This is a genomic window from Pseudomonas borbori (assembly GCF_900115555.1).
Taxonomy (GTDB): domain Bacteria; phylum Pseudomonadota; class Gammaproteobacteria; order Pseudomonadales; family Pseudomonadaceae; genus Aquipseudomonas; species Aquipseudomonas borbori.
On record NZ_FOWX01000023.1, the window covers coordinates 1 to 57671 of the forward strand.

The 57671-nt window shown below is 62.7% G+C and carries 45 protein-coding genes and 2 pseudogenes (1 of these 47 running past the window's edge); 22 read left to right on the plus strand and 25 right to left on the minus strand.

Going from position 1 to position 57671, the window contains the following annotated elements; translation table 11 throughout:
* From BM315_RS16340 to cysC, 6 genes are all read left to right on the plus strand, one after another.
* On the plus strand, positions 1-3126 hold a 3126-nt coding region (locus BM315_RS16340), incomplete at its 5' end, for a cadherin repeat domain-containing protein (protein ID WP_141123965.1).
* Between the two features lie 52 nt (positions 3127-3178).
* Positions 3179-5830, plus strand: coding sequence for a tetratricopeptide repeat-containing sulfotransferase family protein (locus BM315_RS16345; RefSeq protein ID WP_090502887.1), 2652 nt, complete (start codon positions 3179-3181; stop codon positions 5828-5830).
* The gene (locus BM315_RS16350; RefSeq protein WP_090502889.1) at positions 5824-7113 is read left to right on the plus strand and encodes a TolC family protein; all 1290 of its coding nucleotides are present in this window, start codon (positions 5824-5826) and stop codon (positions 7111-7113) included. Before BM315_RS16345 ends, BM315_RS16350 begins: the two co-directional genes overlap by 7 nt.
* Before the next feature lie 4 nt (positions 7114-7117).
* Positions 7118-9283 (plus strand): ATP-binding cassette domain-containing protein, encoded by a 2166-nt coding sequence (locus BM315_RS16355; RefSeq protein ID WP_090502891.1) that lies wholly within the window; start codon positions 7118-7120, stop codon positions 9281-9283.
* Positions 9273-10490, plus strand: coding sequence for a beta-barrel domain-containing protein (locus BM315_RS16360; RefSeq protein ID WP_090502893.1), 1218 nt, complete (start codon positions 9273-9275; stop codon positions 10488-10490). Before BM315_RS16355 ends, BM315_RS16360 begins: the two co-directional genes overlap by 11 nt.
* Positions 10468-11067, plus strand: a complete 600-nt coding sequence (gene cysC / locus BM315_RS16365; RefSeq protein WP_425287792.1) for an adenylyl-sulfate kinase — start codon at positions 10468-10470, stop codon at positions 11065-11067. The genes BM315_RS16360 and cysC overlap by 23 nt, the downstream gene beginning before the upstream one ends.
* Positions 11068-11141: 74 nt before the next feature.
* On the opposite strand, the gene BM315_RS24690 is transcribed toward cysC, so the two are convergent.
* A complete protein-coding gene (locus tag BM315_RS24690; RefSeq protein ID WP_170862236.1) occupies positions 11142-11297 on the minus strand; it encodes a hypothetical protein in 156 nt (51 codons plus the stop codon).
* A 234-nt stretch (positions 11298-11531) separates the two neighbouring features.
* Here BM315_RS24690 and BM315_RS16370 point away from each other — a divergent pair, with 234 nt between their 5' ends.
* Complete coding sequence (locus BM315_RS16370; RefSeq protein WP_090502896.1) at positions 11532-12143, plus strand: LysE family translocator; 612 nt, start codon at positions 11532-11534, stop codon at positions 12141-12143.
* A 264-nt stretch (positions 12144-12407) separates the two neighbouring features.
* On the opposite strand, the gene BM315_RS16375 is transcribed toward BM315_RS16370, so the two are convergent.
* The 4 genes from BM315_RS16375 to hsdR form a co-directional block, all read right to left on the minus strand.
* Positions 12408-13415, minus strand: a complete 1008-nt coding sequence (locus BM315_RS16375; RefSeq protein WP_090502898.1) for an Abi family protein — start codon at positions 13413-13415, stop codon at positions 12408-12410.
* A 57-nt stretch (positions 13416-13472) separates the two neighbouring features.
* Positions 13473-15764, minus strand: a complete 2292-nt coding sequence (locus tag BM315_RS16380; protein WP_090502900.1) for a restriction endonuclease subunit S — start codon at positions 15762-15764, stop codon at positions 13473-13475.
* Entirely contained in the window at positions 15761-17230 is a 1470-nt protein-coding gene (locus tag BM315_RS16385; RefSeq protein ID WP_090502902.1) for a type I restriction-modification system subunit M, read from the minus strand. Before BM315_RS16385 ends, BM315_RS16380 begins: the two co-directional genes overlap by 4 nt.
* 195 nt (positions 17231-17425) lie before the next feature.
* Positions 17426-19789, minus strand: a complete 2364-nt coding sequence (gene hsdR, locus BM315_RS16390) for an EcoAI/FtnUII family type I restriction enzme subunit R (RefSeq protein ID WP_090502903.1) — start codon at positions 19787-19789, stop codon at positions 17426-17428.
* 277 nt (positions 19790-20066) lie between these two features.
* On the opposite strand from hsdR, the gene BM315_RS16400 reads away from it, so the two are divergent.
* From BM315_RS16400 to BM315_RS16415, 4 genes are all read left to right on the plus strand, one after another.
* Entirely contained in the window at positions 20067-20711 is a 645-nt protein-coding gene (locus tag BM315_RS16400) for an MBL fold metallo-hydrolase (protein WP_090502905.1), read from the plus strand.
* Positions 20712-20824: 113 nt separating this feature from the next.
* Entirely contained in the window at positions 20825-21481 is a 657-nt protein-coding gene (locus tag BM315_RS16405) for a YiaD family glycine zipper/OmpA-like lipoprotein (protein WP_090502907.1), read from the plus strand.
* 188 nt (positions 21482-21669) lie between these two features.
* Positions 21670-25788, plus strand: coding sequence for a PAS domain S-box protein (locus BM315_RS16410; RefSeq protein ID WP_090502910.1), 4119 nt, complete (start codon positions 21670-21672; stop codon positions 25786-25788).
* 116 nt (positions 25789-25904) lie between these two features.
* Positions 25905-28052 (plus strand): putative bifunctional diguanylate cyclase/phosphodiesterase, encoded by a 2148-nt coding sequence (locus tag BM315_RS16415; RefSeq protein WP_090502911.1) that lies wholly within the window; start codon positions 25905-25907, stop codon positions 28050-28052.
* Between the two features lie 17 nt (positions 28053-28069).
* On the opposite strand, the gene BM315_RS16420 is transcribed toward BM315_RS16415, so the two are convergent.
* From BM315_RS16420 to BM315_RS25530, 5 genes and pseudogenes are all read right to left on the minus strand, one after another.
* A complete protein-coding gene (locus BM315_RS16420) occupies positions 28070-28978 on the minus strand; it encodes an acyltransferase (protein WP_090502914.1) in 909 nt (302 codons plus the stop codon).
* A gap of 439 nt (positions 28979-29417) precedes the next feature.
* Positions 29418-31511: a phosphate acetyltransferase gene (pta, locus tag BM315_RS16425; RefSeq protein WP_090502917.1), complete on the minus strand. Its 2094-nt coding sequence runs from the start codon at positions 31509-31511 to the stop codon at positions 29418-29420.
* An 18-nt stretch (positions 31512-31529) separates the two neighbouring features.
* On the minus strand, positions 31530-32717 hold the full coding sequence (locus BM315_RS16430) for an acetate kinase (RefSeq protein WP_090502919.1): 1188 nt from the start codon (positions 32715-32717) through the stop codon (positions 31530-31532).
* A pseudogene (locus tag BM315_RS25040) lies at positions 32718-32867 on the minus strand (DUF3565 domain-containing protein); the annotation flags it as partial.
* A gap of 166 nt (positions 32868-33033) precedes the next feature.
* The gene (locus tag BM315_RS25530; protein WP_425287795.1) at positions 33034-33216 is read right to left on the minus strand and encodes a DUF3565 domain-containing protein; all 183 of its coding nucleotides are present in this window, start codon (positions 33214-33216) and stop codon (positions 33034-33036) included.
* Between BM315_RS25530 and BM315_RS16440 the strand changes: the two genes are divergently transcribed.
* From BM315_RS16440 to BM315_RS16455, 4 genes are all read left to right on the plus strand, one after another.
* The gene (locus BM315_RS16440; protein ID WP_090502925.1) at positions 33215-33700 is read left to right on the plus strand and encodes an FKBP-type peptidyl-prolyl cis-trans isomerase; all 486 of its coding nucleotides are present in this window, start codon (positions 33215-33217) and stop codon (positions 33698-33700) included. The genes BM315_RS25530 and BM315_RS16440 overlap by 2 nt on opposite strands.
* Before the next feature lie 152 nt (positions 33701-33852).
* The gene (locus tag BM315_RS16445) at positions 33853-34335 is read left to right on the plus strand and encodes a glutathione peroxidase (RefSeq protein WP_090502927.1); all 483 of its coding nucleotides are present in this window, start codon (positions 33853-33855) and stop codon (positions 34333-34335) included.
* A 171-nt stretch (positions 34336-34506) separates the two neighbouring features.
* Complete coding sequence (locus BM315_RS16450) at positions 34507-35100, plus strand: TetR/AcrR family transcriptional regulator (RefSeq protein WP_090502929.1); 594 nt, start codon at positions 34507-34509, stop codon at positions 35098-35100.
* A gap of 197 nt (positions 35101-35297) precedes the next feature.
* Positions 35298-36407 carry an NADH:flavin oxidoreductase gene (locus BM315_RS16455; RefSeq protein WP_090502931.1) on the plus strand — a complete coding sequence of 370 codons (1110 nt, stop codon included), beginning with the start codon at positions 35298-35300 and terminating at the stop codon, positions 36405-36407.
* A gap of 124 nt (positions 36408-36531) precedes the next feature.
* Here the strand turns inward: BM315_RS16455 and BM315_RS16460 are convergent, their stop codons facing one another.
* From BM315_RS16460 to cysZ, 3 genes are all read right to left on the minus strand, one after another.
* Positions 36532-38619 carry a TonB-dependent receptor family protein gene (locus tag BM315_RS16460; protein ID WP_090502932.1) on the minus strand — a complete coding sequence of 696 codons (2088 nt, stop codon included), beginning with the start codon at positions 38617-38619 and terminating at the stop codon, positions 36532-36534.
* A gap of 259 nt (positions 38620-38878) precedes the next feature.
* Positions 38879-40081 carry a glycosyltransferase family 4 protein gene (locus BM315_RS16465; protein ID WP_090502934.1) on the minus strand — a complete coding sequence of 401 codons (1203 nt, stop codon included), beginning with the start codon at positions 40079-40081 and terminating at the stop codon, positions 38879-38881.
* 24 nt (positions 40082-40105) lie between these two features.
* On the minus strand, positions 40106-40852 hold the full coding sequence (cysZ, locus tag BM315_RS16470) for a sulfate transporter CysZ (protein ID WP_090502936.1): 747 nt from the start codon (positions 40850-40852) through the stop codon (positions 40106-40108).
* A 263-nt stretch (positions 40853-41115) separates the two neighbouring features.
* Between cysZ and trxB the strand changes: the two genes are divergently transcribed.
* Positions 41116-42060 carry a thioredoxin-disulfide reductase gene (trxB, locus tag BM315_RS16475; RefSeq protein ID WP_090502937.1) on the plus strand — a complete coding sequence of 315 codons (945 nt, stop codon included), beginning with the start codon at positions 41116-41118 and terminating at the stop codon, positions 42058-42060.
* Positions 42061-42265: 205 nt separating this feature from the next.
* On the opposite strand, the gene BM315_RS16480 is transcribed toward trxB, so the two are convergent.
* From BM315_RS16480 to folM, 5 genes are all read right to left on the minus strand, one after another.
* Positions 42266-42607, minus strand: a complete 342-nt coding sequence (locus tag BM315_RS16480; RefSeq protein ID WP_090502939.1) for a HopJ type III effector protein — start codon at positions 42605-42607, stop codon at positions 42266-42268.
* Positions 42604-42909 (minus strand): DUF1244 domain-containing protein, encoded by a 306-nt coding sequence (locus BM315_RS16485; RefSeq protein WP_090502941.1) that lies wholly within the window; start codon positions 42907-42909, stop codon positions 42604-42606. Before BM315_RS16485 ends, BM315_RS16480 begins: the two co-directional genes overlap by 4 nt.
* A gap of 156 nt (positions 42910-43065) precedes the next feature.
* On the minus strand, positions 43066-43437 hold the full coding sequence (gene folX / locus BM315_RS16490) for a dihydroneopterin triphosphate 2'-epimerase (protein WP_090502943.1): 372 nt from the start codon (positions 43435-43437) through the stop codon (positions 43066-43068).
* On the minus strand, positions 43437-44000 hold the full coding sequence (gene folE / locus BM315_RS16495; RefSeq protein ID WP_212632971.1) for a GTP cyclohydrolase I FolE: 564 nt from the start codon (positions 43998-44000) through the stop codon (positions 43437-43439). Before folE ends, folX begins: the two co-directional genes overlap by 1 nt.
* Before the next feature lie 23 nt (positions 44001-44023).
* Entirely contained in the window at positions 44024-44734 is a 711-nt protein-coding gene (gene folM, locus BM315_RS16500) for a dihydromonapterin reductase (protein ID WP_090502947.1), read from the minus strand.
* A 472-nt stretch (positions 44735-45206) separates the two neighbouring features.
* Here folM and BM315_RS16505 point away from each other — a divergent pair, with 472 nt between their 5' ends.
* Complete coding sequence (locus tag BM315_RS16505; protein WP_090502948.1) at positions 45207-46160, plus strand: MerR family transcriptional regulator; 954 nt, start codon at positions 45207-45209, stop codon at positions 46158-46160.
* Between the two features lie 144 nt (positions 46161-46304).
* Here the strand turns inward: BM315_RS16505 and BM315_RS16510 are convergent, their stop codons facing one another.
* Both BM315_RS16510 and BM315_RS16515 read right to left on the minus strand, forming a co-directional pair.
* The gene (locus BM315_RS16510; RefSeq protein ID WP_090502950.1) at positions 46305-46919 is read right to left on the minus strand and encodes a PilZ domain-containing protein; all 615 of its coding nucleotides are present in this window, start codon (positions 46917-46919) and stop codon (positions 46305-46307) included.
* Between the two features lie 56 nt (positions 46920-46975).
* Positions 46976-47434 (minus strand): PAS domain-containing protein, encoded by a 459-nt coding sequence (locus tag BM315_RS16515; RefSeq protein ID WP_090502951.1) that lies wholly within the window; start codon positions 47432-47434, stop codon positions 46976-46978.
* Positions 47435-47545: 111 nt separating this feature from the next.
* Between BM315_RS16515 and BM315_RS16520 the strand changes: the two genes are divergently transcribed.
* From BM315_RS16520 to BM315_RS16525, 3 genes and pseudogenes are all read left to right on the plus strand, one after another.
* A complete protein-coding gene (locus BM315_RS16520; RefSeq protein WP_090502953.1) occupies positions 47546-47998 on the plus strand; it encodes a flavodoxin in 453 nt (150 codons plus the stop codon).
* 71 nt (positions 47999-48069) lie between these two features.
* Positions 48070-48171, plus strand: a pseudogene (locus BM315_RS24385) (class II aldolase/adducin family protein); the annotation flags it as partial.
* 185 nt (positions 48172-48356) lie between these two features.
* Positions 48357-49268 (plus strand): SDR family oxidoreductase, encoded by a 912-nt coding sequence (locus BM315_RS16525; protein WP_090502954.1) that lies wholly within the window; start codon positions 48357-48359, stop codon positions 49266-49268.
* A 338-nt stretch (positions 49269-49606) separates the two neighbouring features.
* On the opposite strand, the gene BM315_RS16530 is transcribed toward BM315_RS16525, so the two are convergent.
* The 3 genes from BM315_RS16530 to BM315_RS16540 form a co-directional block, all read right to left on the minus strand.
* Positions 49607-51145, minus strand: coding sequence for a sigma-54-dependent transcriptional regulator (locus BM315_RS16530; RefSeq protein ID WP_090502956.1), 1539 nt, complete (start codon positions 51143-51145; stop codon positions 49607-49609).
* Positions 51146-51223: 78 nt separating this feature from the next.
* Positions 51224-51514 carry an I78 family peptidase inhibitor gene (locus BM315_RS16535; RefSeq protein WP_090502958.1) on the minus strand — a complete coding sequence of 97 codons (291 nt, stop codon included), beginning with the start codon at positions 51512-51514 and terminating at the stop codon, positions 51224-51226.
* Between the two features lie 50 nt (positions 51515-51564).
* Complete coding sequence (locus BM315_RS16540) at positions 51565-52476, minus strand: EamA family transporter (RefSeq protein WP_090502960.1); 912 nt, start codon at positions 52474-52476, stop codon at positions 51565-51567.
* A gap of 393 nt (positions 52477-52869) precedes the next feature.
* Here BM315_RS16540 and BM315_RS16545 point away from each other — a divergent pair, with 393 nt between their 5' ends.
* Positions 52870-53529 carry a hypothetical protein gene (locus BM315_RS16545; RefSeq protein WP_090502961.1) on the plus strand — a complete coding sequence of 220 codons (660 nt, stop codon included), beginning with the start codon at positions 52870-52872 and terminating at the stop codon, positions 53527-53529.
* 320 nt (positions 53530-53849) lie between these two features.
* Here the strand turns inward: BM315_RS16545 and BM315_RS16550 are convergent, their stop codons facing one another.
* On the minus strand, positions 53850-55055 hold the full coding sequence (locus BM315_RS16550) for an NAD(P)/FAD-dependent oxidoreductase (protein ID WP_090502963.1): 1206 nt from the start codon (positions 55053-55055) through the stop codon (positions 53850-53852).
* A gap of 124 nt (positions 55056-55179) precedes the next feature.
* On the opposite strand from BM315_RS16550, the gene pdxR reads away from it, so the two are divergent.
* Positions 55180-56676 (plus strand): MocR-like pyridoxine biosynthesis transcription factor PdxR, encoded by a 1497-nt coding sequence (gene pdxR / locus BM315_RS16555; RefSeq protein ID WP_090502965.1) that lies wholly within the window; start codon positions 55180-55182, stop codon positions 56674-56676.
* Positions 56677-57228: 552 nt separating this feature from the next.
* Here the strand turns inward: pdxR and BM315_RS16560 are convergent.
* On the minus strand, positions 57229-57671 hold the 3' portion of the coding sequence (locus BM315_RS16560; RefSeq protein WP_090502967.1) for a RelA/SpoT domain-containing protein. 469 nt of this gene lie beyond the right edge of the window; 443 of the gene's 912 nt are visible here — the last part of the coding sequence; the start codon falls outside the window, past its right edge — the gene reads right to left on this strand; it ends in the stop codon at positions 57229-57231.

Genomic DNA, 57671 nt, shown 5'->3' on the forward strand with positions numbered 1-57671 from the left:
GCCACAGGTTCCACCAGCTACAGCCTGAAGGCGGGGGGCGACGCGTCCCTGTTCAGCATCGATGCCAGCAGCGGCGCAGTGACCCTCACCGCCGATCCGGATTACGAAACCAAGCCAGGCTACAGCTTCACCGTGCTAGCCACCGATGCCGCAGGCAACGCCAGCGAGCAGCTTGTTACGCTGGGCCTCAGCAACCTGGATGACACTGCCCCGCTCATTACCTCGGCTGATACCGCAACGGCGATCAACGAGAACAGCGGCGCCGGGCAGGTGGTGTACACCGTCACCAGCACCGACACCACCGACGTGGTGACCGGTAGCACCAGCTACAGCCTCAAAGCCGGCGGTGATGCAGCGTTGTTCAGCATCAATGCCGTCACGGGCGAAGTAACCCTGACCGGCAACCCAGACTACGAAACCAAGGCGAGCTACAGCTTCACTGTGGTCGCCACCGATGCGGCGAGCAATGCCAGCGAGCAAGCTGTCACCCTGGCGATCAACGACCTGGTGGATGAAGTCGCACCCACCGTCAGCAGCATCGCCATCAGCGCTGCCAGTGGCGCGCAGAACAGCACCCTGAATGCGGGCGATGTGGTCAGCGTTACTGTGACCATGGATGAAGCCACGCTGGTCGATACGGCAGGTGGCACGCCGCGTGTGGCATTGAATATCGGCGGCAGCACCGTCTACGCCGATTACGTCTCGGGCAGTGGCAGCACCGAGCTGGTGTTCCAGTACACCATCCTGGCAGGCCAGACCGATGTGAATGGCATCAGCCTCGACGCCAATGCACTGCAGGCCAACGGCGGCACCCTGCGCGATGCGGCGGGTAATGCGGCTGTTCTGGATCATGGCGCAGTGGCCGATAACGCCAGCTACCTGGTGGATACGACTGCTCCCAGCTTCACCTCGGGCGCCACAGCCAGCGCCATCGACGAGAACAGTGGTGCCGGGCAAAGCGTTTACACGGCTGCAGCGAGTGACGTGGGTAGCGTCTCCTACAGCCTCAAGGCTGTTGCTGACCATGCGAACTTCGCAATCGATGCCAGCAGCGGTGCAGTGACCCTGACCGGCAACCCTGACTACGAAACGAAAGCTAGCTACAGCTTTACCGTAGTGGCCACCGATGCGGCGGGCAACGCCAGCGAGCAGGCGGTGACGCTCTCGATCAACGACCTGGATGAGATCGCGCCGACGGTCAGCAGTGTGGCCATCACCAGTGCCAGCGGTGCCCAGGGCAGCCTGCTCAACGCCGGTGATGTGCTCAGCATCACCGTGACCCTGGATGAGAACACCATCGTCACCGGCACACCGCGCGTGGCCCTGAATATCGGCGGCAGCACGGTCTACGCCACCTACGCCTCGGGCAGTGGCAGTACCGCGCTGCTGTTTCAGTACAGCGTGCAAGACGGCGACACCGACACCAACGGCATTGCCATACCGGCCAACGCGCTCGAACTCAATGGTGGCACGCTCAAGGATGCCGCCGGCAACGACGCGCTATTGAGCCACGATGCCGTGGCTGACAACGCCAGCTATCAGGTCGACACCACGGCACCCAGCGTGACCTCGGGCGCTGTGGCTGCTGCAATCAGCGAAAACATTGGGGCTGGACAGACCGTGTATACGGCTGCGGCAACCGATGCCAACACCGTCACCTATAGCCTCAAGGCCGTGGATGACCATGCTGCCTTTAGCATCGACGGCGCCAGTGGCGCGGTGACGCTGACCGGTAACCCAGACTACGAAAGCAAAACCAGCTACGCCTTTACCGTGGTCGCTACCGATGCAGCGGGCAATGCCAGCGAGCAGGCAGTTTCACTGAGCATCAACGATGTGGATGACACCGGGCCAGCGGTCAGCAGCGTGGCCATCAGCAGTGCCACGGGTGTGCAGAACAACACCCTGAATGCTGGTGACGTGGTCAGTGTGACGGTCACCATGAACGAGGCGACGCTGGTCAATACCGCGGGTGGCACGCCGCGCGTGGCGCTGACTATCGGCGGCAGCACGGTCTACGCGGATTACGTCTTGGGCACGGGCACTACGTCGTTGGTGTTCCAATACACCATTTTGGCCAGTCAGACCGACGCCAATGGCATCTCGATAGCAGCCAATGCGCTTCAGACCAACGGCGGCACGCTGCGCGACGCGACTGGGAACGATGCGGTGCTAACCCACGCCCTGGTGGCCGACAACGCCAGCTACCTGGTCGACACCAGCGCGCCCACCGTCAGCGGTGTCAGCAGTACCACCGCCGCCGGCACCTATGCCGTGGATGACGTGATCAGCATCCAGGTCGCCTTCAGCGAAGCGGTGACGGTCACCGGCACACCACAACTGACGCTGGAAACCGGCACCACCGACCGGGTGGTCAACTACGCCAGTGGCTCCGGCACAAACACCCTAACCTTCAGCTACACGGTGCAGGCGGATGACTCCAGCGCCGACCTCGACTACCTGAACACTAACGCACTCAGTTTGAACGGCGGCACGATCCGCGACGCCGCTGGCAATAACGCCACCCTGACTCTGGCCAGCCCCGGCACGGCGGGGTCCCTGGGGGCGAACGAGGCCATCGTTATCGATACCTCGGCGCCAGCGGTCGATACCAGCATTGTGGTGTTCGATTTGGTTGAGGGCGTAAGCTCCAGTCACAGCAGCCGTACCTTCGACGCGAACACCAGCTACACGATCTATATCCGCGTCAACAGCAACTCGGTCACGCTGAGTACCGACGGTGACGGACCCGGCGCCAGCGATACCTGGGGTGCGTGGTCTGGCGCCAACAAACTGAGCACTGACGACAGGATCGTTCTGGTGGGCAACGGATCAGCTGTCAAGGGAATAGGCAGTACTGCCGTGAATTCATTCTCCGCCGTGAATGGCCCGGCTGCTGGCAACGGTGCTGCATTTTGGGGGTCGACATCGGGTCAGGCAGCCAGGCTGCTTGGGAGCGGCGGATTTGGTCGCACCGTCATCCACGGTACCAGGAGCTTGGTTGACGTAGACCTCTGGGGTGGCTTGTTCCCCAACATCACGAACTATGACGCCCACTATGGTCTGGGACAGGTTTACTTGATCAACATGCCCGCCGGTGTGCTGACCTCACAAGGTCTGGCTTGAGTAGGGTGCGCCACACAGAGCGTGAGAGGAGCCAAAGTTTGCTGCAGCGACCATGATGCTATCTATTCTGCGCGGTCTTGCCGACCGGCAAGATTTCCCTGCTTTACGGGGCGCTGCGGAAGCAGCCTGGGAGGATTCGGCTGACCCGGCATGCCTGGCTCTGCTGGCCTTTGCCCAAGCCCAACTGGGGGAATTCGAAGAAGCGGGTCATGCGCTGTCTGGGTTGTTGGAGTTGATCGACCGGCTGGATTGCGAAACCCGTGTCGACCTCGGTGCCGTTTGCTTATCGCTCGGTCGTGTCGATGAGGCCGGCGCACTGCTGGAGGCGGTGCTTGCCGTGCAGCCAGGCCACTCCCTGGCTCTGGCTCGTTTGGCTTGGTGCCGCATGCAGCAGGGGCGCGTCGACCAGGCTTTGGAGTTGTACCAACGTAGCGCGGCAGTGCAACCGCGACAGGCTGTCTTGTTGAGCATTGCGCAGCTGCATCTGCAAATGGATCACGCACCAGGCGCACTGGAAGCACTGGAACTCGCAGCGAATCTTTGGACGGAACAGGCCGATGAGTGGCCTGAGCCTCTACAGCAATATCACCAAGCACGACTGCACAGGCTCCAGCTGGAAGTGTGGCTGGCAGCGGGACAGCAGGCCGAGGTCGAGGCCTGGCTGGCGGCGCGGCGTTCGGCATTACCCGAACAGGACTGGTGCGCATTGCTGCAAGGCTACGCGCAACTGTTGCAAGGCGGCGGCCAGCACGCGCAAGCCGAGGATGCCCTGCGCGAGGGCCTGAAGCACTGCCCGCAGCACCTGCCGCTGTACAGCCAACTGGCTGAGATCGCCGCCCTGCAGGGGCGCACGGCGCAAGCAGCAGCCTTGCTGCGCCGGGCCATTCGCCTTGCCGAGGAGCAGGAGGACGATCTGGTTCCGCTGTGGGTGCGCCTGTCCAGCCTCCTTTTGCAGCACAATCCCATCGCCGCACGCCAGGCCGCCGAACGCGCGATGGCGCTGGTGGATTCGCTTGCGCAGGCGGGCCGGGGTAGCTGTGAGCAACTCGGTTCATGGCGCGTTCAGGCCGAACTGGCCTTGGCAGGCGTGGAGTCGCACGAGCTTCACTACGTTGAGGCCGAACAGCGTTACCAGTCTCTGCTGGAGAAACACCCCGGGTTGCTGGCCGCGCTGATCGGCCTGGGGCAGCTGCGGATGCAACTGGGACGCATCGATGAGGCGGTGACGCTGTTCGCCCGGGCCAGCGAGATCGACCCCGCGCGAGGCCACGCGGCGCTGATCAACGCCCGCCACTTCCCCGATGACGTGGCGACGCTGGAACAGCTGGAGCGTCTGGCCCGTATGCCGGGGCCCGAAGGGCGTGTCCGAAGTGGCCTGCTGTTTTCGTTGGCCGCAGCCTGGGAAAAGCGCAAGGACTACGCCAAGGCCTTTGTGCTCGCCGATGAAGCCAATACCGCCAGCCGCAAGTTGCTGAACTATGACCCCGTAGCTCACCGCCAGCGCTGCGCACGTATCCGCCATGCCTTCAATCGTGAGCTGTATGAACACCGCGGTGGCTTGGGCAACCACTCGACCCTGCCCGTGTTCGTGCTGGGTATGCCGCGTTCCGGCACCACGCTGATCGAACAGATACTCGCCGGCCATAGCCAGATCCACGGTGCTGGCGAGCTGGGCGTGATACCGGGTGTGATCGCCGGATTGGAGCGCTGGGAGCGCCGGGTTGGCTCAGGCCGGCATTACCCCGACTGTGTGGACGACCTCAGCGCCAAGGTGGTTGCGGGTATCACCGGCAACATCCTCAAGGAGCTGCAGGAGTACGCCCCCGAGGCGCTGCATGTGGTGGACAAGCTGCCGCATAACTTCGAGAACATCGGCCTGATCAAGCTGCTGTTTCCCAACGCGCGGATCATCTCGGTGCGCCGCGATCCGCGTGATATCGCCATCTCCAACTACTTCACCGACTACGCGGCCAAGCACGGCGGCATGGGCTTCGCCTACGACCTGACCTGGATCGGCGAGCAACTGGCCGACCACAACCTGCTGCTGCAGCACTGGGATCAGGTGTTCCCTGGTGAAATTCTGCAGGTACGTTACGAAGACGTGCTGGCCGACCCGGAGCGCGAGGCGCGGCGCATGCTGGCATATGTCGGCGTGGCCTGGGAGCCGCAGGTACTTAATTTCAGCGAGCTGCAGCGGCCGGTGAAAACCGCCAGCGTCTGGCAAGTTCGCCAGCCTCTTTACACCACCTCCATGGCCAAGTGGGCGCGCTATGAGGCGTATCTCGCGCCCCTGATTCGTGGCACCAATGCCCGCATCGAATGGCAACCCATCACCGATATGGTGACGCTACCTGTGCCCGGCCTGCTGGAAACCGGCGTGGCGTTTTACCGCGAAGAAAGGCTGGATGATGCCGAGTATCACTTCAAGCAGCTGTTGCATCACTTGCCCGAGCATGCCGCCGCCACCTTTATGGTGGGGCTGATCTATGTGCGTAAAGGTCATCTGGACGAGGGCATCGCCTTGATGCTCAAGGCGCATGAGCAATGCCCGTGGAATGGCCAATGGCGTGATGATCTGGCGCAGGCGTATGAGATGGCCGGTGAGCCGGAGAAAGCTGCTTTGTTGAAACGCAAAAAACCGCACTCGGCGCACGCTAGCGTGACCGACAACGAACACGAAATCGATGGAGAGTTTGCATGGTAACGTCCTTGCCACGCCTGGGACGGCGTAGCCTGGTGGCCGTATGCCTGGCCGCTTTGGCGCTGCCCGCGAGCGCACAGCAGGCGGATGGTTTGCAGGCGGCATTGCAAGCCGCACTGAGCCTGCACCCGGCCGTCAGCGGCAAACAGGCGCAGATCCAGGCACGGGAATATTCTGCCGATGCCGCGCGCAGCCAGCGCTATCCCAGCCTGACCGCCCAGGCTCAGCAGTATTCGGCGTCCAATCGGGATGTAGCCACCGGTGAGGATCTTTCCACACCGGTAACCCTGCGTGCTCGTCAGCCGCTGTGGGCATTCGGGCGCATCGACAACAGCATCGCTTTCGCCGATGCCGACACCGATGTCGAGCGCGTCGATCTGCTGCGGGTACAGCGTCAATTACTGGAGCAGACGGCTGTTGCCTACGCCAGCGTGTTGGGCAGCCGCCAGCGCTTGCAGGTGGTCGAGGCCAGCCTGGCCGCTCACCAGTCACTGTTTGAGCAAATCAGCCGCCGCGAGCAAGGCCAACTGGCGTCGACCGCAGATGTGCGCCTGGCGACCACTCGCCTGGCGCAAGCCAAGGCGCGGGTCGAGCGTTACGCCGGGGAGTTGGAAATTGCCGAGAGTGATCTGCTGGCCCTGACCCAGGTCCCCTTGCCGGCCAAGCTGCCGGTGGCTTCGGGCTGGTTGCAGGTCAGTGAGGGCGACGCTTTGCGCCAGGCCGCCCTGCAGGGTAGTGCCGAGGTGCGCTACAAAAAGCAGGAAATCGAACGGGCCAAAGCGGGCGTGGATCAAGCGAAAACGGCTTCCATGCCGACGATTTACCTTCAAGCCGAACAGGACTACGACCAGCCTACCTACCGTGATGACACCCGCGTCAGCCTGGTGTTGGAGGGCACACTGGAAGGCATGGGCTTCGCTACCCGTGGTCGTACGGGGGCCGCGGTGGCGCAGCAGAGTGCGGCGGAAGACGATCTGAGCTACGCCGTCAACGAGCTTGAGCGCAGCGTGCGTCGCCTGCAACGCAGCCGTGAGTTGCAGGATGAGTTGATTCGAGTGCAGGGCGAGTCACTGACCGAGCTGGAGGCTGTACTGGGGTCATATCAGCGTCAATACGCGGCCGGCAGCAAAAGCTGGCTGGATGTGCTGAATATCCAGCGCGAATTCAGCGAGCAGCATTTGCAGTTGGTGCAGGCACAGAGCGATTGGGTGATCTACTCGCTGCAGTTGGCAGCGCTGACCGGTGGCCTTGATGCCTCGGTTGCCTTAAATACCGAGGAGTTGTAACCGCATGGATGGGCAAACCTATGCTCAGCAGCAGAGCATTGCGCCTGCGCTGGTGAAACACTTGTTGGCGTCGTTACAGATCCCCTGCGACAACGCTGCGTTGCAGCAGGCCTGCACGCAGGTCGGTCATGCGTCTGCAGCTTTGCGGCCTGCCGAGTGGCTCAGGCAGGTGCTGATCCAGGCCGGGCTGAAAAACCTCGCACCCGTGCAGCTGGCCTGGCGCCGCCTCGACCAGCGCCGGCTGCCGGTGTTGGTCCGCGCGGGTGATGAGTGGTTTTTGGCCGTGCGCGAAACAGCGGAGCAGCTGACGTTGATCGACGCTGCAGGCGCGCGTCGCGAGATGAGCGATAGCGAGTTGCAGGATGCCCTGGTGGTCTGGCTGCGGGCCCCTAGCAACAGGAGCGCAGACACTGGGCCAGCGTTTGCGGGCAATCTGGCGACCCGCCTGGTCTGGCGTGAGCTGTTTCGTGAGCGTGGCTGGCTGTGGAAAATCATGGTTGCCACGGTGCTGGTCAATTTGCTGGCTGTCGGTACCTCTATTTTCGCCATGCAGGTCTACGACCGTGTGGTACCCACACTGGCCTACGCGACCCTGACCACGCTGGTGACCGGCATGGCGATGATCATCCTGCTGGACTGGTTGCTGAAAACCACCCGTGCGCGGATTCTGGACAGCCTTTCCTGTGCGGTGGACAAGCGCGTGTCGCAGCAGGTCTTCGAGCACTTGCTGCATCTGCGTCTGGATCAGCAGCCGCGCAGCCTTGGGACGCTGGCGGCGCAGGTGGGCGGGTTGGATGCGGTGCGGCAATTCTTCAGTTCGAGCGTGGTGTTCGCGCTGGTGGATCTGCCCTTCGCGCTCATGTTTCTGGCGTTTATCGCCATCATCGGTGGCGCGGTCGGCTGGGTGTATGCCCTGTTGCTGCCGGTGGCATTGATGCTGGGCTATGTGACTCAATGGCGTTTGCGCGCATTGCTGAGGCAGCAAATGCTGCGCAGTAACGAGCGGCAGGGGTTACTGGTCGACAGTATTCGCGGGGCCGAGTCCATCCGCGCCAATAACGCCGGCTGGCGTTTTGCCCAGGAATGGCAAGCCGTTACCGCGAGCATCGATGGCTACAGCATCCAGCAGCGTGCCATCAGCAGTTTTTCCAGCGTGAGTACCAGTAGCCTGTCGACCCTGGCCTATGTCGCCGCCGTGGTGGTTGGGGTATGGCAGATCGAGGCCGGTCTGCTGACGATGGGCGGGCTGATCGCGTGCAGCATCCTGGGCGGTCGGGTGATTGCGCCAATCGCCCAGAGTGTTCAGTACCTCGCGCAGTGGCAGCATGTCCGACAGGCACTGCAGATGGTGGATCAGGTGCTGTGCCTGGAGCGTGATCGGCGTCCGGACCAGCAATTGCTGCTGCCGGATGAGTTGCCCAAAGAGGTCGCGCTGGACCGCGTGCGCTTTGCCTATCCCGAGTCGCCAATCTGCCAGGTCGATATCGAGGGACTGCAGTTCAAGGCCGGCGAGCGCGTGCTGCTGGTAGGGCCGGTGGGCTGCGGCAAGTCGACTCTTTTGAAAATTCTTGCGGGGCTGTATCGCCCCGGTGAGGGTCGTGTGCGCCTGGGTGATGCCGATCTGTGGGAAATCGATCCGCAGTTGGTGGCCAGTCAGGTGGGCTATCTGCCGCAGACAGTGCAGCTGTTCAAGGGCAGCCTGCGTAGCAATCTGGCGTTGACCGGCGCGACCAGTGACTCGCGTCTGTTGCAGATCACCCGTGAGCTGGGCATCGATGCCATTGCCGCATCCAGCCCCCAGGGCATGGATCTGTCGATCAGCGAGGGCGGAGAGGGCTTGTCTGGCGGGCAAAGGCAGTTGGTTGCGCTGGCACGGGTGCTGATCAATCAGCCACGCGTATGGCTGCTGGACGAGCCGACCGCTGCGCTTGACGGTGAATCCGAGCAGCGCGTGTGGGCCGCCTTGCAAGAGGCGGTGCGCCCTGAGGATATTTTGATCGTTGCGACCCACCGGCCGATGGCGGCCGTGCGTCTGGCAACTCGGGTCATTGTCATGCAGCAAGGGCAAGTGGCAAAGGACGGTGCACCGGACCGGGTGCTGGCACAGCTGCTGGCCCGTCCGGTTGCTTCATCACGTATGGGTAAAGGAGGGACGCTCGATGTGGTCTGATCGTTTCTCACAGGACGACGACGCGCGAATTCAGGCGCGTGTCAGCAGGTTGCAGAACTCTCACCGCGGCCGTCAGGGTTGGTTATTGATGGCTGTATTCATTGCTGTTGCCACCTTCGGTGTATGGGCTTCGCTGTTTCGTATTGATGAGGTCGCTCGTGCCACTGGCGAGGTGATCGCCAGCAGCCGGGTGCAGATTATTCAGTCTGTGGATGGTGGGGTTCTGGAGCAGTTATTGGTCAAAGAAGGCGACAGGGTGGCGCCTGGTCAGCTGCTTGCGCTCATGGAACAGACTCGGCTCGGGGCGTCGGTAGGTGAAGTAGAAACCCGTTTATTTGCTCTTCAGGCCAGGGCTACCCGGTTGCGGGCTGAAGTCATTGGAGAGCGTCAACTTGTCTTTCAGGCTGACCTGCTTGAGCGGTCTCCGGAAACGGCACGTGTCGAGGAGGCGTTATTCAAGCAGCGCCAACTGGGTCTGGAGGAAGAACTACGCACCATGCGTGTGGCGGTTTCCCTGGCGCAGAAGGAGTTAAGACTGGTTGAGCAGCTTTACTCGAACGGTGATGCCAGTGGCTCTGAGTTGCTGCGCGTGCAGCGTGGGCTCAATGAAGCTGAAGCCCGATTGGTGAATCGGCGTAACAAGTTTCTTGAGGATGCCAGGCTTGAGCTGGTCAAGGCTGAGGATGATATTGCGCAGAATGGGCAAACGCTGACCCTTCGTAAGCAGCAGCAGCAGGACAGCGTGTTTACCGCAATGGTGCCGGGCATCGTCAAGAATATTCGTGTAACCACGGTTGGCGGGGTGCTACGGCCGGGCGAAGAGCTGATGCAGATTATTCCGGTCGATGATGAGTTGATGATTGAGGCCAAGGTGAGTACCGCCGATATTGCCCGCGTTGTACCGGGCCTGGAGGCGACTGTTCGTTTCGATACCTTTGACTACACCATATTTGGCGGCGTCAAAGGCGAGGTCGCTTATGTCAGCGCCGATAGCCTGAAGGAAGAAACCAATCGCGGCATGGATATCTATTACCGCGTGCGGGTCAAGCCTGCCAGCCATCCGGTTACCTCAACAACCGGCAGGGTGCTGGAAGTGCTGCCAGGGATGACGGCTCAGGTCGATATCCGCACCGGCGAGCGTACGGTGATGGACTATTTGCTCAAGCCTTTGCGTAAAACCCTGAGTGAGTCGTTCGGTGAACGGTAGTTCTACCTTGGTTTGTCGCCAGGATAGCCGGGTTAGCCGAGAGCAGCGGGAGTTGCTCAACGTTCAGCGTGGTCAGGTGCTCTGGCTTACGGGGCTGTCAGGCGCGGGGAAGTCCACGCTGGCTTATGCTCTGGAAGCACGGTTGTATCTTCTGGGGCGGCGCTGCGTAGTGCTTGACGGAGACAACCTGCGAGGTGGCTTGTGCGCTGATCTGGGCTTTACGCCTGAAGGGCGCCATGAAAACCTGCGACGCGCTGCCGAAGTTGCCAAGCTGTTTGTCGAGTCAGGGGTGATTTGCATAGCCGCTTTCATCTCTCCAACCTGCCTTGATCGGGCAATGGTTCGAGAGATCGTCGGCCCAGACGATTTCTCCGAGGTTTATCTGAATTGTTCTTTGCAGGCCTGTGAAGCCCGTGATGTAAAGGGACTTTACCAGCGGGCCAGGGCGGGAGAGATTTCAGACTTTACGGGAATTACTTCTCCATACGAGCCGCCGTTACGACCAACGCTAACACTGATGACTGAGTGTTTGTCGATCGAGGATTGTGTGCAGCGGCTAATTGAGTGCCTTGGTTAATGGGTTGCTGATGGCTCCGACTTTCTGCCGGAGACAACAGGATCCGATCAAGGCCGTCCCCATCGATTTGATTGCTACTGCGTCGATGCGCTACTCAGCCCAGCTTTTGATCTAGTAATGAACACCTGAGCTTCAAGATCCTTGCCTTCCGTGTGATGCAGGATCGAACAGCCCATCGATGCCAGCGCGCCTTTATTGGTGCAGCTTTTCGCGCGCACGGGTATTTTCATGGTGCTGTCCTTCGCCACCCTGATCGCTTATGCCATGGTGTGCAGCACGGGCCAGAAATCTGCTGGCGCAGGCTGCTTTCGCCAAATGGCCGAACTGCGCGGTAGGCGCGGTATTCATCTCGTTCGGCGCCGCGCTGTTAGCCCTGCGCCGGCCTGCAGCCTGAGCGGCCAGCGCGTCGCAGCTATCTCAGGCGCACGGCAATCGAGCCCAGCGCCGACGACAAGGAGTCATCGATGCAACTCTACCTGCTGTTTCTGCTGATGGCCGCCGCCACCGTGGCCAGCCCCGGCCCTGGGGTGGTCATGACCCTGAGCAATGCCCTGCGCTACGGCTTGCGCGGCACCTTTGGCGGCATTCTCGGCATCGCCTTCGGCGCCTTGGTGGTCGCGGCGATTTCGGCTACCAGCCTGGGGGTGTTGCTCGCCACTTCGGCGCAGGCCTTTACCCTGCTCAAGTTCATCGGCGCGGCCTACCTGGTTTACCTGGGCATTCGCCTGTGGCGGGCGCCGCCGTTCGACTTCTCCACGCAAGCGACGCCCAGCGCGAGCTTCCCCCGGCGCTTCGTCGAGGGGCTGTCGTTGCAGTTGACCAACCCCAAGGCGGTGTTTTTCTTCCTGTCGATCTTTCCGCAATTCATCGACCCGGCACGCGACTATTCGCTGCAGTTCGCCACCCTGGTGCTGACGTACAGTGCGCTGGTGGTGTGCATTCACTGCACCTATGCGCGGTTTGCGCGGCGGGCAAAGGCCTGGCTGACCTCGCCACGTGGCGGGCGCATCGTCAATAAAACCGCTGGGGTGACCTTTATCGGCTTCGGCGCGGCATTGGCTTCGGCGAGCCGCTGACAGGTCGTTGGGGATGAATCCAGATGGTAAGTCTGCTCCCTTATCCCCCTGGCAAAGGACATGCAGGACGCATCCACATGGATGCGTGCAGAGCTGAGACGTAGAGCTGATTGTCGGCGCGGTGCGAGTAAGGTTGGCCAGCTTTTGACGCCAGGCGGCGGTTGACGCAATGACGCAGCTGCCTATAATTGGCAGCAACACGGCCCCTGTCGGTTGATGCGCTTCGGTGCTGAGATTGCTCAGGGGTTTTTTATTGCCTGCGATTTACCAGTCCCGGGCCTTCCAGCCATCGTCCACGCCCATCCGATCTAGGCCAAGATTCAGGTGTGTCAGGTCTGGAAAGTCATTTTCCAGCAACGCTTTCAGTCGTGCTCCCCAGCTTGATGAGGGATTGATGATCTTCATCAGGTGTTGAGTCATGCACAGCAGCATGAACGGACGAGCCTGCCGCTGAGGGTCGTTATGAAACGCAGCCAGTGACGGTGCTTGAGCTACTGGCGGCAGTTTCGGCTGGTCAACGATGTTGCGATTCCAAAGCCGGCTGTGGTGTGCGCATACGTTGCGCAAGTAGTTCAGGCTACGTAGCCAGCTGGCAAAGATACGGCCATTGCTGATGTTGTACTGCGTTGAAATGGCGTCCTGATCAGCTTCGGTCATGCCATCGAATAGCGTCGACAGAGTGCCGAAGTCCCAAACCTCGCACGCTACCCAAACGGCCAAGGGCAGGCCGTACTTGTCTTTGTTATGGCGTATGAAATCTTCCTTGGAGCGGTTGATCAGCGTCGCATGCTTGCTCAGCCAGCCATGATGTTTGGTCAAGCCTGTTTTGCCATCCAGCTTGCTGGAGAAGCTTTCGTGAAACAGCTCTGGTTGCAGGTAAGCGAACTTATGGTGCTTACCCAGGCCATGAGAGATGTCGACGCGCAGGGCGATTTCAATACGCTCCAGTGCGTCCAGCACGAGCAGCCGCAGTTTCTTATCGAACACGTACAGATCGACAGCGTTCTGGAAGGTCGTTCCTGGGCGGAAGTCGTCGAGCGGTAGCCGGTCTTGTTTGACCTTTTTGGGTTTTTTCCCGCTATGCGGATCGAGCGGACAGCAGAGCTCTGTTCGCTCGCGGAAGGCAAACCAATAACCGCTCAGCCGGTAATAGCCGATGCGCTCCAGGTAATCCAATGCCTTGGCATTGTCCGTGGCGGTCATACCGCGAGCGGTTAGCTGGTCGAGCTGTTCCTGGTAGCTTTTCCAGGGTTTTGGATAGCCTGGCATCATTTGAGAATGACCTTGGGCATCTGCAGTGTTCTCCTTGCCTTCCAGAGTGCCATTTGATTACTCGAAGCCTGGCAAGGTGAGCATGCCGCCAGTGGTGCGGTTGCCAAAGCCTGTTGGAATAAGGGCCTCGTGCTTTTTCATTTCGGCGAGTACCGCCAACCATTCGGCTTTGCTGAAGCGCAGCTTGGTGTCATTCCAGCGGTGCATGACTTCGGCCACGATGGCTTCATCGGTGACCGGGCGGCCTTCGAGGATAAAGTCGTTCCAGGCGGCGTAGAGTGTCACGGTCTTTTCGCAACGGTCCGTATCCCAGTCCCGCATCAGCTCGATGACCCGTTCAATGGTGGCACGCTCAGCAGCCGGCCAGGTGCTTTCATACACTTGCCGATGCTGGCCTGCATCGGAAAGGGGGTGGTAGGCATAGCCAACGGTCTCGCGCTCGATGCGCTCGTACCACTGGCGGTTTTGCAGCTCGCCTTCGATCTGCTTCATCAGCTGGCGATCATGGGGGCCGGCGGCGTCGCGCAGGTAGTCACCTTGGATCGCGGCGAGCCTGGCCGCATGTTCGGCCAGGTAAATCACCTTCTGCAGCTTGCGCTGGCCAAAGGTGCGTTGGCCATGCAGCCGATGAGTGATTTCGGCGGCGAGCAGGGTGCGAGCGACCTGCCGATCCGAGACAACTGGTGCCTGCTGGCTATCATCGGCAAGGGCGCGCTCGACCAGGGTGCTGGCCAGTTGCTCGTTGAGTTGGCGGGCCTGGGTTAGGCGGGTTTTCAGTTGGTCGCAGAGAGCCATCAGTTGATCGACTTTGGCGACGATGCGGTGTTGCTCCGCCACTGGCGGAATAGGAATAGGGAGCAGCCGTAAAGCGCCTAGGTTAAGCCCCTTATATGCAATTCCTCGAAGCTGCTGATTTATTCTCTGCCAAAAATAACTAGACTGCATTGCTATCGACAGGTATTGGGCATTCAAATTTGGACTACGCGGAACAACAGCAACTTCTCTTGCGACGTTGTAGCCCGCAAGTTTTTTGTCCACGACCGCCACGCCGCCCAATGTCCCACGGATATTAATAAGTATCTCTCCACCTCGAAGGCGTGTCCGGATATAGTCCCGCTCTATATCATGCGCTACTTTTCTGACGCCTCGTAAATCTATATATCCAGGTTTGACATCGCTACATCTAAGGGTGGGCACTCCACCCTGTTTTGGCTCAGTTCCAAGCTTAATAACCCCGTATGAGATATCCCGTCCCTCTTCGAGAAGATTGCAGAGGTTTATCCAGTACCATTGGGATGGAACTGAATATGGCGTGACTTTTTCATCGACTAGCTTTGGCGCTTTAGCCCCAAAGCTATGGAGGTTTGGTAAGCCCTCACTGAGATCTTGCGGTACCAGCTTGCCCATCACGGCCAGTTGCAGCAGGGTTTGTTTGAGGGCGTCGATGCTGAGTTCGGTGGTGAACAGGGTGTGGAAGTGTTCGGCCAGACGCTGCCAGTTGGTGGAGAAATCGGTGGCGTCGCTGGCTTGGGTCAGGCTGTCGAGCAGCACTTGCACCAGTTGGGCGTGGGCGCTTTCGGCGTCGGCCTGCCGGGCTTCCAGGCGGTCGCACAGGGCCATCAGCTCATCGACTTTGGCGACGATGCGGTGTTGTTCGTTGAGGCCAGGTAGCGGAAGGGGGATAGCTTCCCACTTTCCTTTATTTAGAATCGCAATGGTTGTACTAGATGACTCGCTCCAGGCTTTGCCTTGGAAGTATTCGGATCGTGCGGCAACCCGCAGATACTGCGGGAGACCTTTATAAAGAGTTGCCGAGTTGATTTGCTGATTGAAGGAACAGTCCCGTTCAATCAGGTTGCACTTACCAATTGTGCCGATACAAACCATCAGAAGGGAGCCGGCTTTTGCTATTCGGCCACTTTGAGATGCCCCCAAAGACGACAAGCCCTCGCCGCTATAGTCAACTTGATCGGGATAGATGTCGCCGGGTTTTATAAATGGCACGTCCGAGCCGAATAGTTCGGATTGGCTCTTGCTCGGCGTTGTACCTGTTTGAGTGAGGCAAATATCACCAAGTCGAGTCCACATCCATCCGGCAGGTAGCTCAAACGGCTTTTCATCGTCCGACACTTCTGCCGGCGGCTTCTGCTTCCTGATTTTGCCCTCAGCCACCCACCGCGCCTTTTCGTCGGCAATCCGCCTCAACAACTCACTGGCCGGCTCATCATTCGGATCTTGCGCCACCAACTTGCCGCGCACCGCCAGTTCCAGAATCAGCTCACGCAGCTTCTTGATGCCATTGGGCGCGCCGGCCAGCAGCGGCAGGTTATCGGTGAGCAACGCCGTCATACCTGGCGCTCCAAGGCTTCGGCCAATACCGCCTTAAGCTGATCACGCAGGTCGCTGATCTCGCCTTGCAGGCTGGCGTAGTTACGCAGCAGTTCGTCTGGGTCGTGGCTGATCTGCTCGCCGATATGCGGGTTTTTGCAGTCCAGGTTCCAGTTGCGCGCTTGCAAGTCCTCGATGCTGACCTTCCAGGCAGACTGGTTCTCCACCCGTGCGGCAAAGCCATCGGCCTCACTGCCCCACCAGTCTTGTTCCACGGCGAACTCTTCGATACGCATGGGGCGGGTCTTAGAGTAGTTCTTCACCCCGGCTGGGTACTGGTGTTCGTAGAACCACAACTGTTTGGTCGGCGTGCCCTTGGTGAAGAACAGCAGGTTGGTCTTGATGCCGGTGTAGGGGTTGAACACGCCGTTGGGCAGGCGAACGATGGTGTGCAGGTTGCACTCGGTGAGCAGCTTTTCCTTGATGCGGCTCTTGATGCCTTCGCCAAACAGGAAGCCATCGGGCAGCACCACGGCGGCGCGGCCACCGTTTTTGAGCAGGTGCATGATCAGCACCAAAAACAAATCGGCAGTCTCGCGGGTGCGGAAGGAGGCGGGGAAGTTGGTCTCGATGCCGTCTTCTTCCATGCCACCGAACGGCGGGTTGGCGACGATGCAGTGCACGCGCTCGCTCGGGCCCCAGCTGATCAGCGGTTTGCTCAGGGTGTTGTCGTGGCGGATCTGGCTGGGCACCTCGATGCCGTGCAGGATCATGTTGGTGGTGGCCAGCAGGTGCGGCAGCGGCTTTTTCTCCACGCCGAAGATGCTGGCCTGCAGGGTGCGTTCGTCCTCGGCGGTTTTCACATAGCGGCTGCGCTTGTGCTCGATGGCGCAGGTGAGGAAGCCGCCGGTGCCGCAGGCCGGGTCCATGACCTTTTCTTCCAGCTTGGGGTCGACCATGCGCACCATGAATTCGGTGACCGGGCGCGGGGTGTAGAACTCACCGGCGTTGCCGGCGTTCTGCAGGTCGCGCAGCAGCTGCTCGTAGAGGTTGCCGAACTCGTGGCGTTCCTGGGCCTTGTTGAAGTCCACGCCTTGCTGAATCTTGTTGATCACCTGGCGCAGCAGCTGGCCGGATTTCATGTAGTTGTAGGCGTCTTCGAACACGCTGCGCACCACAAAGGCGGATGGCGTGTTGCTGAACTCGTGCAGGTTCTGCAACTGGGGGAACAGGTTGTTGTCGATAAAGCCCTTGAGGTCTTCGCCGGTCATGCCTTCCGGGTCGGCGGCCCAGGTGCGCCAGCGGCAGCTTTCGGGGATCGGCGACTTGTAGCTGTCGTCCATCAGCTCCCATTCCAGCTCGCGGTCATCGAAGATCTTGAGGAACAGCAGCCAGACCAACTGGCCGATGCGCTGGGCGTCGCCGTCGACGCCGACGTCTTTGCGCATGATGTCCTGGATGGATTTGATGGTGGAGCTGATCGACATGACTAATTCTCGGCAGGTGCGGCAAAGCGGGGGATTGTAAAGGCTATGTAGCCGTTATGGGTTGCATGGGCGCCTGGGGAAGAATGGTATTGCTTGAGGCTGCAATCGGTAGGGTGACGCGGGGCCGCCCAGGCCATGCGCACCACGAATCTACAGCTGGCCCTGGTGCGCACGGCGCACCCTACAAGCGCTCAGCTAGCTGGCGTAAAGCGCGTCTTCCAGCTCATGGATGGCCTTGTTGTAGCCGGCCTTGCCGCCAAACGCCTTGACCAGTTCGATGGGCGCACCGATCTGGCTGAAGGGGTCGAGCTGGAGGATCTTGATGTCCTCGATATGCTCAATGCCGGTGTCGGCGTATTTATCCAGCAGCGCCTCCAGCACCTGACGGGCCGCGCCGGAATACTTGGCGAAGTAGTTGCGCTTTTTCACCTGTTCGGCGCGCTCGCGGCGCGACAGGGCGGGTTGGTCGAAGGCGACGTGGCAGATCAGGTCGAACGGATCGAGGGGCTTGCCCTGCTTCTTTTCCACCTCTTCAGCCAGGGCTTCCCACATCACGCCTTGGGCGGCCATTTCGTCGATGATGGCCTTCTTTTGTTCAGCATCACTCCAGCGGCGCAGGAAGTCATCCAGCGAGGCGAACTGCTTTTTTACGCAGACGCGGGTGTAGTCGTGCAGCGACTCGGTGATCAGCCGGCCATCCGGGCCGTAATACTGCACGCGCTCGGCGATGACGTAGATCGGGATGTTGTCGATGACGTACTTGATGCGTTTTTTACCGCCGTCTTCGCCGGTAAATTCCAGATCATCGCCCTCGGCATCGCTGCCGGCACTGATGCCATCGCCTTCGAGCAAATCGTCGGGCGGCACGGGAGACTCATCGCCCTCGGGGGCGTAGATCACTACCGGGTCACCATCGAAGGCCGGGTCGGCAAATAGCTCGGTGGCCTTCTTGAAGTCCATGATGGTGAACCAGTATTTGCCGTAGTCCTCGTTGATGCGGGTGCCGCGACCGATGATCTGCTTGAACTCGGTCATCGACTTGATGTGCTGGTCGAGCACGATCAGTTTGCATGTCTGGGCATCGACGCCGGTGGTCATCAGCTTGCTGGTGGTGGCAATCACCGGGTAGCGCGCTTCCGGGTTGATGAAGTTATCCAGCTCGGCCTTGCCTTCCTGGTCATCGCCGGTGATGCGCATGACGTACTTGCGGTTCTCGGCCACACGCTCGGGGTTGAGGTTGACCAGGGCCTGGCGCATGCGCTCGGCATGGTTGATGTCGTCGCAGAAGACGATGGTTTTCTGGAACGGGTCGGTGGCCTTGAGAAACTCGGTGACCTTCTGCGCCACCAGTTGGGTGCGCGCCTCGATGACCAGGTTACGGTCCATGTCCTTGAGGTTGTAGATGCGGTCTTCGATCAGCTCGCCGTTCTTGTCGAGCATGCCCTTGGGTGGCCGCCAGCCTTGCAGGTCTTTGTCAAAATCAATACGCACCACTTTATAGGGCGCGAGAAAGCCGTCTTCGATGCCTTGCTTGAGGGTGTAGCTGTACACCGGGTCACCGAAGTAGGTGATGCTGGACACCTCTTTGGTTTCCTTCGGCGTGGCGGTGAGGCCGACGTGGGTGGCGTTGGCGAAATAGTCGAGAATCTCGCGCCAGGCGGAGTCCTCTGCGGCGCTGCCACGGTGGCATTCGTCGATCACGATCAGGTCGAAGAAGTCGCGGGAGAACTGCTTGTAGATGTTCATCTCTTCTTCAGCGCCGGTGACGGCCTGATACAGCGACAGGTAGATCTCGTAGGAGGTGTCGATCTGCCGTTTGGCGATCTTGGTCATCGCCTGGCCGAAGGGTTTGAAATCGTTGTTCTTGGTCTGGTCGACCAGGATGTTGCGGTCGGCGAGGAACAGAATGCGTTTCTTCTGCTTGGACTTCCACAGCCGCCAGATGATCTGGAAGGCGGTGTAGGTCTTGCCGGTGCCGGTGGCCATGACTAGCAGCACGCGATCCTGCCCGCGTGCCACGGCCTCGACCGTGCGGTTGATGGCGTTCATCTGATAGTAGCGCGGCTTGCGCCCGGAGCCGTCGTCGTAGTAGGGGGCTGCGACCTTGTGCCGGGCCTGGTCGTCCAGGCCTTTCCACTGGCAGTAGCGCTGCCACAGTTCTTCCGGACTGGGGAACTGGTCGAGGCTGAGTTCGGTTTCTACCTGGCTGCCGGTGCCGCTGCGGTCATGGAACAAAAAGCCATCGCCATTGCTGGAGAACACGAAGGGCACATCCAGCGCCTCGGCATAGCCCTGGGCTTGCTGCATGCCGGAGCCAATGGAGTGCTTGTTGTCCTTCGCCTCGATCACGGCAAGCGGCAGGTTGGTCTGGTGGTAGAGGATGAAATCGGCACGGCGGGATTCGCCCCGGCTGTGCAGCTTGCCCCGGACGATGATGCGGCCCTTGGTAAAGCTGACTTCCTCGCGCACCTGCTTGTGCATGTCCCAGCCTGCTTGCTGGACGGCTGGGGCGATGTACTTGCTGCAGATGTCCCGCTCGGAAAGCGACTTTTTATCCATAACCCCAATTCCCTTTCAAACCGGCATGGTCGCCCCATTCCGGTACTGCTGATCGTGCTCGATGGGCGTAAATGTACCTTGTTTGGCGTTGATTGGGGCAGGGTAGCTCGCCATGTCGGAGCCGTTGCCTCTGCCTGGGTATTGAATGTGCGGGTCTGTTGGGGCCACCCTTTATGCCTGATTTGGGCGTGCCACTGATAAGGGCCTTTCTTCCTGAACGTCGCCATCGTTAACCGCACTGCGCCAGAATTGTGCCAATCAACCTACAGGAGCCTCTATGCAGCCCGCCAAACCCGCGCTAATCCGCGAAACCTTCCCCGTCGGGCCTTTGCAGTGCAACTGCACGATCATCGGCGACCCCGTGACCAAACAGGCCATCGTGGTCGATCCGGGCGGCAATCCGGAGCTGATCATGGCGCGCCTGGAGGCCCATGGCCTCAAGGTGGTCAGCATCATTCACACCCATGCCCATCTGGATCACTTTCTCGCTTCCGGGCAGATGAAGGAGAAGACCGGCGCGACCCTGCACCTGCACAAGGACGATCAGTTCCTCTGGGACGGCCTGGAGATGCAGTGCCGCATGTTCGGCGTGCCCTATGTGCCGGTGCCTGCGCCGGATCAGTGGCTGGTCGACGATCAGGCGCTGGACTGCGGCTGCGGGGTGGCGCTGCACACGCCAGGGCATACGCCGGGTTCGATGAGTTTCTGGTTCCCCCGGGACAAGCTGCTGATCGCCGGCGATACCCTGTTCAAGCGCGGCATCGGTCGTACCGATCTGTGGGGCGGCGATTACCCGACCATCGAGCGCTCGATCAAGCGGCGCCTGTACAGCCTGGACGAGGACGCCACCGTGATTACCGGGCACGGCGCGCAGACCCGTCTGGGCGATGAAATGCGCGAGAACCCATTCGTGCGGGCATGATTGGCAATTGTTCGTGCTGGATCTTGCTAAGCTGGAGCGGAACTTAAGGTCCGATCCAGGTTCGAAAACCCGGATAAAGATCTGTATCAACACGAAAAAATAAAGGAATAAACATGACTAAATGGCGCAATCTGGCATTCGCAGCAGCGGGCATTACCTTCCTGGCCGGCTGTACCACCAATCCCTACACCGGCGAGCGTGAAGCCGGTAAAGCCGGAATCTATGGCGGTGTCGGTGCCGTGACCGGCGCGGTGATCGGGGCGGCCACTTCGAGCAGCAAAGACCGGGCCAAAGGCGCATTGATCGGCGCCGCAGTGGGCGGCGCGGCAGGCGGTGGCTATGGCTACTACGTCGACACCCAGGAAGCCAAGCTGCGCCAGACCCTGCAAGGCACTGGCGTGCAGGTGCAGCGCAATGGCGATGACCTGAAGTTGATCATGCCGGGCAACATCACCTTCGCCAGCAACTCGGCGGATATTTCCAGCGGCTTCTACCCGACCCTCAATTCCCTGGTCACGGTGTTCAAGGAGTTCGACAAGAACGGCATCGACATCGTCGGCCACACCGACAGCACCGGTTCGCTGGAGTTGAACCAGAACCTGTCGAATCGCCGCGCGCAAAGCGTCGCCTCCTACCTGTCCGCCAATGGCGTACCGGCGGCGCGGATTTCTTCCTACGGTGCCGGGCCGAACCAGCCTATCGCCAGCAACGCCAGCGAAGCCGGGCGTGCACAGAATCGTCGGGTCGAGATCAACCTGCGTCCGCTGTAAGTCTGTAGCAACACCTCGCGATACCGAGAAAGGCCCCAGTAAAAACGGGGCCTTTCTGCCGTCTGTCGACTCTGTGCTGGCAAAAGGCCGGACGTTCGAATCCTGACTAGAATGCTCTGAGGGCTTGGCGCTAGCCGAGCAAGCGAGCGCTGTGTGCCTGTTCAACGGGGAGCGGCTCAGGAGAGTTCATGGAAGACCGGCAGCGCTCTATTCCTCGCAAGCATCTGGCAGTCTGGGTTCCCTTGGTGCTGCTGCTCGGCCTCGGGGGCGGCGTCGTCTGGCAATGGCAATCGCTGGAAACCCGTAATCGGGAGGCAAGCCAGCAGCGCTTTCAGCTCCAAGCAGAGGATATCGGGCAACGTGTGCTCAGTCGCATGCGTGCCTACGAAATGGTCTTGCGCGGCATTTCCGGGCTGATGATCGGCAGTGAACAGGTCTCTCTGCAAGAGTGGGACAGGGCCGTCGAGCAGCTGCGCCTGCAGGATCGCTATCCCGGCATCATGGCATTGGGCTGGGCGCGGCATGTCGAGCAGCACCGGCTCGATGACTTTCTGAGCCAGGTACAGGCCGACGGGCGCATGGACTATCGAGCGTTTCCGCCTGGCCCGCGCGATGAGTATGTGCTGATCGACTACATCAGCCCGTTCGATTGGCGCAATCGGCGGGCGCTGGGCTATGACATGCTCAGCGAGTCGACACGGCGGGCGGCCATCGAGCGGGCTCGTAGCAGCGGCGATGTAACGCTCAGCGCACAGCTTATCCTGCGTCAGGAAACCGAAGCAGACGCCCAGGGTGGCGTGCTCTTGTACCTGCCGGTGTTTCGCCCGGGGATGCCCTTGAGCAACGTGGAGGAACGTCGTGCCGCCTTGTTTGGCTTCGTCTATGGTGCTTTTCGCATCAAGGAGCTGATGGCGGGGATTCTTGGGGCGCAGAATCGCCTGTTCGATATCGCCCTCACGGATCAGCAGGCCGGCGGTAGTCTGGTGCCGGGTAGCAACGACGGGCAGCCTGGCGCGTTCGAACAACCCTTTCGGCAGACCATGGCGCTGGATCTCTACGGCCGTACCTGGCTGCTGGATGTGGCTGGCACGGCCCAGTACGCAACGACCTCAGGCAGCCAGGGCATGACCTTCAGCCTGTGGATGGGGCTGGCCGCCGCCGGTTTGCTGGCGTTATTGGTGGGCGGTTATCTGTACCAGCGCGAGCGCGAGTTGTATGCCAGTCGAGTGGCTACCGAGCAGTTGAGCGAGCGTGAAGAACGTTTTCGCCTGCTGGTCGAGCGCCTGCCGGTAGCGACCCTGCTGTGCACTGCCGAAGGGCGTATCGAGATGGCCAACCGGCGCGCGGCCGAGTTGCTCGACTGTACGTCCGAGGCGCTGATCGGGGAGCGGGTGCGGCGTTTCCTGCCGACGATCGACCAGCTCGGCGAACTGGTCGACGAGACCGATACGGCGATGCTGGCCAATGATTACGAGGCGCACCGTGACAGTGGCGAGTGCATTCCGGTGACGCTGAGCCTGAGTGTGTTGGCGGTGTCCGGTGGAGCCAGCTACTTGCTCAACCTGATTGACCTGAGGGCGCGCAAGGGTGCCGAAGAGCGCTTCCGTCTGGTGGTCGAGGCCTCGCCCAATGCCATCGTTCTGGTCGACAGCAAGGGGCTGATCAGCATGGTCAACCAGCAGACCGAGCAGATGTTCGGCCACAGCCGTCAGGAATTGCTGGGGCAGCCGGTGGAGATGCTCCTGCCCATGGATCTGCGCCACGGTCATATGGCGTTTCGCCGCGGCTATCAGGACAACCCCGAGCCGCGGCGCATGGGCAACAACCGCGACCTGTTCGGCCAGCACCGCGATGGCCGCCTGATTCCCCTCGAAGTGGGGCTGTCGCCGCTGCGCAGCGGCGAGGAGACCCTGGTGCAGGCGGTGATCATCGATATCAGCGAGCGCAAGGCCGCCGAGCAGCGTTTCCGCCTGGTGGTCGAGGCCTCGCCGAATGCCATCGTTCTGGTCGACAGCCAGGGGCTGATCAGCATGGTCAACCAGCAGACCGAGCAGATGTTCGGTCACGCGCGTCAGGAACTGCTGGGCCAGCCGGTGGAGATGCTTCTGCCCATGGATCTGCGCCACGGCCACATGGCGTTTCGCCGCGGCTATCAGGACAACCCCGAACCGCGGCGCATGGGCAACAACCGCGACCTGTTCGGCCAGCACCGCGACGGCCGCCTGATTCCCCTCGAAGTGGGGTTGTCGCCGCTGCGCAGCGGCGAGGAGACCCTGGTGCAGGCGGTGATCATCGATATCAGCGAACGCAAGGCGGCCGAGCAGCGTTTGCGCGATCAGGCCGAGCAACTGGTCCTGGCCAACCGCTACAAGTCCGAGTTCCTCGCCAACATGTCCCACGAGCTGCGCACGCCGCTCAACAGTATTTTGATCCTCAGCGATCAGCTGCGGCAGAACAGTGCCGGTAACCTGACGAGCAAACAGGCCAAGCATGCCGATATCGTGCACCGTGCCGGCAGTGATCTGCTGCAGTTGATCAACAGTGTGCTGGACCTGGCCAAGGTCGAGTCCGGGCGCATGCAGGTCAAGCTGGAGCCGCTGAACATGCAGGAAATGCTGGTGGAACTGGATGCCAGCATGCGCCCACTGGCCGAGCTCAAGGGGCTGCAGCTGCGTACCCAGCTGGAGCCCGGGGTACCGCGCGATATCCGCAGCGACCGGGCGCGGCTGCATCAGATCCTGCGCAACCTGCTGTCCAATTCCTTGAAGTTCACCGAGCGGGGCGAAGTGAGCCTGACGGTCGCCTGCGAGCCCTATGGGCGTGACGATGGGCGTGAACAGTTGAATTTCATTGTGCGCGATACGGGCATTGGCATCGCGGCCGAGCACCACGAGCAGATATTTCAGGCCTTCCAGCAGATCGACGGTTCCACCAGTCGTCGCTTCGGCGGCACCGGCCTGGGCTTGGCCATCACCCGCAAGCTGGTGCAGGCCCTGGACGGCGAGATCAGCCTGCAAAGCACGCCGGGACAAGGCTCGTGCTTTACCGTGCACCTGCCGGTGCAGGTGCTGGTACAGAGCGAGCCGGAGGAGCAGGGGCCGCAGCGCAGCGGTGTGGGACCGGCGGTGCTGGTCGTCGAGGATGACGCCAATTTCGCCATGGTGATCACCGATGCAGCGCACGCCCATGGTTTTTCCTGCGTGCATTGCCGTACGGGCGTGCAAGCGCTCAACCTGCTGCAACACGAACGCTTCAGTGCGGTGATTCTGGATATCCTGCTGCCGGACATCAGTGGCTGGCAATTGTTTCGCCACTTGCGTGGCCAGGCCAGCCATCGCGATATCCCCGTGCACATCATCTCCTGTGTACCGCAACCGGCCGATTGGAACGATGACGGCACGCGCTATCTGGTCAAGCCTATCGACCGCGTGGCGCTCGAGCAGGTTTTTACCGATCTGCAGCAGGCCGACCAGGTTCCGGGCCCAGCGCTCTTGCTGGTTGAGGACGTCGAGGTCGAGCGTGAGTTCTACCGTGGTCATCTGCAGCAACTGGGTTTCGATGTGGTCACCAGCGCCAGTGCCGCAGACGCTCGTCGGGCTTATGCCGAGCGGCATTTCTGCGCCCTGGTGATCGATCTCGATTTGCCTGATCAGGATGGCTTCGATCTGCTCGAGAGCCTCGATCGCCTGCGTCCGCTGAATGGCGCGCGGGTGGTGATCAATACCGGCGTGGATGTCACCCGGCAGGCGTTGCAGCGGCTCAGGCACTATTGCGCGGTGGTGGTGCATAAACATGGCGAAGATCTGCAGGCGCTGAGCCTTGCCGTGCAGGGCTTTCTTGGCGGCGTGCGCGACCCGGAGCACGCGTGGGCCACGCCTGCCGACCAGGCGGGCCGTGCGCTGGGCGGGCGGCGGGTGTTGCTGGTCGATGACGATGTGCGCAATGTCTATGCCCTGACCGCGCTGCTGGACGATGCCGGACTCACGGTCAGCTCGGCCAAGGATGGAGTGGAAGCCATCGGCCGCTATCAGGATGGCGCCTTCGACGTGATCCTGATGGATATCGCCATGCCCAACATGGATGGCTATACCGCGACCCGGCTGCTCAAGCAGGAGCATCGGTGCACGATCCCGATCATTGCCTTGACCGCCCATGCGATGAAGGGAGACCGGGAGAAATGCCTGGATGCAGGGGCCGATGATTATCTGGCCAAACCGGTCAGCTGCGATGAACTGTTGAACATGCTGGCGCGCTGGCTGCCCGCTACGGATGGCGCGAACGACCCGTTGCGCAATGTTCTACCCTGAGCTGTGGCCAGCCAGGGTTTGACGTGATAACGCCATAGCAGGGAGCCGCCGGCGGGTGTGCCGTGTCACGGCGGCGGCAACTCGATTCAGGCGTCACCAGGGACGTGGGAGGGGATATGGTACAGGCACAGCTTATGCAAGAACGCATCAGGCAAACACTGCTGGTCGTGGACGATCGACCGGATAATCTGGAGTCCATGGAGGCTCTGCTCGATGGCGGCGACTGGCTGTTGCGTTGCGTCGATTCCGGCGAGGCGGCCTTGCAGTGTCTGCTGGAAGAGGACGTGGGGCTGGTGCTGCTGGATGTGCAGATGCCGCATATGGATGGCTTCGAGGTGGCGCGGCTCATGCGCGGCAATCCGCGCACGCGCTTCACCCCGATCATTTTCGTCTCGGCCATTGCCCAGTCCGAGGATGCCGTGCTCAAGGGCTATGCCAGGGGCGCGGTGGACTTCATGCTGAAGCCTTTCGACCCCAAGGTCCTGCGGCGCAAGATCCACGCGCTGCTCGAGCATGAGCGCCACCGCCACGAGCTGTTGCAACTGACCCGGCAACTGGATGGCGCGCGGGCTTTCAACGCCTCGGTACTGGATAACGCCGCCGAGGGCATCATGGTGGTCGGCGAAGATGGCCTGATCCGTTTTGCCAATCCGACCATGGCCCAGATGCTCTGCTGCTCGGTCGCCGAACTGCAAGGCAGCGCCATGCTGACCCACCTGCTGGCCCCCCATAGCGACGGCGAATGGCAGCAGTCGGAGTTCTACCGGCATTGGCAGCGCAACCAGAGCTACCGGCTGCATGATGCGAGCCTGCGCACCAGAGGCGGGGAGTGCGTGCCCGTGGCGCTGTCCTGTTCGCCGTTACCCGGGGAGCAGCGAGCCATGGTGGTGCTTGCCCTGGACATGTCGGTGGTGCGCAACCTGCACGCTCAGCTGGAGTCGCTGGCGGTCACCGATGCCCTGACCGGTCTGCTCAATCGGCGTGGTTTCCAGCAGGCGCTGGAGGCGGCGATCGCGCGCACCGAACGCAGCGGTCAGGGCCTGGCGGTGCTCTACCTCGACCTGGACGGTTTCAAGCGGATCAACGATTCGCTCGGCCACGACACCGGCGATCTACTCCTGCGGCGGGTGGCCGAGCAGCTCAAAGCCTGCCTGCGGACCTATGACGCCCTGGCGCGTATGGGTGGCGACGAGTTCATCGCGATATTCGACAGCCTCGGTCATCCCGAAGACGCCGCGCGGGTGGCCGAGAAGCTGATCGAACAGGTTTCCGTACGCCAGAGTCTCAACGGTATCGAGGTGACCGTGGGGGCCAGTGTCGGTATTGCCTGTTATCCCGAGTGCGGGCAAACCGTCGATGGGCTGTTGCGTGCCGCGGATATGGCCATGTATGAGGCCAAGCGGGCCGGCCGTCAGCAATACCGTTTCTTCTCCCCGGAAATGAACGGCCGGGCACGCTCGCGGCTGATGCTGGAAGAAAGTATGCGTTCGGCCATCGAGCAGGAGGATTTCTTCCTGGTCTATCAGCCGCAGATCCATCTCGACAGCGGTCGCCTGCGCGGCTTCGAGGCCTTGTTGCGCTGGCAGCATCCGGTCGCCGGCACCGTGGCCCCCAATGTGTTCATCCCGTTGCTGGAGGAAACCCGCCTGATCAACCGCCTGGGCGACTGGATCTTCCGCAAGGGCATCGAGCAGCGCATCGGCATGAGTCAGTACTTTGCCGATGACCTGGTGCTCAGCCTGAATGTCAGCCCGGTGCAGTTCGGCATGCCGCAATTGGTCGATGACCTGCAGCGGATCCTCGAGCAACAGCAGCTCAACCCGGCGCAGCTGGAAGTGGAGGTGACCGAGGGTGCCTTGATGCAGGACCTGGAGACCACCCGGGAGCAGTTGCGCCAATTGCGCCTGCTGGGGGTGAAGATTGCCATCGACGACTTCGGCACCGGCTATTCGTCGCTGGCCTATCTGCGCCATTTCGAGCTGGACACGCTGAAGATCGATCGGCTGTTCATCGCCAATATGCTCGACTCGCCGCGTGATGCCGCGGTGGTCAGCACCATCATCGATCTTGGGCGCAATCTGGGCCTGGAGGTCATCGCCGAGGGGGTGGAGACCCTGGCCCAGCGCGATTGGCTGGTAGAGCATAGATGCCCGATCATGCAGGGCTTTCTGGTCGCGCCGGGGCTGGCGGCGGCGGACGCGCAGCGGTTCCCGGCGCAGCTTGATTGGGAGGCCTTGCCCTTGCGTAGCAAGCCCGCGCATTAGCAGGCGGGCTGTCGCGACTAGCGGCGCCCGGCGAACTGCCGATGCAGGCGCTCCAGTTCGGCGTCCTTGTCTTGCCACAACTGGTTGACCCATTGCTGGAAGCTGAGGCGATAGGCTTCGTCCTGATCGTAGTTGCGGCCGATGAACTGCGGCGGAATCGGCAATTCATTGAAGCTCACCACCACCTCGCCGATCTCGCCGCTGAGCAGTTGCCAGAAGCCCGGATTGCCCTGCGGATAATGGATGGTGACGTTGACCAGGCTGTGCAACTGCTCGCCCATGGCGTCGAGCACGAACGCGATGCCGCCGGCCTTGGGTTTGAGCAGGTGGCGCAATGGCGAGTTCTGCGCGGCATGCTTGGCCGGGGTGAAACGCGTGCCCTCGAGGAAGTTGAAGACCGCCACCGGGTTGCTCTTGTAGCGCTCGCAAGCCTTGCGGGTGGTCGCCAGATCCTCGCCGCGCTTCTCCGGGTGCCGGGCCAGGTATTCCTTGCTGAAGCGCTTCATGAAGGGGAACTCCAGCGCCCACCAGCACAGACCGATGACCGGCACCCAGATCAGTTCCTGCTTGAGGAAGAACTTGAGCAGCGGCATGCGCCGGTTGAGTTGATATTGCAGCACCAGTATGTCGACCCAGCTCTGGTGGTTGCTCGTCACCAGGTAGCTATGCCGCTTGTCGAAGCTCTCGATCCCCTCGATGTGCCAGCGGGTCTGGGAAAGCAGATCCATCCAGAATTTATTGAAGGAAATCCACGCCTCGGCGATCGCATGCATGAGGTCGCGTAACCAGCGTTGGAGGGTGGGGATCGGCAGCAGCAGTTTGAGCAGCGCGAGGAAAAACAGCGGCCAGCACCAGAACAGGGTATTCAGGGCCAGCAGGCTTGCGCCAAGCAGGCCGCGCAGGGCAGCGGGCAGAAAATGCAGCATGGGAGCCTTCGCAAAGGGGGGCGTCTTGCCCCGGATCGTTCATGGCCCGCGGCGCTCCACCGCGGGTCGGTCGGCGCACAGGTTAGCGTCTGGGCATCGGACTGCAAGTGCTGGAGCTGACCGCCTGGTCATGCAGGGGCGGGGATGGGTGAAAAAGGCGTCATCCTCCTGTCCGGATTTCAAGCCGGATGCGGGCTGCAATGCTGTTCGCTTAAGTGGCCATGTCAGGGCGCTTGTCGTAAGCCAGGTTCCCCACGCGTAGCCCGGATGCAATCCGGGAGCGGCTTTTCAGGCATCGAACTTTCCCTGGACTTTATCCGGGCTACAAGAAAATGCTGCTCACTTGGTTTAAGTGAGCAGCATTGCGACTACAGACCGAGCATTCTGTGCTAGCCGATACCCGTACCCGGATTGCATCCGGATACGGGTGAACGGGCAGCTACTGTGGCAGGTTGGCCGCCTGGATCGCGGTCAGAGCGATGGTGTAGACGATGTCGTCGACCAGCGCGCCGCGCGACAGGTCGTTGACCGGCTTGCGCAGGCCTTGCAGCATGGGGCCGACGCTGATGCAGTCGGCACTGCGCTGCACCGCCTTGTAGGTGGTGTTGCCGGTATTCAGATCGGGGAACACGAACACCGTGGCGCGACCCGCCACCTGGCTGTTTGGCGCCTTCTGCCGGCCAACGCTTTCGATCGCCGCGGCGTCGTACTGCAGGGGGCCGTCGAGCAACAGGTCCGGGTTTGTCTGCCTGGCCAGGCGCGTGGCCTCGCGGACTTTCTCGACTTCCTCGCCGGTGCCCGAGTCGCCGGTGGAGTAGCTGAGCATGGCTACCCGTGGCTCGATGCCGAAGGCTGCGGCCGAGGCGGCGCTTTGCACGGCGATCTCCGCCAGCTGCGCCGCAGTCGGATCCGGGTTGACCGCGCAGTCGCCATAGACCAGCACCTGATCCGGCAGCAGCATGAAAAACACCGAGGACACCAGGTTGTAGCCCGGCGCGGTCTTGATCAGCTGCAAGGCCGGGCGAATGGTGTTGGCAGTGGTGTGGATGGCGCCGGAGACCAGGCCGTCGACCTCGTCCAGGGCCAGCATCATGGTGCCGAGCACCACGTTGTCTTCCAGTTGCGCCAAGGCCATGGGCGCATTCAAGCCCTTGCCCTTGCGCAGCTCGATCATGGGTTCGACGTAGCGCTCGCGGATCAGATCCGGATCGAGGATTTCCAGCCCCGCCGGCAGCTCGATGCCCTGGGCCTGGGCCACGGCGTGCACCTCTTCCGGTTTGGCCAGCAGCACGCAGCGGGCGATGCCGCGCGCCTGGCAGATGGCGGCCGCCTGGATGGTGCGTGGCTCGCTGCCTTCGGGCAGGACGATGCGTTTGTCCGCGGCCTTGGCGCGCTGGACCAATTGATAGCGGAATGCCGAGGGCGACAGGCGCAGTTCCCGTGGGGTGCCGCAGCGGGTGCGCAGCCAGTCGTGGTCGACATGGCTGGCGACGAAGTCGGCGACCTTCTGCGCGCGCTCCTTGTCGTCCACCGGGATTTCCTTGTTCAAGCGGTTGAGGTCGGTGGCGGTGTCGTAGGAGCCGGTGCGCACCGTCATCACCGGCAGGCCGCTTTGCAGCGCGCCACGGCACAGTTCCATGATCCGCGGATCGGGCACGAAGTCGCTGCACAGCAGCAAGCCGGCCAGCGGCATGCCGTTCATCGCTGCCAGGCTGGCGGCGAGGATGATGTCGTCGCGATCCCCAGGGGTGACCACCAGGGTGCCGGGTTTGAGCAGTTGCACGGTGTTGGCCACGGCGCGGGCGCAGAGCATGATCCTGAGCATCCGTCGTTGCTCGTAGTCGCCGGCATTGAGCACGCGCGCGCCGAGCAGGTCGGCGATGTCGCGGGTGCGCGGGGCGTTCAGCTCGTCCTGCCAGGGGATGCAGCCGAGCAGGCGGAAGTCTTCGCTCTTGAGCAGCGGCGAGTGCTCCATCAGGCGCGCGCAGAAGGCATCGACGCCGTCTTCGCTGCGCACCTTGTTGATGATCACCCCGAGCACTTTCGGGTCGCGCGGGCCGCCGAACAGCTGCGCCTGGATTTCCACCCGGTCGCACAACTCGCTCAGGCTTTCCTGTTCCGGTGCCGAGACCAGGATCACATCGGCATCCAGGCTCTTGGCCAGGTGGAAGTTGACCCGCGCCGCATAGCTGGCCTGGCGGGTCGGCACCATGCCTTCGACGATGACCACGTCTTTGCCGGCGGCGGCCTGGTGATACAGGCTGATGATTTCTTCGAGCAGTTCATCCAGTTGACCGTCGCCGAGCATGCGTTCGACATGCGCCAGGGCCAGCGGTTTTGGCGAGTTCAGGCCGTGGGTGCGGGCGATCAGTTCGCTGGAGCGTTCCGGGCCGGCGTCGCCCTGGTGGGGTTGGGCGATCGGTTTGAAGAAGCCGACCTTGAGGCCGGCGCGCTCCAGGCCGCCAACCAGGCCGAGGCTGATGGAGGTGAGGCCGACGCCAAAGCCGGTGGGCGAGATAAAGAAGGTGTGCATGTTGTCTCCGGTGGGGGCTCAGGCGTTGAGCAGGGCCAGGGTGTCGAGGGCGATCTGGCGTTCTTCGTTGGTCGGTACCACCAGCACACGCGGGTGGCCATAGGCCTGGATCGAGCCGCCGACGCCGCGCACGGTGCGGGCGTTGGCCTCTTTGTCCAGCGCCAGGTTGAACAGTGTGAGGTGGGCCACGGTCTTGCTGCGGATCAGCGGCGAATTCTCGCCGATGCCACCGGTGAAGATCAGCCCGTCCAGCTGCGGCAGGGCGCAGCTCATGGCCGCCAGCGATTTGGCCAGGCGGTAGCAGAACACCTCGATGGCCAGGGTCGCGCCGGCATGGCCCTGCTCGCGGGCCTGCTCGAGGCTGCGCATGTCGTTGGACAGCCCGGACAGGCCGAGCAGGCCGCTTTCCTTGTTCAGCAACTGTTCGATGCGCTCCAGGCTCCAGCCCAGGGTACGCGCCAGGTGACTGTGCAGGTTGGGGTCGACATCGCCGCTGCGGGTGCCCATCACCAGGCCTTCCAGCGGGGTCAGGCCCATGCTGGTGTCGCGGCTCTGGCCATTGACGATGGCGCAGGTCGAACAGCCGTTGCCCAGGTGCGCCACCAGCCAACTGCTGTCGCCGACCGACAGGCCGGCCAGTTCCGCCGCGCGGTGGCTGACGAAACGGTGGCTGGTGCCGTGGAAGCCGTAACGGCGCACACCGTGCTCGCGGTAGAGGTGATCCGGCAACGCATAACGAAAGGCGTGTTCGGGCAGGGTCTGGTGGAAGGCGGTGTCGAATACCGCCACCTGGGTCAGGTTGGGGAACAGCTTGATCGCCGCCTCGATGCCCAGCAGGTTGGCCGGATTGTGCAGCGGCGCCAGCGGCGCGGTGGCGCGAATGGCGCGCAAGGTGGCTTCATCCAGGCGGCTGGCCGCGGTGAAATGTTCGCCGCCATGCACCACGCGGTGGCCGATGCCGTGCAGCTTGCCGCCGGCGGCGCTCTGCACCAGCGGCAACAACTGGGCGAGGGCCGCGCGGTGATCGCCATTGGGGATCATCAGGCTGTCCTTCTCGCCGCCGCGCTGCCAATGCAGCACCGCATCGTGGCTGCCGAGGCGTTCGGCCAGGCCGCTGAGGGTGAATTGCGAGTGGGCTTCATTGACCAGGGCGAATTTGATCGACGAACTGCCGCAGTTGATTACCAGAATATTGCGTGCCGGCATTTACCGCTCCTTGTCAGTGTCGCTGTCGGGGGCGACAGCTGCCGTGCACCAGCCGCATGCGAACGGCTGGCCCAGGCGATTAGTGCGTTGTTTGGTGTCGAGTACCCAGGCGCGATTTTGCCAGGGTGGCTGATGGCGCAGGTGCTGAGAGGTTGTGAAAAAACGCTCACCTACTGCGGCCGCCTCCAAACGTCCGCTGCGGCGTTGCGCTACGTGAAAAGTGGGATCATTTAGTTCACTAAACTCCCCCCACTTTTCACGCAGCGCGCCTTGCCGCGAACGCCCGGAGACAGCCTCGCGACGGCGCTCGATATTTTCACAACCTCTGAGTATGACCACAAGACAAGATTGCCAGCCAATGGCCGTCGGCGTCCTGACCAAAGTCAATCAGCCGCGTCATGGCCGTGTCCGGCCGTCTGTCAGGGCTGGGTTCGCTTTCGCGCGCACCCTTGGTTAAACTTGCCAGCTCTTTATTTCTATGCAAAAGGTCTCGCCCCATGCTGATCGCTGCCAATAAGGCTGTCTCTATCGACTATACCCTGACCAACGATGCCGGTGAGGTGATCGATAGCTCCGCTGGCGGCGCGCCGCTGGTTTATCTGCAAGGCGCCGGCAACATCATCGCCGGCCTGGAAAAAGCCCTGCTCGGCAAGCAGGCCGGTGACGAGCTGGACGTCTCCGTCGAGCCGGAAGAGGCCTACGGCGAGTACAGCGCCGAGCTGGTCGCGACCCTCAATCGCAGCATGTTCGAAGGCGTCGACGAACTGGAAGTCGGCATGCAGTTCCACGCCTCCGGCCCGGACGGCAGCATGCAGATCGTCACCATTCGCGACCTGGACGGCGACGACGTGATCGTCGACGGCAACCACCCCCTGGCCGGCCAGCGCCTGAACTTCAAGGTCAAAGTGGTCGAAGTGCGTGACGCCAGTGAAGAAGAAGTTGCCCATGGCCACGTGCATGGCGAAGGTGGTCACCACCACTGATCCACTGCCGCAATGTCGAGGGCGCAATACGACTTATGGTCGTAGCAACTGTGCCGTCGGCTGCTAAGCTGAGTTGAACGACAAAGGCGCCTTCAGATAGGCGCCTTTTTTGTCCTTCGTGGGTTATTCGACGCGTTCTCAAGGAGTTAGTCATGAGTGCCTTTCACGACCTCAATCTGCGTGCGCTGGATGGTCAGGAACTGCCGCTGGCACCATTCAAAGGGCAGGTGGTGCTGGTGGTCAACGTCGCCTCCAAGTGCGGCCTGACTCCGCAGTACGCCGGGCTGGAAAAACTCCATCAGCAATACCACGGACAAGGTTTTACCGTGCTCGGCCTGCCGTGCAACCAGTTCGCCGAGCAGGAGCCCGACAGCGAAGAGGTTATTCGCGAGTTTTGCAGCCTCAACTATGGGGTGACCTTCCCCCTGGGTAGCAAGATCGAAGTCAATGGTCATGATCGTCATCCGCTGTACCGCCTGCTGGCCGGTGAGGGCGCGGAGTTCCCCGGCGACATCACCTGGAACTTCGAGAAGTTCCTGGTCGGCCACGACGGCCGGGTGCTGGCACGCTTCTCGCCACGCACTGCGCCGGATGACCCCGCCTTGATCCAGGCCATCGAAAAAGCCCTGAGCTGAAAACCCTCAAGTCCTGTAGCCCGGATACAATCCGGGGAATACCGTGCAGCGGATACCGTTCCCGGATTACATCCGGGCTACAGGCTGTCCCTGCTTCCTTCGTTGTGACCGCTTATCACACAAATCTATAGTGCTGGGCGGGGCGAGACGACCGGTCATATCCTTGCCGGCATGAACGCCAACCAACGACTCGACAAACGTGACCTGATCCTCGCCAAAGGCGCCGAGGTGATGACCCGTCGCGGCTATCACGGCGCCGGCGTGCAGGAGATCGTGCAGGCCGCCGGTGTACCCAAGGGCTCCTTCTACCACTACTTCGCCAGCAAGGAAGACTTCGCCCTGCAGGCCCTGCAGCAGGTGTATGGTCCGCGTTTGCAGCGCTATGCCCAGGCGCTGGACAACCCGGCGTTGAGCCCGCGGACGCGCATCGTCGACTACTACGGCGAGCTGGTGGAGCACTTCGCCCGCCAGGAAAAGCTCGAGTACCACTGCTTTATCGGCAGCCTGAGTTTCGAAATGGCCGAGCTGTCGCCGGCCCTGGGCGCCGAGATCGACGCCATCCTGCAGCGCTCGGCGGACATTCTGCAGGCCTGCCTGGAGCAGGCGCAGGCAGGCGGCGAGCTGGCCACCGATGAGGATTGCCGCAGTCTGGCGAGCTTTATCACCAGTGCCTGGCAGGGCGCCCTGACGCGCCTGAAAGTGGCGAGCAACACCCGCGCCCTCGCAGACTTCATGCAGCGTTTGCAACTGTTGCTGCGCGCCTGATTTTTTATAACCCCATAGAACCTGTTCAAAGGCTCGCGAGCTAGAGCCAGGCAAGGCGAAATCGGGCGAGGAAGCGGAGTTTACGACTGTAAATGAGCATTCCGAGCCCGGTTTCAACGCAGCATGGCCGACGCGCAGCAGGCTTTGAGCGGGTTCTTGAGTAGACGACCGGTCGTTTGGCCGGCAGAGGAACGACGATGACCGATCCGCTAAAAGCCTTGTTTCAACCCTTCAGCCTGGGCGCGCTGGAGCTGCCGACCCGGGTGGTGATGGCGCCCATGACCCGTTCCTTCTCGCCGGGCGGTGTGCCCAACAGCAAGGTCATCGAGTACTACCGTCGCCGCGCCGCCGGCGGCGTGGGCCTGATCGTCAGCGAAGGCACCACCGTCGGCCACAAGGCCGCCAACGGCTACCCCAATGTGCCGCGTTTCTACGGCGAAGACGCCCTGGCCGGCTGGCAGAAAGTGGTCGAAGCGGTGCACGCCGAAGGCGGCAAGATAGTCCCGCAACTGTGGCACGTGGGTAATGTACGCAAGCTCGGCACCGAGCCGGACGCCAGCGTGCCGGGCTATGGCCCGAGCGAGAAGCTCAAGGAAGGCAAGGTCGTGGTCCACGGCATGAGCAAAGACGATATCCAGGAGGTCATCGCCGCCTTCGCCCAGGCCGCCAAGGATGCCCAGCGCATCGGCATGGACGGCGTGGAGATCCACGGTGCCCATGGCTACCTGGTCGACCAGTTCTTCTGGGCCGGTAGCAACCAGCGCAGCGACGAATACGGTGGCGACCTGGCCCAGCGTTCGCGCTTTGCCATCGAACTGATCCAGGCGGTACGCGCCGCGGTCGGTCCGGATTTCCCGATCATCTTCCGCTTCTCGCAGTGGAAGCAGCAGGACTACAGCGCCCGTCTGGTGGAAACCCCGGAGGCGCTGGAAGCCTTCCTCAAGCCGCTCAGCGAGGCCGGTGTGGACATCTTCCATTGCTCGACCCGGCGTTTCTGGGAGCCGGAATTCGACGGTTCCGACCTCAACCTGGCCGGCTGGACGCGCAAGCTCACCGGCAAGCCGACCATCACCGTCGGTAGCGTGGGCCTCGATGGCGAGTTCCTGCAGTTCATGGTCAACACCGACAAGGTCGCCGAGCCGGCCAGCCTGGAGAACCTGCTGGAACGCCTGAACAAGCAGGAGTTCGACCTGGTCGCCGTGGGCCGCGCCCTGCTGGTCGACCCGGACTGGGCACTCAAGGTGCGCGACGGCCGCGAGGTGGACATCCTGCCGTTCAGCCGCAACGCCCTGACCACCTTGGTCTGATTGATTCACGCTTCAGGTGTGCGCCGCAAAACGGCGCATCATCCCCTCGGCCCCGGTATATCGGGGCTTTTTTTCGTCCGGGGATAGCCGGCGGCCGTCAGCGGCGGACAGCGCCGGCGGCGCCTCAGAAGCTGTAGTTGACGCCCAGGGTCAGGGTGCGGCCGGGTGCTGGCTGGCGGCCATTGGGGCTGGTGTCGATGCCGCGGAAGTAGTACTCACGGTCGAACAGGTTGCTGACCCCGGCGGAGGTGGTCAGCAGGCTGCCGTCGTCGAGCTTGAACTCGCGCTCGATGGCGGTGTTCCACAACCAGTAGGCCGGCAGCCGGCCGATCGAGGCGCTGGCGTTCTCCGCGCTGGTGTTGGCCGAGTCGGTGAAGGCGGTGCTGACGTAGAGACCGTCCAGGGTGTAGCTCCAGGCCTCGGCGAAACGGTAACGGCCGTCGACGGTGAAGTGATGCTTGGAGCTGAACGGCACCTCGTTGCCATTGTTGGCACCGGTGCGAATCTCGGCCTCGAGGAAGGCATAGGTGGCGTGCAGGTCGAGCGTGGGCAGGGCCGCGGGGGTCCAGAACACTTCGCTCTCGATGCCCTGGTGACGGGTGCTGCCGAGGTTCCTGAAGGCGCCGTCGGAGAATTCGATCTGGTCATCGAAATCGATGCGGAAATAGCCGAGGTCGAAGCGCAGATTGTCTTGCGGGCTGTAGCGTACGCCGGTCTCGTAGTTCTGGGAGAGTTCCGCCTGGACCACGCCATCCCTGACGATCTGGAATACCTGCGGCACCCGCAGCGAGCGCTGGGCGTTGGCGTAGACGAACCATTCGTCGCTGGCCTGGTAGCCGATGCTCAGGCCGGGCAGCCACTCCTCGGAGACCTTGTCCTGCGGGTTCTGCTGCGCCCCGTTGACGCTGCCGCTGAATTCCATTTGGGCATGCTCGTAGCGCAGCCCGGGGGTGACGGTCAGGCGGCCGTCCGCCAGCTTGATCTCGTTGCTCAGGTAGACGGCCTGGCCTTCGGTATCGAACACCCAGTCGCGCACCACTCGGCTGGCGCCGGTACTCAGGTTCTGGTTGTTGACGTCGAAGTCGACGTTTTCCTTGACCAGGCGGGCGCCGAGCAGCCAGGTCTGGCTGACGCTGTCGCCGTCGATGCTCAGGCTCAGGCGCGGTTCGCTGCCCCAGACGCGGAAGTCGCGCGGCGCGTCCTGGAAGCTGGTCGGCGTGGCAGCCGGGTCGAAGGGCAGGCCGATCTGGAAGTCGCGGAAGCTGTTGTTGGCGAAGTTGGTCCAACTGAACTCCGCCGCATCGAACGGACCGATAGCGCCGAGGAACTGCTTGTAGGTGCCCCAGACGCGGTCGCTATCGCCCTCGAAACGGTCGAGGTTACGGGTAGACTGGCGTGGGTCGTCCTTGTAGTCGGCGACGCTGAGGGCGCCGGCCAGTTCGATGTCGGCTTTGTAGCGTTGCACGCCGAAGCTCAGGCTGCGCGCATCGTCGATGTCCCACTGGCCGCGCAGGCGGTAGTTCTGCACCTCGCTGTCGGAGTGCTCGCGGCCGTACTCGCCGGTGATGGTGTTGAGGTCCAGTTGCAGGCCGAAGTTGTCGCTCAGATAGCCGCCGGTGCCGAGGTAGCTGTCCCACATGGCGCGACCGCCGGGCGCGAAGGTGGCCCGCTCCTGCAGGGTGGTTTCCCATGTCTGGGGGATCGGCCTGCTGATGAAGTTGATCACCCCACCGACGTTGTTCGGCCCGTACTGCACGGAGGCGCCGCCGCGCACCACGTCGATGCGGTCGACGGTGGCCAGGGTCTGCGGAAACAGCGACAGGCTGGTCTGGCCATAGGGCGCCAGCGACAGCGGGATGCCGTCGGCGAGCGCCTGGACCCGGCCGCTGCGGCTCTCGGTGAGGCCGCGCACGGAAATCTGCGGCAGGGCGCCGGTGCCGGTCTCGTCGAATATCTTGAAGCCGGGGACGCGCTGCAGGGCATCGTCGAGGCCGCGCACGCTGGCCTTGCTCAGCTCTTCGCTGTCGACCACGCTGCGGCTGCCGGGGTAGGTACGCACCTCTTCGTCGCTGGCGCTACCCAGCACGTCGCCCTTGATCACCATGGGGGCTAGGACTTTCTGGTGGCTGGCTTCTTCGGCGTGGGCGGCGTGGCTGATGGCCAGCGCCAGCAGGCTGAGCGGCAGAGCAAACAAACGAGCATGGTTATTCATTAGCAGACTTCGTCCAAGTAGGGGGGGATGGGGGCGGTGCCGACGTGTCTTCAAGACGAGGGGGCAGCAGGTTGCGATCTGTGCGTACGCAGGCGAGAAGAGGCGCGGGAATATTAATAAGATTTATTATTGAATGCTAGTGAATGTATTTTGCGCATGCGAATCTGGCGCGCCAGAGCCAGGCGAGCAAGGGGGGGCCTGGCGCTGCCGGGGCTGGGCGGGTCGTGGCGGGGTGCTGGCGAGCAGCTGCGCCGGGCGCCTAAGGTACGGTGCGTCCGGCGGGCAGAGCGAGCGCTGGCGTCAGGGCGCTGTGCAGGTGCTGCTCGAACAGCTCGACTATGGCCTCCCAGCCCTGGCGCGAGGCGTGCTGCCTGGCGTTCAGGCGCACCCGGCGCAGGCTTTCCGGCTCTTCCAGCAGCCAGCCGGCGGCTTCGATAAAACCTTGCTCATCTTCGGCCACGGCCAGGGCGCCGTTATGGCCGTGGCGGATATGCTGCGCCGCCGCTGCCTGGTCGTATGCCACCACGCCGAGGCCCGAGGCCAGGGCTTCGAGCACCACATTGCCGAAGGTTTCCGAGAGGCTGGGAAACAGGAACAGATCCCCCGAGGCATAGTGCGCGGCCAACGCTTCGCCGCGCTGCAGGCCGCAGAACAGGGCGTCCGGCAACTGCTGTTGCAGACTGGCGCGTTGCGGCCCGTCGCCGACCATGATCAGTTTCAGGCGTTGCTGCGGGTGGGCCTGTTGCAGGGTGCGGAAGCTCCTTACCAAGAGCGCCAGGTTCTTCTCCGCCGCCAGGCGGCCGACATGCAGCACGGCGATCGTCTCATCGTCCAGGCCCCAGGCTCTGCGCAGGTCGCCCGAGCGTTTGCCGGGATGAAACAGCTGGCTGTCGACGCCGCGGGCGAGCAGTTCCAGGCGTTCGAAGCCGCGGCGTTGCAGCTCGATCTGCTGGCTGGCACTGGGCACCAGGGTCATGCGCGAACGGTTGTGGAACCAGCGCAGGTAGTTGGTCAGGGCGCGGGTCAGCAGGCCTATGCCGTAATGCCCGGTGTACTGCTGGAAGTTGCTGTGAAAGCCGCTGACCACCGGGATCTGCAAGCGCCGCGCGGCACGCAGGGCGGACAGGCCGAGCGGGCCTTCGGTGGCGATATAGAGCACGTCCGGGCGCTGCCGTTGCCAGTGGCGCAGCAACTTGTGCAGGGACGACTGGCCCCACTGCAAGCCGGGATAGCCGGGCAGCGGCCAGCCGCGGGTCAGCAGCAGTTGCTCGTCGCTTTTGCGGCCGTCATCGCCGCCCTGCCGCGGGCGCACCAGTTGCAGGCGATGGCCGCGGGCGCGCAAGCCATCGACCAGGCGGCCGAGGGTATTGGCCACGCCGTTGATTTCCGGCGGGAAGGTTTCGGTGATCAGGGCGATAGCGAGCGGTGGTCTGTCCATGACGGCAGTGTCGGCTGCCGTCATGTAGCGAAGGTGACGGCCTCGTGGCTATTTTGTGACAGCCCCGGCTTCGCGCTCGCGCACCCAGAACAGCGTGGCGCCGGCCACTGCTGCCGGCATCATCAGGACGTTCAGCCCCGGGACCAGCAGCGCGGCGTAGGTGATGCCGCCGAAACCCAGACTCTGCCAGCGTTTCTCCCGGAGCCAGGCGAGCATGTCCTGCCAGCTCAGCTTGTTGTTGTCCGCCGGGTAGTCGATGTACTGGATGGCCATCATCCACACGCCGAACAGCAGCCACAGCGGCGCGGCGATCAGGTTGAGCACCGGGATGAAGGTGAGGATCAGCAGGCCGATGGCGCGCGGCAGGAAGTAGCCCAGCTTGCGCGCCTCGCGGCCCAGGGTGCGCGGCACCATGGCCGCCAGCTCGGCCCAGCTGAACGGCGGGAAATTGTCTTCGCCGCGCACCACCACCTCGACCTTCTCGGCGAGAAAACCGTTGAACGGTGCGGCGATGATGTTGGCCAGCATGGTGAAACTGAAGAACACCATCAGCAACACCAGCACCACGAACAGCGGCCAGAGGATGTATTCGAGAAAGCTCAGCCAGTTGGGCAGGCTCGGCATGAAGGCATCGACCCAGCCGCCGAACTGCTGCACGGCGAAGCCGACCAGGGCGACGAAGAGGATCAGGTTGATCGTCAATGGCAGCAGGACGAACAGGCGCAAAGCGGGGCTCAGTACCAGTTTCAGGCCTTCGCCGAGGTATTGCGGGCCGGATAGCACAGGAGCAGGCATGGGGTTCTCCGCGAGGTGAAAGTCGCGCCGACCTTACCGACTTTGTGCGGCTGGGGAAAGTCCGCCACTGGCCATCGGGGTGTCATAGGGATTGGCTATGCACGGAATTGGCAAAGGGTATTTCCTTGATGGCCGGCTCCTGCGTAGCCTGCGCAGCAGTTCAATGATTGATCAAGTTTTGGGGGCTGGCTGCCCAGGGCACTGTTGAAGTGCTTGGCCAGCCTTCTTTTATTCGCCGGCTCAGCGCCTGGCAGGAGTCTCTTATGTCTGCAATACGTCATGCCCGGGTGATCATCCTCGGTTCCGGCCCGGCCGGTTACAGCGCCGCCGTGTATGCCGCGCGGGCCAATCTCAAGCCGTTGCTGATCACCGGCATGCAGGCTGGCGGCCAGTTGACCACCACCACCGAGGTCGGCAACTGGCCGGGCGATGTCCATGGCCTGACCGGTCCGGCGCTGATGCAGCGCATGCAGGAACATGCCGAGCGTTTCGAGACCGAGATCGTCTACGACCATATCAATGCCGTGGACCTGGCCGGCAAGCCCTTCACCCTGGTCGGTGACAGCGCCAGCTACAGCTGCGATGCATTGATCATCGCCACCGGCGCCAGCGCCCGTTACCTCGGCCTGCCGAGCGAGGAGGCGTTCATGGGCAAGGGCGTTTCGGCGTGCGCCACCTGCGATGGTTTCTTCTACCGCAACCGTGACGTCGCGGTGGTCGGCGGCGGCAATACCGCGGTGGAGGAGGCGCTGTACCTGGCCAATATCGCCAGCCAGGTGACCCTGGTGCACCGCCGCGAGACTTTCCGCGCCGAGAAGATCCTGCAGGACAAGCTGCAGGCGCGGGTCGCCGAAGGCAAGATCGTGCTCAAGCTCAACGCCGAGGTCGACGAGGTGCTGGGCGACGCCATGGGCGTCACCGGCGTGCGCCTGAAAAACAACGACGGCAGCAGCGACCAGTTGCAGGTCGATGGCCTGTTCGTCGCCATCGGCCACACGCCCAACACTGCATTGTTCGACGGCCAACTGGCGCTGAAGGACGGTTACCTGCTGGTCAACGGCGGCCGCGACGGCAATGCCACCGCCACCAGCGTGGCGGGCGTGTTCGCTGCCGGCGACGTCGCCGACCATGTCTACCGCCAGGCGATCACCTCGGCCGGTGCCGGCTGCATGGCGGCTCTGGATGTGGAGCGTTTCCTCGACGCCTAGTGTCACGACAGGGTTCGAATGTCGCAAACCTGTAGGAGCACGCCATGCGTGCGAATCGCCGGCATGGCCGGCTCCTACAACTCGATGGCTAACGGCGTCCACGACAAATGATCTGTGACGCGACACTAGGGACGGCCAGAGTGCGGCAGAAACCGTAGCCCGGAGGAAATCCGGTAGCTACCAACCACTCCTGCCCCTTGCTTGCTCAGGCCTTGCGCTTGAGCGGTTGCTGGTCGAAGCGCACGCCGGCCAGGCCGGTGGCCATCAGGGCGCGGATGTTGCCGTGGTCGTTGCCGTCCGGGTTGGCCAGCACGCTGCGGTAGTGTTCGCCGAAGCAGCGCAGGGTTTCTTCCAGGCTCAGGCCTTCGAGCAGGGCCAGGCCGAGGGTCTTGCAGGAGCCTTCATTCTGCCCGGCGGGATTCTCTACCGGGCCATTGCTGAAGGCGCTCGGCTGGTAGTCATAGTGCTCGGCGATAAAGGCCAGGGTCTCGGCAAAGGCGAACTCGTCACCATGCAGGCGGGCGCGGAAGTCGTTCAGGGCGCTCATGCCGCGGGGCCTTTGTCGCTGGCCTTGGTGAACGCGGCCTGCTGCTCGGCGCTGGCCTCTTTCTGGTATTTGCTTTTCCACTCGCTGTACGGCATGCCGTAGATTTCTTCGCGCGCCTGGTCCGCGGTGAGCGCAATGCCGATGTCATCGGCCGCAGCCTTGTACCATTTGGACAGGCAATTACGGCAGAAGCCGGTGAGGTTCATCATGTCGATGTTCTGCACATCGGGGCGGCTGCGCAGGTGTTGCAGCAGGCTGCGGAAGGCAGCTGCTTCGAGTTCCAGGCGTTCTTGATCGGTCATGGTGATGTTCTCGGAGGCGGGCTGGGCCTCTGTCGGACGCGCTGGGCGACTCCGACAGACTGGCAGGCTAGGCTGGCGAGGATGATAAAAGCCCCGCCGGCTTGCGGCAATGCTTGGGCGGCTCGTTGGTCGGGCCTTTGCAGGGTTGGCCGCGGTTCAGCGGTGGCCGGCCAGGGTGATCGACACCGACTCGGCGAAGCGCAGGGCGTGGGGTTTGTCCACTTCCACTTCGGCGTAACGCACGGCCGCCTGCTGCATCACCAGATCGAGGATTTCCTGGGTCAGGCGTTCGAGCAGGGCGAAGCGGTTGCCTTCGACGTGCTGGATGATCGCCTTGGTGATGGTGCGGTAGTTCAGCGCGTGATCAATATCGTTTCCCTCCACCGCCTCGTTGGCCGGGTAGAGGATGGTCAGATTGATCAGCACGTCCTGCTTGTTGTTGATCTCTTCTTCCTTGATGCCGATGAAGGTTCGCAGGCGCAGATCCTTGACCCGAATTCGCGCCATTCCAGGTTCCAGTCGTGGCATTACTGGTTGCTCCGTCCGATCAGTTGCAGAAATTCATGGCGAGTGTTGTATGACTCGCGGAAGGCGCCGAGCATCACCGAGGTGGTCATCACCGAGTTCTGCTTCTCGACCCCGCGCATCATCATGCACATGTGCTTGGCCTCGATCACCACGGCGACACCGGCGGCGCTGGTCACCTGTTGCACGGCCTCGGCGATCTGCCGGGTGAGGTTTTCCTGGATTTGCAGGCGGCGGGCGTACATGTCGACGATTCGTGCCACCTTCGACAGCCCCAGCACCTTGCCGGTGGGGATGTAGGCCACATGGGCCTTGCCGATAAAGGGCAGCAGATGGTGTTCGCACAGCGAATAGAGTTCGACGTCCTTGACGATGACCATTTCGTCATTGTCGGAGGCGAACAGTGCGCCGTTGACCACTTCTTCCAGGCTTTTCTGGTAGCCATTACACAGGTATTGCATGGCCTTGGCCGCGCGTTTCGGCGTGTCCAGCAGACCTTCGCGGTCGGGGTCTTCACCTACGCCCAGGAGGATGTCGCGGTAGTGATCAGGCAATTGTTGGTTCATGGGTGCAGTCCTCGAGGCGCGCCTCATTTGAGATGGCGGCCGCCGTTTACGGTAAGGGTGGTGCCGGTGACGTAGGGGTTTTCCAGCAGGTAGCGCAAACTCTGGTAGATCACCTGGGGTCCGGGTTCGATGGCCAGTGCCGATTTCTCCAGGGTTTTCGCCCGGTAGGCCGCGTCGTCTTCGGGGTTGAACATGATCAGTGCCGGGGCGATGCCGTTGACCTTGATCCGCGGGGCGAATTTCGCCGCGAACGAGAGCGTGAGGCTGTCCAGGCCGGCCTTGCTGGCGCAGTAGGCCGGGCGCTTGGCGCTGCCCTTGCGCGCGACATCGTCGCTGATATGGATGATGTCGGCGGGGGTGGAGCGCTGCAGCAGATCCGCGCAATGCAGGTTGATCAGATAGGGCGCCAGCATGTGCACGTTGAACGCTTGCTGGAACACCGCGGCTTCGTTGCCGGGCGTTTCGACCAGCCAGGCGGATGCGTTGTGGACGATGGCGCGCAGGCTGTCGGTGTGGGTTTTCAGCTCGGCGATGAAGGCGAGGATGCCCGCTTCACTGGAAAAGTCCGCCTGCAGGGTCAGCGCACCGTGCGCGCGCAGGCGCTGCAGGCCCTCGCGCTCGCTGCGGTAGGTGGCGATCAGCGCATGACCATCGTCGAGCAGGCGCTCGGCACAATACAAGCCGACGCGTTGACTGGCGCCAGTGATCAGGATGGGTGATGCGCTAGCGCTCATGATGGACTCGGCAGTTGCAAGAGAGGGTTCAGCGACCTCATGTGGGGCGCCTGATCAGCAAGGCGCTGCGCCGGCTGAACCAGATGCAAAGTTATACCAGCTACAGTGGTTGTACAACCATGCGCCCCGCAGGGTTACTGCTGGCTTGATCGGTTTATACCCGTCCTGTTGGGCTGCGCCGTCTGTGCGCGGGATGGATAGGCTCGAAAAACTTGGTTTTGTATTGTACATGGGAAATATTTTTGTACAGTTTGTCTGCGCCTACCCGTCCGTGGCGATGACGCCTCGCGCTGCGGCGGCGGCAGCTCCAGGGCAGGGCATCGAGGCCGGGCGCACAGCGGGCAGGCGCCGTCGTGGCGGGGGCGGCGGGGAGAGTGGTGTGCGCTCAGGCTCTGCGTACAAGCCCTGTACATGTAGGTCGGTGCCCGCTGGGTTACAATGCCGGCAATCTTTCCGTGGTGATGCCCCTCCCATGTCCGATCCCGTTGGCGCCTTGTCCCTCGATTCGAGTGCTCTCAAGCAGGAAGAGCTGTTCCCCATTCGCGAGGTATCGCGCTTGACCGGGGTCAACCCGGTGACCTTGCGGGCCTGGGAGCGCCGTTACGGCTTGATCCGGCCGACGCGTACCGACAGCGGCCATCGCCTCTACTCGCAGGCGGACATCGAGTCGGTGCGCAGCATTCTGGCGTGGATCGAGCGCGGCGTGTCGGTCAGCAAGGTCGGCAAGATCCTGGCGAAAAACATTTCGACCCGGTCGGCCAGCACGCCGGTCTACGAAGAGCTCAGCTGCGGCGAGTGGGCGCAATGGCAAGCGCAACTGCGCCACGCGATCAGTGGATTTGACGATGTCAGGCTCGATCGCTTGTACGGTCAGGTATTTTCCAGTTACCCGCTGCCGGTGGTGTTCCAGGACATTCTGATGCCGCTGTGGCAGGAACTGCTGCTGCGTCAGGACGAGTTTGGTCAGACCAGCGAGTGGGTGTTCTTCGATACCTTCCTGCGCGCGCGCACTCTGCAACGCTTGCAGGTCTCCCGTACCCAGGTCGAGGAGCGGGTCCTGCTGGCGGCCTTGCCGGGTCACGGTCGTGAGTTGGAGTTGCTGGTCGCCGGCCTGCTGCTGAGCAGTTCGGAGGTGTCGGTCAGTGTGCTGGGGGTGGGGCAGCCGCTGGAAGAGCTGGCCCTGGTCTGCGAGCGCATGCAGCCGCAGGCCCTGGTGCTGTTCACCAATCTGCCGCCCAGCGATGACTTGCCGCGGGTGCTGGCGCGCCTGGCGCTGGCACTGGATTGTCCGCTGGTGCTGGCGGGGGATGGCGCCGAGCTCGCCGAAGACAGCCTGAGCGGCTCGCCGATAGCCTGCCTGGGCAACGAGGGCCGCCTGATGCAACGCCGTCTGCAGCAGTTCCTGGCCGGGCATCTGGATACCTGATTGTCGCTGGGTTCTTCAGGTTTGTGGCTTGGCGCGTGCCCGGCGATTGGTGCGCACGGCGTACCCTACTTGGGCGTCGATGTGCGGCGAAATGGCTCGTGGCAAATAACACCACTTCATCGGGTATAGCCGTTGTGTTGCCTGTTAGCCCTGGCTGGTCTGGGGGTGGAGGGCGCGGTGCTGCTGGAAAATGAACTGCTGCAAGCGCTCGCTGCCGCGTTTGTCGAGCGGGTCGAGGCGATAGGCCAGCAGGCCGCCGGAGGTTTTGCGCACCAGACTGCCCTCGATGGCAATCGGCTTCTGGCCGGCGAGCGGCAGAATCAGTTCGAAGTGTTCGGGGGCGGCATGTCTGGCGCGGAGTTCGATCAGTAGCCCGTTGAGCGACAGTTCGTGTACCCACAGGTCGCTGGGTTTGCCATTACGCTGGCGCAGCGCAACGGGTGGGGCCAGCGGCAGGCGCCAGGCGCGGCTGGCCGGGCCTTCATCGAAAATCTGCGGGGTGCCGAGTTCGAGATGCTGCACCTGGTGCGCGTCTTCGACCAGGTGCGCGGTAAACGTCAGGCGCTGATTGGCGACGTGCGCCTCAATGGTCAGTTGCTCGTTGGCGGCGCAGTAGGCGAGCAACGCCTTGAGCTGAGCGCCGACATCGACCAACAGCTCAGACGAGGGCGCAGGCTTGCGTCTGCTTGGCGCAGGCTTTTTATTCAGATGCTGGATAAATTCCAGTTCGGCCTGGGTGAGTAATGGCTGTTCTTGCATGGTCGAACTCTGCGCGGAAGGCTTGACCCTTTCAGACAGCATAGTTCGTTATTGGTTTATGCCAGTGGTCGGCTTTGCACCCGGGCCAATTCCGCGCGCAGGGTCGCCAGTTCGGCTTCCAGCTCCTTGACCCGTTGCTGGGCTTGTACCTGCTCGGTGACGTTCTTCTGGATGCCGATGTAGTAGGTCAACTGATCGCCTTCGTTGAACACCGGGGTGATCGACAGTTCGTTCCAGAATGAGCTGCCGTCCTTGCGGTAGTTGCGGATGATCTGCCGGCAGGGTTGCTGGGTTTTCACCGCTTCGCGAATGGCGGCCAGGCCGGGCTGGTCGCGATCGCTGCCCTGCAGGAAGCGGCAGTCCCGATAGAGGATCTCTTCGCTGGCATAGCCGGTGAGCCTTTCAAAGGCGGGGTTGGCATAGATAAGGATGTTGTCATCACCCTCTTGCTCGGCAACCACTATGCCGTCGTTCGAGGCGTCGATCACCAGTTGCAGCAGTTTGGCGTTGATCATGGGGCGATTCCTGGGCTCTGAGGCTCTGTCCGCTGCATTCTAAAACATCCGGGCGCGCTGTCTACTTGGGGCATAATGCCCGCCGCTGTTCTGCATGTTTTGGAGTTATTTATGAAAGTCGCCATCCTTTCCGGTTCGGTCTATGGCACCGCCGAGGAAGTCGCCCGGCATGCCGAGCGGCTGATGCAAGAGGCCGGGTTCGATGCCTGGCACAACCCCCGCGCCAGCCTGGCCGATGTCCAGGCGTTTGCCCCCGACGCCTTTCTGGCGGTGACCTCGACCACCGGCATGGGCGAGCTGCCGGACAACCTGCAGCCTTTGTATTTCGCCATCCGCGATCATCTGCCCGCCTGGAGTGGTCTGCCCGGCGGGGTGATCGCCCTGGGCGATGCCAGCTACGGCGATACCTTCTGTGGTGGCGGCGAGCTGGTTCGCGAGTTGTACGCCGAACTGGGCATTCGCGAAGTGCAAGCGATGTTGCGGCTGGACAGCAGCGAAACGGTCACCCCGGAAAGCGACGCCGAACCCTGGCTGGCCGAGTTCATGGCGGCGCTGCAGGCCTGATACAGCCCGCGCGCATGAGTCGATCGCGGCGCTGCGAACCGGCGGCCATGCGAATCGGCCGACAAGGCCTGCTCGCCGGGGTGATGAAGAGTCCACAAGGTATGGGCGGCGCACTGCCCTGGCCGGCCTTGTTGCGCAAGCTCGACCGGCAGATGCCGGGCTACGCCGAGTGAGTGCGTTAGCCGATATGGCCTTGGTGGACGCGCCCGGGCCCTGTACAACCACCTGAGCCTGATCCGGCTGGCTTGATCATCCCGCTGCCTTATCGGGCACCATTCAGCTGTGGGCGTCTTTATTGTGACCGGCGCGCACCTGCTGGACACTCGAGCCATTGCCAACCTGCCAAGGAACCTAGCCCATGAGCGAAGCCATCCGTTTTCAAGACCAAGTCGTGATCGTCACCGGTGCCGGTGGTGGCCTGGGTCGCGCCCATGCCCTGCTGTTCGCCGAACATGGCGCCAGGGTGGTGGTCAACGATCTCGGCGGCAGCACCCATGGCGAAGGCGCCAACGCCTCGGCGGCGGACAAGGTGGTCGCGCAAATCCGCGCCGCCGGCGGCACCGCGGTGGCCAATCATGACTCGGTGACCGACGGCGAGAAGATCGTTCAGCACGCCCTGGAGGCCTTCGGCCGTATCGACGTGGTGGTCAACAACGCCGGCATCCTGCGCGACAAGACCTTCCACAAGATGGACGACGCCGACTGGGACCTGGTCTACAAGGTCCACGTCGAAGGCGCCTACAAGGTGACCCGCGCCGCCTGGCCGCACATGCGCGAGCAGAACTACGGGCGGGTGATCTTCACCGCATCCACGTCCGGCATCTACGGCAACTTCGGTCAGTCCAACTACGGCATGGCCAAGCTCGGCCTCTACGGCCTGACCCGAACCCTGGCCATCGAGGGGCGCAAGAACAACATCCTGGTCAACGCCATCGCCCCCACCGGCGGCACGCGCATGACCGAAGGGCTGATCCCGCCACAGGTGTTCGAGCAGCTCAAGCCCGAGCTGGTCAGCCCACTGGTGGTCTACCTGGCCAGCCAGGCCTGTGCAGAAACCTCCGGCCTGTTCGAAGTTGGCGGCGGCTGGATCGGCAAGACCCGCTGGGAGCGCAGCCTGGGCGCCGGTTTCGACCCGCGTGCCGGCTTCAGCCCGGAAGACGTGGCCGAGCACTGGCAGCAGATCTGCGACTTCGAGGGTGCCGCGCACCCGGCCGACAACATCGAGGCGCTCAAGGAAATGATGGCGCATCTGCAGAAATACGCGGTCTGAGAGCCGTAGCCCGGATAAGCCTTGGCGCAATCCGGGAGCGATTTAATGTCAGGCATCGTTCCCGGATTGCATTCGGGCTACGGTGCTGCAGCGTACCCGTGGGAGCGGCCGGGCGGCGCTCCGCTTCAGCCGCGAAGGTCTTACTCAGCCCTTGCCGGAAATTCCGTACTTGCGCAGGCGCTGTGCGAGGTGTGCAGGCCGACGGCCAGGGCCACGGGATTCAGAGGCTTCGTAGGAGCGGCCCATGGCCGCGATAGGGCCGGCCTGCGAGGAGCATCGCGGGCATGGCCCGCTCCTACGTCCTGGTGTTTGCGCTTTACCAACATGAGAGAGCGTCATCAGCCCTTGCCGGAAATCCCGTACTTGCGCAGGCGCATGGCGATGGCGCTGTGCGAGGTGTGCAGGCGCGCGGCCAGTTGCCGGCTGGACGGATGGCTGAGGTAGAGCTTTTCCAGCAGGGCCTTTTCGAAGCCGGCCACGGCGGCTTCCAGGCTGACGACCTCGTCGTCGAGCAGTTGGGGGGCTACGGCGGTGCCGGCAATGTCCAGATCGTCGATCTGCACCAGGTTGCTTTCGCAGATGGCCGCGGCACGGAAGATCACGTTCTGCAGTTGCCGCACGTTGCCCGGCCAGCGGTTGCCGAGCAGCGCCGGGTAGGTGTCCGGCGCCAGGCGGCACTGCGGGCGCTGGATCTGCGCGCAGGCTTGCTGCATGAAATGCCGGGCCAGCAGCAGGATGTCCTGGCCGCGCTCGCGCAACGGCGGCACTTCCAGGTTGAGCACATTGAGGCGGTAGAACAGGTCTTCGCGGAAGGCGCCTTCGCCGACCATCTTCTCCAGGTCGCGGTGGGTTGCGCTGAGGATGCGTACATTGACCTTGACCTCGCGCTCGCCGCCGACCCGGCGGAAGCTGCCGTCACTGAGGAAACGCAACAGTTTGGCCTGCAGATAGGGCGACATCTCGCCGATTTCATCGAGAAACACCGTGCCCTGGTTGGCCAGTTCCAGCAGCCCCGGCTTGCCGCCGCGCTGAGCCCCGGTAAAGGCGCCAGGGGCGTAGCCGAACAGCTCGCTCTCGGCGAGGTTCTCCGGCAAGGCCGCGCAGTTCAGCGCCAGGAAGGGGGCGGTGTGGCGTGCGCTGATGGCATGGCAGCCACGCGCCACCAGCTCCTTGCCGGTGCCGGTTTCGCCCTGGATCAACAGCGGCGCATCGAGGCTGGCGACGCGCAGGGCGCGGGTCTTCAGGGTGCGGATCGGCAGCGATTCGCCGAGCAGCGAATCGAAGCCCTCGGCATGGTCGTGGTGCAGCGCCGCCAAGCGTTCGCCGATGCGGCTCGGCGCATACAGGGTGAGCAGGCCGCCGGCGAGCTGACGCTGGCCGGTCCCGGCGGTTTCGCTGATCGGCATGGCATCCAGTAACAGCGCCTGGCCGTTGAGGGTGACCTCGCGCAGCGGCAGGCGGAATTGCTGTTCCAGCAGCGCGCTGTGCAAGGCCGGATCGGCAAACAGTTCACCGAGCGGCAGCCCTTCCGGCTCACGCTCGCAGAGGGCGATCAACGCCGGATTGGCCAGCAGCACACGGCCTGCGCCATCCACTGCCAGCACCGGGTCGCTCATCGCCGCGAGCAAAGCATCGAGTTGCAGGCGCCGACGCTGGCCGGGCAGGATGTCGACGATGGTCACCGCCTGCACGCCGCGCACCCTGAACAGCGCCTCGCGCAGCTCGTCGAGCACCGCGGCGCTGAGGGTCGGTGCGTCTATGTAGACGTTCGGCGGCACCATCTCCACCGCATCCAGGTTGAGATTGCGCCCACCGAGCAGGGCCAGGACTTCCTGGGTGATACCAACGCGGTCGATAAAGCTGACGTGGATACGCATACGGGCGAGAAACCGGCTCGATTACAGGTGCAGCAGTATGCCCGGTCCGTGGCGCTTAGTTAACCGAGGAACGACGCCTCAACCGCAGCTGATGCGCTGGATCAGCTCGGCTTCGTCGATCTCGATGTTCAGGCGCTGCGGGTTGTAGTCCATGGTCGCGGCATCGCCGGGCGCCAGCACGCGCACGCTTTTCGCCCCGGTCTGCTCGCGGGCCATCTCGACCCGTTCGGCCGTGGCCAGCTTGCCCAGCAGGCCCGGCACCGCCTCGGCCCTGCAGGTGGCGTCCGGCGCCGCGGGCTTATCGACCGAGCTGCAGGCGGCCAACAGGGCGAGCAGGGCGAGACTGGCGGGAATATGTCTGAACAGCATGCGGTAGTCCTTCCATCGGGAGCGGGTTGCGGGTGTCGAGCCGGCGGTGCTTATCCATGTTTACGATAGGTCAGCAGGACGATACCGGCGACCACGATCGCCCCGCCGAACAGCTGCAGATGGCTCAGCGCCTGGCCGAGGATCAGCCAGCCGAGCAGCAGGGTCGCCACCGGCTCGACATTCATCACCGGCGCGTTGCGCATCATGTCCAGCCGCGGCATGCAGACGAACAGCAGGGTAAAGCCCAAACCGTAGAGCAGTGCCAGCGTGCCCAGGGCGACCCAGCCGGCCTGCGCCGAAGGCGGCGCCACGCCGCCGGGCAGCAGTTCGCTGGCGCCGGCCAGCAAGGCGCTGAGGAACACCACCAGCATGGTCAGCAGGCTGCGCAGCGTGCCGCGCAGGGCCGCCAGCTTGTGCTCGGTGACCCACAGCGCACTGGCGAAGGCGCAGGCGGCGCACAGCGCCAGGCCGATGCCCAGCAGCCATTCGGGGCCGGCGCTGTCGCTGGCGCGCAAGCGTGCCGGCACGTCCAGGGCGAACAGCAAGCCGAGCAGGATCAGGCCCATCAGCCAGGCGCTGCGCCGTGTCGGTGGCGGGCCGCCGAGCGCCCAACTGAGCAGGGCGAGGATGATCGGGAAGGTGTTGGCCGCGAGCAGGGCCAGGGCCACCGGAATGCGCGCCACCGCCGAATACAGGCAGAGGCTCTGGATGGCGATCAGCAGGCCCAGCAGCAATTGCCAGCGCCAGGTCCCCGGAGGCAGGCGCAGCGGTTGCCGTTGCCAGGCGAGGAGGGCGGCGAGCACCAGCAGGGTCACCCCGGAGCGGCAGAGGATCGCCAGCAGCACCCCGGCATCGTGGTCGAAGGCGATGCGCGCGGCGATATGGTTACCGGCGAAGGCGCAGGCGAGAAAGGCCAGCAACAGGACGGCGAGGTGGCGGGGGAACAACGCGGGGGCAGACATGGCGCGCAGGCACTTCCTTGGCAGGGGGCAGCGGATAACCGCCAGCCGGTGAAGCCTACCCTATCGAGTGGCCGCCGAGCAGCCCGGCTTTGCTCCCAGGCGACAGTCCGCGAGCAGGCTGAGCTGCTGCGCAGAAGCCGGGATAGGTCATTTCCCGCGCTCTTTCTCGTTGCATAGCGCGACTATTCGCGGGCCGGCCTTGCGCCTCAAAATCGCGCGAACACCGCCTCAAGTCGAAGAGTCCGGGTGCCAAGATCCGCAGGCTGCCAGGCTGCTGAATCGGGTTCTCGCTCGAAACCCTCGCACGGAGGGCTGATTCGCCACAGCCTGCTAGGCTCAATGGGTCAGCCATATTCCGGTCTGGGGGGGCCGTTTCCCACAGGAGGACTGCACATGCACACGCTGACTCTCTCCCTCGCCCTGCCCACGGCGCTGCTGGCCCTGACCTGCAGTTTCGCCAGCCAGGCCGAGCAAGCCGACATGACCTTCTTCATCACCAGCCAGGGCTCGGGCCAGGGCGCCAACTTCGGCGGCCTGGCCGGTGCCGACGCGCATTGCCAGAAGCTCGCCGGCGCCGCCGGGGCCGGCCAGCGTACCTGGCGCGCCTACCTCAGCACCAGCGCCAGCGACGGGACTGCGGCGGTCAACGCCCGCGACCGTATCGGCCCGGGACCCTGGCAGAACGCCAAGGGCGTGGTCATCGCCCAGACGGTCGCGCAGTTGCACGGCGACAACCAGTTGAACAAGGACACCGCCCTGGATGAGCAGGGGGCGCCGATCAAGGGGCGTGGCGACACGCCGAACATGCACGACATCCTCACCGGCTCCCAGGCCGACGGCACGGCGTTCGCCGCGGGCGAGGACCACACCTGCGGCAACTGGACCAGCAGCGGCGAAGGCGCCGCCCAGGTCGGCCACCACGACCGCATGGGCCTGCGCGACGATGCGCCGTCGCGCTCGTGGAACTCCTCGCACCCCTCGCGCGGCTGCAGCGACGAAGCGCTGAAGGGCACCGGCGGGGCGGGGCTGCTGTACTGCTTCGCCGCGGACTGAGCGGGCAAACCGGCAACCAGCGGCAGATTCGTGACGGGGTGGCCCGCCACGGATCTGCTGGGCTCAGAGAACAAAGAGCGCTGAGGGGATCTTGAAAGCGGGTGAATGAGCTGCTATCCGAAACCCTGATTGGCTCTCGGCGAGAGCCGCATATCATGGCGGGCGACTATCGGCCAAATGCGGACGGCCAATCTGGTCAGTCAATCCATTTTCTTTTCGCCGAATGAGCCAACGGGATTGCCGTTGTTGCTGGCAATCCCGTTGCTGTTTCAGCGCGACCGCAATCCCCAAAACCGGACGGCCCATAGTGTTGCGTGCCTTCAGGCCACCACTGGAATTAGTGGATCGGCCGCAGCCAGAGCTATTTCGCGATCAGCCACTGGCGGATAGATCCACTGAGTATTGATCTGAGTTTTCAGCTCTTTGCCTTCTTTACCCGTAAGCACCACTTTACGCTCCCAACCTTCAGTGAAGACCGCCCCCCAACTGCCCAGGTCCAGGCAGGTGACGTACTTGGGCTGGCTATAGGCAATCGGCGCGACACCGAGCAGATCCGCAGCGGCGTTGTTGCCGGCCGAGCGGCCCAGGGCTATGGCGTGCTGGCAAGTCATCAGGGCGTGATTGCCTTGATCGTCCACGGCGGCATAGGCGGTGTCGCCGCTGGCGTAGATGGCATCCTGGCCGAGTACCTTGAGGTTGCGGTCCACGTGCAGACGGCCATGCGCGTCGCGCTCGCCGTTGATTTTCTGGGTCAGTGGCGAGGCTTTCACGCCCACGGCAAAGATCACCGTGCTGGCGGCGATGCGCTCACCGTTGCCAAGCTGTACGCCGTGTTCATCGACCTTGGACACCGGGCTGCCGAGCCGCCAGGTGACGCCCAGGCTGGCGCTGGCCTCGGCGACAATCCCGGCAATTGCCTCGCCCATGGCCGCGCCAACTTGCTTGGCCATATCCACCACGATCACACGAATATCCGTCTGCTCACCAAGGATGGCGCGCAGACGTGCCGGCATTTCGGTAGCGGTTTCGATACCGGTAAAACCGCCACCGACCACCACCACGGTGTTGCGCGCCGCGCTCTCCGGCTGCTGGGCCAGGCTCTGCAGATGGGCTTCGAGTTTCTGCGCCGACTCCAGGCTGTCGACATCGAAGGTAAAGCGTTCGATACCTTCCAGCGGTGGACGTGCCACCAGGCTGCCGGAAGCGAGGATCAGGCGGTCATAGTTCAGCTCGGCCTCGGCCCCCGACGCGTCGCGGTAGCTGACGCGCTTGCTCGCGGCATCAATCTGCGTGGCGCTGCCCTGGACGAAGAGCACACCCACGGCCTCGAACAGCGGGCCGAGCGGAGCGACAGTGCTGGCCAGATCGGTTTCATAAAAGCGTGGGCGCACGCGCAGTTCCGCCTGGGGCGCAAGCAGGGTTACGTTGACGTCCAGGCGCTGCTGTTGATCGAGCAGGCGCACGGCGCTGAGTGCACTCCACATGCCGGCAAAGCCGGCACCGATGATCAGGATTTGCTGTTTCATATTGGTAGGTTCCCGTGCTGAAGAGAAAGGCTGTTGGCTGACGACGGGAGTGATTCTGCATTTGGCTTGGATCAGGGTATTGATCCATTCTTGCTGGAACTAACTAGTCCACTTTGGAGCGATCATGCCCCCTCGTAAATCGCCGCCACAGGTGGTCCTCCTGCCATTGGGCCAGCCCGAACCAGGCGTAAGCCTGCAGCGCTGGCTGTACGAGGCGCTGCGTAGCGCCATTCTCGGCGGGCGCCTACCGGCGGGCAGTAAGCTTCCCAGCACGCGGGCGCTGGCCGAGCACTACAAGCTGGCGCGGGGGACTGCTCAGGCGGCCTATCAGCAGTTGCTTTCCGAGGGTTATCTGGACGCGCAGACCGGCAGCGGCACGCGCGTGTGCGCAGTGCTGCCTGATGCCACACTCAACGCCGGTTATGTACGACGTAAGGTGGTGGCCCAGGTGGACACGCCGCGCACGCCGCCGGCAACGCCCTGGATCGAACGCCTGGACGCGATTACTCCAATATTTGCACGGCGCCCGATGGTGCTTGGGCTGCGCCCGTTCTTTCCGCACCGTGGCGACACCCAGGCCTTTCCGGTCGACCTGTGGCGCAAGCTGCATATCCAGCAGTTGCGTGCCTCACGGCTGTCAATCCTGCTCGACTCCGACCCCGGCGGCTTGCCGGTTCTGCGCGAAGCCATCGCCGGTTACCTGGCTATCGCACGGGGTGTACAGGTACCTGCTGAACGCATCCTGGTGCTCAATAGCGTGCAGCAGGGGCTCGACCTATGTCTGCGTCTGCTGGTGCCGGGTGAGTCCCAGGTGTGGATGGAAGACCCCGGCTATCCGGGGGCGCGTCAGTTGATCGATGTGTCGGGCGTGCAGCGGGTGGATGTACCGGTCGACGCCTTCGGCATTCAGGTGGAAGAAGGCGTGCGCCTGGCCCCCAACGCTAGGTTGGCTTACATCACTCCCTCGCGTCAGGCCCCATTGGGCGGCGAGTTGTCACCGGCACGCCGGCTCGCGCTATTGCAGTGGGCGGCGCAGCACGGCAGTTACATCTTCGAGGACGATTACGACAGCGAGTACCGCTTTGTCGCTAAACCCATTCCGGCACTGCGCTCTATGCCGGCAGCGGAGCAGTCAGTGATTTTGGCCGGCACTTTCAGCAAGTTGCTGTTTCCCTCAATCCGTCTGGCATACCTAGTATTGCCGGCGCATCTGCTGGAGAGCTTCACCCGTGCGGCTGCGCTGATGTCGCGCCACGCCAACAGCCTGTCGCAGGCAGTGCTGGCCGACTTTATCGATGAAGGACATTTTGATCGCCACGTGCGGCGTATGCGCAAACTCTACGCTGCACGCGCCGAGGCGTTCTCCGAAGCGGCCCAGCGTCATTGGCAGGGACTTATCGAGGTGCCCGAAATCCGTGCGGGGATGGATATTGCCTGCAACCTGCTAGAGGTGAGCGAGCAGGATGCCTTCGCGCGCTTGCAGGCAGCGGGCATCGATGTATTGCCGCTGGCGAGCTATTGCGTAAAGGCTCGTGCGGCAGGGCTGGTAATGGGGTTTGCGCCCTACGATGAGCGCGCCGTTGAGGATGCTGCCAAGGCTGTTGCTGTGGCACTGAGGTGATAAGGCTTAATGGTTCTATCGCTTCAACTACGTACTGCTACTGCGCGAATGCGAGTGACTGGAGCCGACGCAGAGTGGCAGTGACGATAGGCAGAAATCGGCCAATCGCAGAAGCGGGTGGACAAGTAAACGTTCGGCGTTGTCCACCCTACACAGCCGTCAAATTCACGTAGGGTGGGAAAAACCGCGGAGCGTTTTCCACCTGTGTCTTATTCAGGCTACCTGGCTGGCCGATCACAACCGGCAGCAGTCGGCCTGGAGCAGGCGGTGACGACAGGCAGAAAACGGCCAATAGCTGCCATTTAAAGCAGCGCTACCGGTACAAGTTCGCTAAAGATCATGAAATAACAGGCCAGCCATCTCCGCTGCAAGCAGTTGCCTGCGTGGTGTGAGGTATATTCGAAACTGCTCACCGAGTCTCATGTTGCTGCACTACGGCAAAAAAGACGCGTCACGATCTGGCGTTTCTCAACGTGATCATCCGCGAAGCGGCTGGTGCATTCTCAGGATCGCGAGTCACACTTGGGCATGGCCTCGCGTCCATTTTGCGGATCAGGCTTCAGCTCTAGTTCTCCCAAACTGCTCTAAGCCAGAATCTTCAAGAATGCGCAAAATACGCTGTGGTGTTATATCGAGGATTGCAGTGTTACCTGCATATAGATAATTGCCGATATAAATTATGTTGTCAGCATTGATTGGAAGCTCGACCTTGTTCTTAATTATTCGGCTCAAGAAGCTTTCCCGATTGATCCGAAAGATCTTTTTGCCTGTTTCAGGATAGAGCTTTAACTTATCTACAACCTCTTTGCTGAGGTCACTTTCAGACCTCAATCGAAACTTAGTACGAACCATTTGACTCCATTCGCCAGCTTTATAATGACGATAGGCTAAGGTTTCAAATAGCTTCATCATTCCCCAGTCGGAGGTCTCAAGAGTTGCGAAGATGCCATTAAGCGCACGCCCTAAATCTGAATACCCTGACCAGTCGTCTTGAC

Excerpts from the sequence above, each read along its gene's own strand:
- BM315_RS16480 (WP_090502939.1), bottom strand. The coding sequence starts at position 42,607 with ATGAGCGCCCTGAACGACTTCCGCGCCCGCCTGCATGGTGACGAGTTC.
- BM315_RS16440 (WP_090502925.1), top strand. The coding sequence starts at position 33,215 with ATGCTGATCGCTGCCAATAAGGCTGTCTCTATCGACTATACCCTGACC.
- hsdR (WP_090502903.1), bottom strand. The coding sequence starts at position 19,789 with ATGGATAAAAAGTCGCTTTCCGAGCGGGACATCTGCAGCAAGTACATC.
- BM315_RS16505 (WP_090502948.1), top strand. The coding sequence starts at position 45,207 with ATGTCCGATCCCGTTGGCGCCTTGTCCCTCGATTCGAGTGCTCTCAAG.
- pta (WP_090502917.1), bottom strand. The coding sequence starts at position 31,511 with ATGCACACCTTCTTTATCTCGCCCACCGGCTTTGGCGTCGGCCTCACC.
- folE (WP_212632971.1), bottom strand. The coding sequence starts at position 44,000 with ATGAACCAACAATTGCCTGATCACTACCGCGACATCCTCCTGGGCGTA.
- folX (WP_090502943.1), bottom strand. The coding sequence starts at position 43,437 with ATGCCACGACTGGAACCTGGAATGGCGCGAATTCGGGTCAAGGATCTG.
- BM315_RS16530 (WP_090502956.1), bottom strand. The coding sequence starts at position 51,145 with ATGCGTATCCACGTCAGCTTTATCGACCGCGTTGGTATCACCCAGGAA.
- BM315_RS16455 (WP_090502931.1), top strand. The coding sequence starts at position 35,298 with ATGACCGATCCGCTAAAAGCCTTGTTTCAACCCTTCAGCCTGGGCGCG.
- BM315_RS16405 (WP_090502907.1), top strand. The coding sequence starts at position 20,825 with ATGACTAAATGGCGCAATCTGGCATTCGCAGCAGCGGGCATTACCTTC.
- BM315_RS16410 (WP_090502910.1), top strand. The coding sequence starts at position 21,670 with ATGGAAGACCGGCAGCGCTCTATTCCTCGCAAGCATCTGGCAGTCTGG.
- BM315_RS16345 (WP_090502887.1), top strand. The coding sequence starts at position 3,179 with ATGATGCTATCTATTCTGCGCGGTCTTGCCGACCGGCAAGATTTCCCT.
- BM315_RS16385 (WP_090502902.1), bottom strand. The coding sequence starts at position 17,230 with ATGTCGATCAGCTCCACCATCAAATCCATCCAGGACATCATGCGCAAA.
- BM315_RS16520 (WP_090502953.1), top strand. The coding sequence starts at position 47,546 with ATGAAAGTCGCCATCCTTTCCGGTTCGGTCTATGGCACCGCCGAGGAA.
- BM315_RS16415 (WP_090502911.1), top strand. The coding sequence starts at position 25,905 with ATGGTACAGGCACAGCTTATGCAAGAACGCATCAGGCAAACACTGCTG.
- BM315_RS16515 (WP_090502951.1), bottom strand. The coding sequence starts at position 47,434 with ATGATCAACGCCAAACTGCTGCAACTGGTGATCGACGCCTCGAACGAC.
- BM315_RS24690 (WP_170862236.1), bottom strand. The coding sequence starts at position 11,297 with ATGAAAATACCCGTGCGCGCGAAAAGCTGCACCAATAAAGGCGCGCTG.
- BM315_RS16355 (WP_090502891.1), top strand. The coding sequence starts at position 7,118 with ATGGATGGGCAAACCTATGCTCAGCAGCAGAGCATTGCGCCTGCGCTG.
- BM315_RS16540 (WP_090502960.1), bottom strand. The coding sequence starts at position 52,476 with ATGTCTGCCCCCGCGTTGTTCCCCCGCCACCTCGCCGTCCTGTTGCTG.
- BM315_RS16420 (WP_090502914.1), bottom strand. The coding sequence starts at position 28,978 with ATGCTGCATTTTCTGCCCGCTGCCCTGCGCGGCCTGCTTGGCGCAAGC.
- BM315_RS16510 (WP_090502950.1), bottom strand. The coding sequence starts at position 46,919 with ATGCAAGAACAGCCATTACTCACCCAGGCCGAACTGGAATTTATCCAG.
- BM315_RS16485 (WP_090502941.1), bottom strand. The coding sequence starts at position 42,909 with ATGACCGATCAAGAACGCCTGGAACTCGAAGCAGCTGCCTTCCGCAGC.
- BM315_RS16370 (WP_090502896.1), top strand. The coding sequence starts at position 11,532 with ATGCAACTCTACCTGCTGTTTCTGCTGATGGCCGCCGCCACCGTGGCC.
- BM315_RS16535 (WP_090502958.1), bottom strand. The coding sequence starts at position 51,514 with ATGCTGTTCAGACATATTCCCGCCAGTCTCGCCCTGCTCGCCCTGTTG.
- BM315_RS16550 (WP_090502963.1), bottom strand. The coding sequence starts at position 55,055 with ATGAAACAGCAAATCCTGATCATCGGTGCCGGCTTTGCCGGCATGTGG.
- BM315_RS16430 (WP_090502919.1), bottom strand. The coding sequence starts at position 32,717 with ATGCCGGCACGCAATATTCTGGTAATCAACTGCGGCAGTTCGTCGATC.
- BM315_RS16460 (WP_090502932.1), bottom strand. The coding sequence starts at position 38,619 with ATGAATAACCATGCTCGTTTGTTTGCTCTGCCGCTCAGCCTGCTGGCG.
- BM315_RS16380 (WP_090502900.1), bottom strand. The coding sequence starts at position 15,764 with ATGACGGCGTTGCTCACCGATAACCTGCCGCTGCTGGCCGGCGCGCCC.
- BM315_RS25530 (WP_425287795.1), bottom strand. The coding sequence starts at position 33,216 with ATGGGGCGAGACCTTTTGCATAGAAATAAAGAGCTGGCAAGTTTAACC.
- BM315_RS16400 (WP_090502905.1), top strand. The coding sequence starts at position 20,067 with ATGCAGCCCGCCAAACCCGCGCTAATCCGCGAAACCTTCCCCGTCGGG.
- BM315_RS16525 (WP_090502954.1), top strand. The coding sequence starts at position 48,357 with ATGAGCGAAGCCATCCGTTTTCAAGACCAAGTCGTGATCGTCACCGGT.
- BM315_RS16545 (WP_090502961.1), top strand. The coding sequence starts at position 52,870 with ATGCACACGCTGACTCTCTCCCTCGCCCTGCCCACGGCGCTGCTGGCC.
- BM315_RS16375 (WP_090502898.1), bottom strand. The coding sequence starts at position 13,415 with ATGATGCCAGGCTATCCAAAACCCTGGAAAAGCTACCAGGAACAGCTC.
- BM315_RS16465 (WP_090502934.1), bottom strand. The coding sequence starts at position 40,081 with ATGACGGCAGCCGACACTGCCGTCATGGACAGACCACCGCTCGCTATC.
- BM315_RS16445 (WP_090502927.1), top strand. The coding sequence starts at position 33,853 with ATGAGTGCCTTTCACGACCTCAATCTGCGTGCGCTGGATGGTCAGGAA.
- trxB (WP_090502937.1), top strand. The coding sequence starts at position 41,116 with ATGTCTGCAATACGTCATGCCCGGGTGATCATCCTCGGTTCCGGCCCG.
- pdxR (WP_090502965.1), top strand. The coding sequence starts at position 55,180 with ATGCCCCCTCGTAAATCGCCGCCACAGGTGGTCCTCCTGCCATTGGGC.
- BM315_RS16450 (WP_090502929.1), top strand. The coding sequence starts at position 34,507 with ATGAACGCCAACCAACGACTCGACAAACGTGACCTGATCCTCGCCAAA.
- BM315_RS16360 (WP_090502893.1), top strand. The coding sequence starts at position 9,273 with ATGTGGTCTGATCGTTTCTCACAGGACGACGACGCGCGAATTCAGGCG.
- BM315_RS16350 (WP_090502889.1), top strand. The coding sequence starts at position 5,824 with ATGGTAACGTCCTTGCCACGCCTGGGACGGCGTAGCCTGGTGGCCGTA.
- cysZ (WP_090502936.1), bottom strand. The coding sequence starts at position 40,852 with ATGCCTGCTCCTGTGCTATCCGGCCCGCAATACCTCGGCGAAGGCCTG.
- folM (WP_090502947.1), bottom strand. The coding sequence starts at position 44,734 with ATGAGCGCTAGCGCATCACCCATCCTGATCACTGGCGCCAGTCAACGC.